The sequence below is a fragment of the Bacteroides sp. D1 genome (assembly GCF_000157095.2).
GTDB lineage: Bacteria > Bacteroidota > Bacteroidia > Bacteroidales > Bacteroidaceae > Bacteroides > Bacteroides xylanisolvens.
This window is the reverse complement of the sequence record NZ_JH114350.1, coordinates 912,990-960,144: the sequence shown is the minus strand read 5'-3', so window position 1 is coordinate 960,144 and position 47,155 is coordinate 912,990. Positions and strand designations below refer to the sequence as shown.

The following is a 47,155-nucleotide window of genomic DNA, read 5'->3' as shown; positions in this document are numbered from 1 at the left end:
GGGAACACTTATGATAAGGATATTAGAAAGTGGATTAGAAAAAGACGAAGGCAACACGGAATATGGCACTGACGAACTTTGCATATGGTATTGAAAAAAGACTGGGAGGCAGTACAGGCAGCTATTGATATCCCCTTTAATAACGGATTACTGGAGGGGACAGTGAATAAAATTAAAGCGGTAAAAAGGCAGATGTACAATAGGGCAGGAAGTAAACTACTGAGAGCCAAGATTCTTTATTCACAATAGAAGAAGTACCACCAAATTTGACGAAGAACCGTTTTTTCAACTTTATAGTATGAGGATTACACGTCAAAATTATGCCCACAACCGTAAGTCATAAACCAAATTCACCTCTGTGTCCTCCGTGTCCTCTGTGGTGAAAACATGAGTTAAATGCTCCTTCATTTTATTCCCCGCCTCACCCTATATCTCTTTTATATAGAAAAAGTGGGGATATCGTCTTTAATAACGTATCCCCACTCTAAACCTAGTTAATGTACTCTTTCTCATTTCTCAATTCTGTACCCCCATGAAAGCATTTCATTACGACCTACTTCACTAAGGATTTTTCTAACTAAAAAACTCATTTTCTTTGCCATAATCTTTAAAACTTTAAATTACTAATTCCTGAAAACTAAAAAATAAAACTTACTTGTTTGGTTTAGCATTAATTGTTGAATATCCCCAAACATGTACATCGGCTTCGCCGATCTTTCTAAACAATCTTTTTAAACTTTTCATTTTGTTATCCTCTTAATTACATGTTTTATAACACAAAAATACGGTCTTTGTTTATACATCGACCTAAAAAAGAGAGAAATTTATGTTTTATAGCATATTTCTTGATTTGCATCAATTAATTTATTTGTTATGAAATAAAATTGTAATATAGCCTGCAATTAATATGACAAAAAGGCACGGATGAAATCTCATCCGTGCCTTCGCTATAAATACCTATTATATAATAGGAGAATATTTACATAATAAAGAATACGCTTATTTCAGTGGAGTTTGTTCTAAAGTAGCCACCAGGAAGTCGTAGAACTTCCGTACAGTAGGAATCAATGCTCTTTCGTCCGGTGAGTGCGGTGAACGCAAAGTCGGGCCAAAAGAAATCATATCCAATCCCGGAATAATAGCACCGATAATACCACATTCCAAGCCTGCGTGGATTACTTTCACTGCAGGCTCTACACCGAACTGCTGCTTATAAGAGGCCTTCATCGCATGCAAAATCGGAGAATTAACATCAGGCTGCCAACCGGAATATCCACCAGTCATTTCCACCTTCATACCTGCCATAGAGAAACAAGACTCCAAGCTGGTAGTCAGATATTCCTTCATGCTATCACTCGAGCTGCGAGCCAGAATCTTAATGGCAGCTTTTCCTTCACCAATCGTAATAATAGCAAGATTGGAAGAAGTCTCTACCGTATCCGGAACAGTAGGAATCATACGGGTCACACCGTTCTGACAAGCAAAGATTGCATCAATCAGATTGTCCTGAATCTCTTCAGGCACTTGACCCGCAGGAAGTTCCACACGTTCAGCCGTAAAGCTAATCGGTGTTTCAATTGCCGAATATTCTTCATTGAACAGATCTTCGCAGTATTTCACCAAGCCCAATAGTTCTTCTTCATTTTCAGCCGGAATGGTAATAACCGCATGTGCTTCACGTGGGATAGCATTACGCATATTACCACCTTCCCAGCTAGCCAAACGGGCTTCATAGCTGGCAACCGCTTCACGAACGAAACGAACCAGCAACTTATTAGCATTGGCACGTCCTTCATTGATTTCCAATCCCGAATGTCCGCCGCGTAATCCTTTCAATGTAACTTTCACTGCGATATCTCCTGCTTCGGGAGCTACTTCCTTATATTCCAGGGTAGCAGTTACATCCATACCTCCGGCACAACCTATATACAACTCGCCTTCATCTTCCGAGTCCAGATTCAAAAGAATCTCTCCGTTCAGTGTACCCGGTTTCAAGCCGAACGCACCGTACATGCCGGTTTCTTCGTCTTTCGTGATAAGAGCTTCCAAAGGACCGTGTTTCAGGTCTTTTGCTTCCAACACAGCCATAATAGCAGCTACACCCAGTCCGTTGTCTGCACCCAAAGTAGTGCCTTTTGCTTTTACCCAGTCACCGTCTATATAAGTTTCAATCGGATCTTTTTCAAAATCGTGTACAGTATCGTTGTTCTTCTGCGGAACCATATCCATGTGCGCCTGAAGAATCACACCTTTCCGGTTTTCCATACCCGGAGTGGCGGGTTTACGGATAATCACATTACCTGCTTCGTCTACAAAAGACTCCAGCCCCAGCTCTTTTCCGAAACCTAAAAGAAATGCTGTAATCTTTTCCATGTGTCCTGACGGACGGGGAATCTGTGTCAACGAATAAAAATGCTTCCACACGTTCTGTGGAGCTAAAGAAAGAATGGTACTCATAATAAATATTTTAAAACTATTTTAAATCTGATAATTAAACAGTGCCAAGTTATGGAAAAGTTTTCAGATGACAAAGGAGGTTGGCAAAAACATGTAAGAATATACACTTTTAGCTAAAAATTTACGCCCGATGTCTATTGGTGAACGGCAGAGCAGCCAAGCCGTACACACCCAATAAAACAACCAAAAAGGTTTGAATACCGTGTACAATCAGGGCAAATATTCCGGCATCCGTCACGTTTACTCCATAAAGCATCATCATAGAAATGATGGCAAAATGCCAGGGTCCCGCTCCGTTAGGGGTAGGCACAATTACGGCAAACGTGCCGCCGACAAACATGACCAATGCCGCAAGGATACCCAAATGTGCCGTAAAGGCAAAGCAATAGAATGTAAAATAGAAATGGAGAAAGTAACAAGCCCAAATAGCCAGTGTATAAAAAATAAAGAGGGGAATGTTGCGCACGCCTTTTAAAGACATAATTCCTTCCCATATATTCAATACAAATCCTTTCACCCGTTCATAGAAGAACAACGTTTTTCTTAAATAATAAAGAAGTATCACCACACCAATAAAACAAAACAGAATGATATAAAACCACACTGAAGTCAACAGGTGGACTAATGAAGGGATTTTCGTTCCGGTCTGCTGAAGGAAAGTGACGAATATCGGTAATTGGAGCAATACAGTGATGCCTGTGATGAGGAGAATAGTCAACGTATCGACCAACCGCTCCGTAACGACTGTTCCCAACGACTTGGCAAACGAGACATTATCATATTTCGCCAACACTCCGCAACGGCTCACCTCCCCGATCCGGGGAACCACCAGACTGGCAGCGTATGAAATGAAGATAGCATTCACGCAATCGCTCTTTTTCGGGAAAGCGTCCAACGGTTCCAATGTCTGTCTCCACCGCCAACCACGAAAGACTTGTGCAAACACTCCGAACAATAACGAGAAGAGCATCCACCACCAATTTGTACCGTGTAACAACACATCGCCCGCTTTTGTAAAATCAAAGTCGCGATATACCCAGAATAAGATAAAGCCGCCTAAAACAACCGGTAATATCAGTTTCAGCGTCTTTTTTAATAGTTTCTTCATCCTTAATTCTTCATTAGCTTCGCTGACACATCATTTATTTTTTAATAAATAGTAGTACGTTCTTCATTTAAAAGAATTACCTTTGTCAGCTGCAAAAGTAATTATTTAGTTGGTAAATGAAATTAGTAAAGCCTAAAAAGTTTCTCGGACAACACTTTCTGAAAGATCTGAAAGTTGCGCAAGATATTGCCGATACAGTCGACACCTTCCCCGAACTGCCTATTTTAGAGGTGGGGCCGGGTATGGGAGTATTGACCCAGTTTCTAGTAAAGAAAGACCGATTGGTAAAGGTCGTAGAAGTTGACTATGAGTCGGTTGCTTATCTTCGCGAAGCCTATCCGTCACTGGAAGACCACATCATCGAGGATGACTTCTTGAAAATGAATCTTCACCGGTTGTTCGACGGGAAGCCTTTCGTACTGACTGGTAATTACCCGTATAATATTTCCAGCCAAATCTTTTTCAAGATGCTGGACAACAAAGATATCGTCCCCTGTTGCACGGGAATGATTCAAAAAGAGGTAGCCGAACGTATTGCAGCCGGACCGGGCAGCAAGACATACGGTATCCTTAGCGTATTGATACAGGCATGGTATAAAGTGGAATATTTGTTCACTGTCAGCGAACACGTGTTCAATCCGCCTCCCAAAGTGAAAAGTGCTGTTATCCGTATGACACGCAACGAGACTAAAGAGTTGGGATGCGACGAAAAACTGTTCAAGCAAGTAGTGAAAACGACCTTCAACCAGCGACGGAAAACATTGCGCAACTCCATCAAACCTATTTTAGGCAAAGATTGTCCACTCACGGAGGACATCTTATTTAATAAACGCCCGGAACAACTATCGGTAGCCGAATTTATCGATCTGACCAATAAAGTGGAAGAAGCACTAAAGACAGCCGGCAACGCCCAATAATTGGCGGGCAACAGTGAGCAGAGAACTGGATTTTGTAATTCGTAATTTGTAATTGACAACGATGAACGAGGAATACATTGACAACGTTAAACACCTTATTGAGCAAAAAGACGCCGACAAGGTAAAAGGTCTTCTCATCGACCTCCATCCGGCCGACATCGCCGAATTGTGCAATGACCTGAATGCGGAAGAGGCTAAGTTCGTCTATCGCCTGCTCGATAACGAAATTGCCGCCGACGTGCTTGTCGAAATGGACGAAGATGCTCGTAAAGAGCTGCTCGAAATGCTTCCTTCGGAGACAATCGCCAAACGCTTCGTTGACTACATGGACACGGATGATGCCGTAGACCTGATGCGTGAACTCGATGAAGACAAGCAGGAAGAGGTTCTTTCGCACATCGAGGACATCGAACAGGCAGGAGACATCGTCGACTTGTTGAAATACGACGAAAATACCGCCGGTGGTTTGATGGGTACGGAAATGGTACTTGTCAACGAAAACTGGAGTATGCCCGAATGTCTGAAAGAGATGCGGCAACAGGCGGAAGAACTGGACGAAATCTATTATGTATATGTCATTGACGATGACGAACGTCTGCGAGGTATCTTCCCGCTCAAAAAGATGATTACTTCCCCTTCTGTATCCAAAGTGAAACACGTGATGCAGAAAGATCCGATTTCGGTACACGTGGATACTCCCATTGACGAGGTAGTACAGGCGATTGAGAAGTATGACTTGGTGGCTATCCCCGTTGTCGACAGTATCGGTCGGCTTGTGGGACAAATCACCGTCGACGACGTCATGGATGAAGTCCGTGAGCAGTCGGAACGTGACTATCAGTTGGCATCCGGTCTTTCGCAGGACGTAGAAACAGACGATAATGTATTGAGACAGACCACCGCTCGCCTCCCCTGGCTATTAATCGGTATGATCGGCGGAATCGGCAACTCTATGATATTGGGTAATTTCGACTCCACCTTTGCTGCCCATCCCGAAATGGCACTGTACATCCCGCTAATCGGTGGTACAGGAGGAAATGTCGGAACACAATCTTCGGCAATCATCGTACAGGGTTTGGCAAACAGCTCGCTGGACGCTAAAAATACCTTCAAGCAGATAACCAAGGAATCGGTAGTAGCTTTAATTAATGCCACTATTATCTCCTTATTAGTATACACCTACAACTTTATCAGGTTCGGCGCAACGGCTACGGTCACCTATTCCGTATCCATCAGCCTGTTTGCCGTGGTAATGTTCGCTTCTATTTTCGGGACACTGGTACCGATGACGCTGGAGAAGTTCAAAATCGATCCAGCCATTGCAACAGGTCCGTTTATAGCCATTACAAATGACATCATCGGAATGATGTTGTACATGGGAATAACCGTTTTATTGTCATAAAAACACGATAAACAAAAAAAAATAAGCAAAATAGTATGAAGTAATCGTTTTATTTCATTAATTTGTGACCCAAAACTAATATACAATGATGGACGCTCATGACACTAATCAACCCTTGAACCAAGGGGAATTAGAAGAAGAAAAGAAAACAGTCGAGGTTTCTGAAGCTATTACAGAGACTCCGGCTGAAGATGTTACTGCCGAAGTTCAACCTGAAGCAGCTCCTAAACCTGCCACTAAGGAAGATGTACTAAACCAGCTAAAAGAGCTTGCGCAAGACGCTGAAAATGCGAACAAGCAGGAAATTGACAATCTGAAACAATCATTCTACAAGTTACATAATGCCGAGTTGGAAGCTGCTAAGGTACAGTTTACAGACAACGGTGGAAACATTGAAGATTTTGTTGCCGAAGAGGACCCGACGGAAGAAGAATTCAAACGTCTGATGGGGGTTATCAAGGAAAAACGCAGCAAACAGGTTGCCGAGCTGGAACGCCAAAAGGAAGAAAACCTGCAAGTGAAACTTTCCATTATTGAAGAACTGAAAGAATTGGTGGAATCCGGAGATGACGCCAACAAATCTTATACGGAGTTCAAGAAGCTGCAACAGCAATGGAATGACACAAAACTGGTGCCGCAAGGTAAAGTGAATGAACTTTGGAAAAACTATCAATTATATGTAGAGAAGTTCTACGATTTATTGAAACTGAACAATGAATTCCGCGAATATGACTTCAAAAAGAATCTAGAAATCAAAACGCATCTCTGCGAAGCTGCCGAAAAGTTGGCTGACGAGGAAGATGTTGTTTCCGCTTTCCACCAACTTCAGAAGTTGCATCAGGAGTTCCGCGATACAGGTCCGGTAGCCAAAGAACTGCGTGATGAAATCTGGAATCGGTTCAAAGCAGCTTCTACCGCTGTCAACCGCCGCCATCAGCAGCACTTCGAATCGTTGAAAGAAGCCGAACAGCATAATTTGGATCAAAAGACCGTCATCTGCGAAATCGTTGAAGCGATTGAGTATGATGAACTGAAAACATTCTCTGCCTGGGAAAACAAGACCCAGGAAGTGATTGCCTTGCAAAACAAATGGAAAACTATCGGTTTTGCGCCGCAAAAGATGAATGTGAAGATCTTCGAGCGTTTCCGCCATGCCTGCGATGATTTCTTCAAGAAGAAAGGAGAATTCTTCAAGAGCCTGAAAGAAGGAATGAACGAGAATCTGGAAAAGAAGAAAGCGCTCTGTGAAAAAGCGGAAGCCTTGAAAGATAGTACAGACTGGAAAGTAACTGCCGATGCACTGACCAAACTTCAAAAAGAATGGAAGACCATCGGACCGGTTGCCAAGAAACACTCGGATGCTATCTGGAAACGGTTTATCACAGCTTGCGACTACTTCTTCGAACAAAAGAACAAAGCTACTTCTTCACAACGCTCCGTAGAAACAGAGAATATGGAAAAGAAGAAAGCGTTGATCGAGAAGTTATCTGCTATTGATGAAAGCATGGATACCGAAGAAGCAAGTACCTTGGTTCGGGATTTAATGAAAGAGTGGAACTCTATCGGTCATGTGCCGTTCAAAGAAAAAGATAAGTTATACAAACAGTATCACGGAATCATCGATCAGCTATTCGACCGCTTTAACATCAATGCTTCCAACAAGAAGTTAAGTAACTTCCGTTCGAATATCAGCAATATCCAGGGAAGCGGTACTCAATCTCTGTACAGAGAACGTGAAAAGCTGGTACGTACTTATGAGAATATGAAGAATGAGCTTCAGACTTATGAGAACAATCTGGGCTTCCTGACTTCTACTTCTAAGAAAGGCAGCAGCCTGCTGACTGAATTGAACCGCAAGGTAGATAAGTTGAAAGCAGACTTGGAACTGGTATTACAAAAGATCAAAGTAATCGATGAATCAATAAAAGCAGAAGAATAAGAGTTCTGCCCGATTTAGAAAAATTAGAAACAGGTTTTATACTCACTTGAGCTATAAAACCTGTTTTTCTTTTCTACTAAACAAGACGACAGCCAGTTTAAGGATTTATTCTTTATCAATCAACTTCACGGCTTTTCATAAGATTAGTGTTTTTCGGACTATCAACGTGCATTCGTGTCACCGAATTTGCCACCGAGGAACTGTTTTTTTTTAAACTTCCAGTGACCTTTTATGTGACCTCTTGATGTTGAGAAGTTTAGAGACACATACTATTAAACATGCAAAAAAGCCGTTATTACTAGGTAATAACGGCTTTTAGCTTATTTTGTCTTATAATTTGTTGGGCTACCTGGATTCGAACCAGGAATGACAGGACCAGAATCTGTAGTGTTACCATTACACCATAGCCCAATGATTTTCGTTTGCGGGTGCAAAGATACAAATATTTTGGGAATTCAAAACAAATCCGATATTTTTTTTGCAAAAATGTCCAAATAAGCTTTCCAAACAAAAGTATCTCCACTAAAAAACACAAAAATTGAGGGATAACTTTCTTGTATCCAATAAATCAGCGTATATTTGTCAAAAATATCACGTTTATTATCAGAAACAAAGGGTCACCTTTTTTTGTTATAAACAAATAGAGAACATGAATTATTAATCCCAATTACAGGAATGAACGATACTAAAGTATTAATTGAAAAAATAAAAGAAGGAATTCAAGAGAAAAAAGGTAAAAAGATAGTTGTTGCCGATTTAACCAGCATAGAAGATACCATCTGTAAATATTTCGTTATCTGTCAGGGAAATTCTCCCAGTCAAGTGAGTGCAATAGTAGATTCAATCAAGGAATTTACACGCAAAGGTGCGGACAGCAAGCCTTATGCAATCGACGGACTCCGAAATGCAGAATGGGTAGCTATGGACTATGCCGATGTATTGGTACACGTTTTTTTGCCGGAGACAAGAGCTTTTTATAATCTTGAGCACCTCTGGGCAGATGCCAAACTTACTCAAATCCCCGATCTAGACTAATTAATGATTATGGACAATAATAATAGCAATAATAACAATAGCAATAAACCTAACAATAAGGTTAATATGCCCAAGTTCAACCTGAACTGGATGTATATGATTATTGCCCTTATGCTTCTCGGCCTCTGGTGGGGCAGTGATTCAAAAGGAGCAGGAAGCAAAGCTGTAACTTACAGCGAGTTTCAGGACTATGTAAAAAAGGGTTATGTCAGCAAAGTATTGGGTTATGAAGACAAATCAATCGAAGCTTTCCTCAAACCGACTGCCGTAGGGGCTGTTTTTGGAGCCGACTCTACCAAGGTGGGACGCAACCCTGTCATTACAAGTAGAACCCCGTCTACCGATAAACTGGAAGAGTTTTTGCAGGCAGAAAAGGAAGCCGGTCATTTTGACGGTTCATCCGACTATCCGCCCAAATCGGATATTTTCCCCGCAATTCTGATTCAGGTACTCCCGCTTGTCTTGCTGGTTGCGTTATGGATATTCTTCATGCGCCGTATGAGCGGAGGCGGTAGTGGTGGCCCCGGCGGCGTATTTAATGTAGGAAAATCCAAAGCCCAGCTTTTTGAAAAAGGCGGAGCCATCAAGATTACATTTAAAGATGTAGCGGGACTGGCCGAAGCGAAACAAGAAGTGGAGGAAATCGTAGAGTTCTTAAAGGAACCGCAGAAATATACGGATTTGGGAGGTAAGATACCCAAGGGAGCATTGCTGGTAGGCCCTCCGGGAACCGGTAAAACATTGCTTGCCAAAGCTGTGGCCGGCGAAGCGAATGTGCCTTTCTTCTCATTGGCAGGTTCCGACTTCGTGGAAATGTTTGTGGGTGTAGGTGCATCCCGTGTTCGCGACTTATTTAAACAGGCTAAAGAAAAAGCTCCCTGTATCGTCTTTATTGATGAGATTGATGCCGTAGGACGTGCCCGTGGCAAGAACCCTGCAATGGGAGGAAATGACGAACGCGAAAACACATTGAACCAGTTGCTGACAGAAATGGACGGTTTCGGTTCCAATAGCGGTGTGATTATCCTTGCTGCTACCAACCGTGTAGACGTACTCGACAAGGCACTGCTCCGTGCAGGACGTTTTGACCGTCAGATACACGTGGATCTGCCCGACTTGAACGAACGTAAAGAAGTATTTGGCGTGCATTTGCGCCCGATTAAAATAGACGATAGTGTAGATGTGGACTTGCTGGCACGTCAGACACCGGGATTCTCGGGTGCGGATATTGCCAATGTATGCAATGAGGCTGCACTGATCGCTGCCCGCCACGGAAAGAAATTCGTAAGCAAACAGGACTTCCTGGATGCGGTAGACCGCATCATCGGTGGTCTGGAAAAGAAAACCAAGATTACAACGGAAGCAGAAAGACGTTCCATCGCTTTGCATGAAGCAGGACACGCCTCTATCTCCTGGTTGTTGGAATATGCCAACCCATTGATTAAAGTTACAATCGTTCCTCGCGGACGTGCATTAGGAGCTGCCTGGTATCTGCCGGAAGAACGTCAGATCACTACCAAGGAGCAGATGCTGGACGAAATGTGTGCTACTTTGGGAGGACGCGCCGCTGAAGATTTATTCCTCGGCCGCATCTCAACTGGTGCCATGAACGACCTGGAAAGGGTGACTAAGCAGGCATACGGCATGATTGCCTATTTAGGTATGAGCGACAAGCTGCCGAACTTATGTTATTACAACAACGATGAATATTCTTTCAACCGTCCATACAGCGAAAAGACAGCCGAATTGATTGACGAAGAAGTCAAGAGAATGGTGAACGAGCAGTATGACCGTGCCAAGAGAATTCTGTCAGAGAATAAAGAAGGACACAACGAACTGACGCAATTACTGATTGACAAAGAAGTAATCTTCGCGGAAGACGTTGAACGCATCTTTGGTAAACGCCCCTGGGCTTCCCGATCAGAAGAAATCATGGCTGCTAAAGAAAGCCAGGATGCCGCAAGAGCTGAAAGAGAACTTGCCCAAAAGCTGAAAGAAGAAGAAAAGGAAATCAAAGAAGAGGAAGCTGAAAATACCGCAAAGGAAGAACAAGCACCCATAGACACCAAAGTTGCCGCAGAAGGTAAAAAGGTTACTGTGGAGGGCAAAGTTACCGTAGAGGGTAAATCCAATGGGGAAGAACAAGCTAACGGGTCCAACTAATTAAAACGAATAGATTTTGATTAACAATTTCATAAAACGAGCTATTACGGGTGTACTCTTCGTTGCCATCTTGGTAGGGTGCATCCTTTATGATGCATTCAGCTTTGGTATTCTGTTCACCGCTATCAGCGCACTGACCATTTATGAGTTCGGACAGCTGGTAAATATGCGCGCAGAAGGAGTGAAGATAAACAAGACCATTAATATGCTCGGCGGGGCTTACCTATTCCTTGCAATCATGGGATTCTGCATTGATGCGGCCGATTCGAAGATATTCATCCCGTATGTGCTTTTATTGCTTTACATGATGATTAGCGAGTTGTATCTGAAAAAGGAAAACCCGGTACTTAACTGGGCTTATTTTATGCTTAGCCAACTTTATATCGGACTGCCTTTTGCTTTGCTGAATGTATTAGCATTCCATAACGATCCGGGATCAGAATACAGTAGCGTAAGTTACAATCCTATTCTACCGCTATCCATCTTTATTTTCCTCTGGCTGAATGACACGGGAGCCTATTGCATCGGTTCATTGATCGGCAAACACCGATTGTTTGAACGTATCTCTCCCAAGAAATCATGGGAAGGTTCTATCGGCGGCGGAGTGGTAGCAATCGGAGTATCTTTTATACTCGCTCACTACTTCCCATTTATGTCAATGATTGAATGGGCAGGACTGGCCTTGGTGGTTGTTATATTCGGCACATGGGGCGACCTGACGGAGTCGTTATTGAAACGCCAGTTGCACGTTAAGGATTCGGGAACCATTCTTCCGGGACACGGTGGGATGCTCGACCGCTTTGACAGTTCCCTGATGGCTATACCGGCAGCAGTCGTTTATCTATATGCATTAACATGGTTCTAACGGGGGATTCTTTCTCAATCGATTAGAACTGAAACAAAATACAAAAGGTCGGGAACTTCTACGGAAGTATCCCGACCTTTTTCACACACAGTAAATCATAGTTAGGTTATCGGATCGAAGAAGTGGAATGAACATCCTTTGCTGCTTCCGGTACACCGACCGGATGATCCAGATCAAGAACAATCACTCTTCCTTCTCCATGTTCTCTTGAGTTTATTGTCACCTTAAACCCTTTGGGTGCTACCCAGGAATCTTTCGGCGTAGGGAAGAACTTTTCCAGATTATAAGAAACTCGTCCCCATCCCCAATAGTCAGTCACATCCTCATACGTATTATAACGCAGTTCCAAATGTATGTAACCATCTTCATCCACATTCAATGTTCCCGGTTCTGACGGTTCGCCCGGCTCTCCCGGTTCCATCTTATTTTGCACAAGACTGATACGATGTTTCTCCGAACGAGGCAACTCCTGGCGGAAAATTACGTTCAGGAACTTTCCTCCCAACCACATATCACCCTGATAAATCAGAATAGGATCATTTCCGAATTCTTCCGCTTCTTCCTCTGTCGACATATCTTCCACTTCTTTTGTCAACAGTTCCTGTATGCCTTCCATCTTCACCTGAACTCCTTTTCCTCCTTCCATGTCATACAAAGGATTGAAAAAAGCCACGACACGTTCACCGTCCACCGGTTTAAACCAAGGAATAGAAGTAGCAACCGGATCAATCACCCCCCAATTATCACCTTCCAAATAATAACCTCCTCCACCGGTTGCACGAACAGTCGCCCAGTCCCAGCTGAAATCTCCAATAGAATAACCATCATCATCACATGATTGCAACATTGGCACTAATGCCAATAATAAGATTCCTAAAAGCCACTTAATTTTTTTCATATCTTTTTCCTTTCTTTATTTTAGTCTTCTGCTTTATAAATAAAAAAGCCGTGCATTTACTGCATCGGCTTTACGTTTATTCAGAAAAAGAAAGTTATTTTTTCAACAAACGCAGCATTTCACGAGCTGCATGACGAGGAGCACCGGCAGGCCCTAACCGTTCGGCTACATATTCATACCCCGAAAGCATCTCATTTCTATACGCTTCATTTTCAATGATATTTCTCAATTCGTTCTGCATATTCTTCACGGTCATCGTATCCGCCACCAGTTCCTTTACCACTTCACGGTCAGCAATCAAATTAACCAACGAAATAAATCTCACAGTTAAGATATGACGCCGCAAAAAAGAAACCACTTTCCCGATCGGAGTGTAATAACAAACCACTTGAGGAACACGAAACAATGCCGTCTCAAGCGTAGCTGTACCCGAAGTAACTAAAGCTACATCTGCATGCTGCAACAGGCTATAAGTCTGATCGAAAATGATTTTCACTTTCGCCTCTCCTACATATTGTTTATAATACTCGGGAGCAATGGCAGGTGCACCGGCCAAGACAAGCTGATAATCAGGAAAAGCGGAAGCAGCCTTCAACATATCCGGCAGATTATCTTTGATTTCCTGTTTCCGGCTACCGGCAAGAAGAGCGATAATCGGCTTATCCTCCAATTGGTTCTCTGCAATAAAGTGCTCCTTATTTTTCGGATGAGCTGCCTGATAGGCTGCCACCTCATCCACCGTAGGGTTTCCTACATAGTGAATGGGGTATTGATGCTTTCCTTCGAAGAATTCCACTTCAAAAGGAAGAATGGAGAAAAGCTCATCTACATCTCGTTTTATATTCTTGATACGGTATTCTTTCCACGCCCATATCTTCGGAGAAATATAATAGTAAACCGGTATCTGTGTCTTTGCATGGACAAACTTGGCAATATCAAGATTGAATCCCGGATAATCTACCAGAATAACAACGTCCGGTTCCCAGGAAACAATGTCTTCTTTGCAACGCTTCATATTTGCAAAGATAGTGCGCAGATGGAGTAATACAGGAATAAATCCCATGTATGCCAACTCCTTATAGTGCTTTACCATTGTTCCTCCGACAGCCGCCATCAAGTCACCTCCGAAAAAACGGAAATCAGCCTGCGGGTCTTCTGCCTTTAAGGCAGCCATCAGATGAGAGGCGTGCAAGTCGCCGGAAGCTTCACCGACAATCAGATAATACTTCATTGAGTTGAGAGTTGAGAGTTGAGAGTTGAGAGTTGGTAGGGATAGATGACTAACAGGGCGTCATGCTTTCTTTTTCAACTTTCAAATTTCAACTAATTAAACCATTTATTAAGTTCGTCCATAAAGTGATAAGCCGTCACGTCAACCGTAGTCGGGGTGATAGCAACATAGCCATTTGCCAAAGCCCAATGATCGTTCTTCTCGTTTTCAGGTTCATGATCGGTAAATTCACCGGTCAGCCAGAAATAGTTAGGATCATTCAGACGAGGGCAGGCAGCCCATTCATTCGTCCAACGTCCTTTCGCCTGTTCACAGATTTTCACTCCTTTTATATCGGCTGTATCGGGGAAGTTTACATTCAGACAAGTTAAAGGAGGAAGTCCTTTTTCCAAGATCATGGCAGCGATACTGCGGATATAAGGTCCGGCAGCTTCAAAATCAGCATCGGGGGCATGATTGCACAAGGAGAAGCCAATAGAAGGAATTCCATTCAAACAGCCCTCAAACACCACTCCCATCGTACCGGAATAATGCACGTTAGTGGCAGAGTTATCTCCATGATTGATACCGCCGACTATCAAATCCGGAGTCCGGTCGAGCACTGTGTTTCTTGCCAATTTGATGCAATCGGTCGGTGTTCCCGAACATTTATAAACAGTCAAGCCCACTTCCTTCTTTACTAACTGGTAATGAACCGGCTGCGTCACCGTCAGCGCACACCCACTACCGGAACGCGGAGCATCAGGTGCCATCACTATAATCTCACCCAAAGGGCGAAGAAACTTCACCAGTTCATTAATACCTTTAGCCATCACGCCATCGTCATTCGAAACAAGTATCAACGGCTTCTCTTTTTCCATATATTCAATCCTTTCCTTTTTTATATTCGCACAAAAGTAACAAAAAGAAGCCGTACCACCAAACACCTCCCCGCATCAGATCGAAAAGTCTCTTTCACCCCCACTCCTACCCGTTTACAAATCTTAATCTTCTGCAAGCGAGCAAAAAAAGAAATAAATATCCAATATAAATATGTATATTTGCAAGCTCATAAAGAGAAAGGTAGATGATGAACCTGTCGAAGTTTGGTAACCGTTTCGTCCGACAGTTATTAACAAAACAGGCGACTTATCAACAGAAATTGCAAAGTTTCTCTTTTTTCGTAGGCGCTCTAAGGATTTATCACTTATTTCGCTGCCAATAAATTTAGAGAATATGGGAAAAATTATTGCTTTGGCCAATCAAAAAGGCGGTGTAGGAAAGACAACGACTACGATTAATCTCGCAGCTTCACTTGCTACACTGGAAAAAAAGGTACTCGTAGTAGATGCCGACCCGCAAGCTAATGCCTCTTCCGGTCTGGGAGTAGACATCAAGCAGTCGGAATGCACTATCTATGAATGTATTATTGACAGAGCCAACGTACAGGACGCTATCTTTGATACGGAGATTGATTCTTTGAAAGTAATCTCTTCGCACATCAATCTCGTAGGAGCAGAGATTGAAATGCTGAACCTCCCAAACCGAGAAAAGATACTAAAAGAAGTACTCACACCTTTGAAGAAAGAATATGACTATATCCTGATAGACTGTTCACCTTCATTAGGACTGATTACGATCAATGCCCTGACGGCAGCCGACTCCGTGATTATCCCCGTTCAAGCTGAATATTTTGCTCTTGAAGGTATCAGCAAATTGTTGAATACCATCAAAATCATCAAGTCGAAACTGAATCCGGCTTTAGAAATCGAAGGTTTCTTACTGACAATGTATGACTCTCGTCTGCGTCAGGCTAATCAGATTTACGACGAAGTGAAACGTCATTTCCAGGAACTGGTGTTCAACACCGTTATTCAACGAAATGTAAAATTGAGCGAGGCTCCCAGCTACGGTGTCCCGACCATCCTTTACGATGCGGAATCTACCGGCGCCAAAAACCACCTGGCTCTTGCTAAAGAGATTATCAACCGAAATAAATAAAAGAAAGAAGAAGATATGGCAACACAAAAAAGAAATGCATTAGGACGTGGTCTCGACGCCTTGCTCTCAATGGATGATGTGAAAACCGAAGGGTCTTCTTCCATTAATGAAATAGAGCTGGCAAAGATTACTGTCAATCCCAACCAGCCCCGCCGTGAGTTTGACGAAACAGCATTGCAGGAACTGGCTGATTCCATTGCGGAAATCGGTATCATCCAACCTATTACCTTACGCAAACTCTCGGACGATGAGTATCAGATCATCGCGGGAGAACGTCGTTATCGTGCGTCACAAAGAGCAGGACTGAAAACGATCCCTGCTTATATACGCACTGCCGACGACGAAAACATGATGGAAATGGCGCTGATTGAAAATATCCAGCGTGAAGACCTGAATGCCGTAGAAATCGCACTTGCCTACCAGCATCTGCTCGATCAATACGAACTGACACAGGAACGTCTTAGCGAACGCATCGGAAAGAAACGAACGACGATCGCCAACTACCTGCGCTTACTGAAATTGCCGGCTCCGATACAGATGGCCCTGCAAAACAAGCAGTTGGACATGGGACATGCCCGTGCACTGATTTCATTAGGCGACCCTAAACTACAAGTTAAAATATTCGAAGAAATACAAGAACACGGATATTCAGTCCGCAAAGTAGAAGAAATTGTTAAATCATTAAGCGAAGGAGAAGCTGTGAAAAGCGGCACACGGAAAATAACACCCAAACGTGGCAAACTTCCTGAAGAATTCAACTTATTGAAGCAACAACTCTCCGGCTTTTTCAACACCAAGGTACAACTCACCTGCTCTGAAAAGGGAAAAGGCAAGATCAGTATTCCTTTCGGGAACGAGGAGGAACTGGAACGTATCATGGAAATCTTCGATACGCTAAAGAAGTAAATGACAAGAAAAAGTAAGAAATATCAGTTACTAGTCAGCGCCCTGCTTCTCTGTTTTTTACAGGTGGCAGGGATTGATGTGTATGCACAATCCACTGTTACTCCGGCACGGAAAGATACAACAATCATACAGCGCGAAGCGCCGAAAGCCCGTGCACGAAGGCATCGTGATCCGATTATACAGGACTCGGTGAAGAAGGATTCTATCCAAATCATACCATCCAAAGAACTTCCGGCCATCGACAGTTTGTCAGCTGCTAAAATACAGATAGCGGACAGCTTGGATGCAGCCAACAAGAAAGAGCTGAAAAAGATAGAGCAACCTGCCTCCATTGTTGTAAAGACCGACACTGTGCCGCCACCTGCTCAAGATATTAACAAGAAAATATTTATCCCGAATCCGACCAAAGCAACGTGGTTGGCAGTCGTATTCCCCGGTGGAGGACAGATTTACAACCGTAAATACTGGAAATTGCCTATTATATATGGAGGATTTGCTGGTTGTGCTTACGCCTTAAGTTGGAACGGTAAGATGTACAAAGACTATTCGCAAGCCTATCTGGACATTATGGACAGCAATCCGAATACGAAAAGTTACGAAGATTTGTTGCCCCCGAACTCCACTTATAATGAGGAGCAGCTAAAAAACACACTAAAACGAAGAAAAGATATGTTCCGTCGTTATCGGGACCTTAGTATATTTGCTTTTATCGGAGTTTACCTGATCTCTATCATCGACGCTTATGTAGATGCAGAGTTGTCCAACTTCGATATAACCCCCGACTTGAGTATGAAAGTAGAACCGGCTGTAATCGACAATAACAATCAGTTCCGCTCCAGCAGTTTAAAAAGCAAGTCGGTTGGTCTGCAATGCGTATTACGATTTTAAAAACACAATTTAGATTGATCTTATTATTGAAGCATGAAGAAATTAGTTAACTATTGTTCGATTATTTTTCTTTTACTGGTGGCAACGTCGCAGGTAAAAGCGCAAAGTGTAGATGTAGTGATTCGTGAAAATGGAACTGAACGCAAAGAAAGCATCGACCTGCCTAAAAGTATGACATATCCACTTGACAGTCTGTTGAACGACTGGAAAGCCAAAAATTATATTGACTTAGGCAAAGATTGCAGTACAGCTGAAATCAACCCTTTATTCAGCGACTCTGTCTATATCGACCGCTTGTCACGCATTCCGGCTATCATGGAAATGCCTTATAATGATATTATCCGCAAATTCATCGATATGTATGCAGGACGCTTGCGTAATCAGGTTTCTTTCATGTTGAGTGCCTGCAACTTCTATATGCCGATTTTTGAAGAAGCATTGGATGCATACGGACTTCCACTGGAACTTAGATATCTCCCGATTATCGAATCTGCACTGAACCCCTCTGCCGTGTCGCGCGCAGGCGCTTCCGGTCTGTGGCAATTTATGATCGGTACAGGTAAGATCTATGGCTTGGAATCAAACAGCCTGGTAGATGAACGACGCGACCCGATTAAAGCAACTTGGGCTGCCGCACGTTATCTCAAAGAAATGTACGATATCTATGGAGACTGGAATCTTGTGATTGCTGCTTATAACTGTGGTCCCGGTACTATCAACAAGGCAATCCGCCGTGCCAATGGCGAAACGGATTACTGGAAAATTTATAATTACCTGCCTAAAGAGACACGTGGTTACGTACCTGCCTTTATCGCCGCTAATTATGTGATGACTTACTATTGTGACCATAATATTTGTCCGATGGAAACAAATATCCCGGCAAGTACCGACACAGTACAAGTGAACAAGAACCTGCACTTCGAACAGATTGCAGATCTTTGCAATGTACCTTTGGATCAAATCAAGAGCTTGAATCCGCAATATAAGAAGCAAATGATTCCGGGTGACAGCAAGCCTTATACTTTAAGACTTCCTATCGATGCTATCAGTACCTTTATAGATAAGCAAGACACAATCTATGCACATCGCGCCGACGAATTGTTCCGCAACCGGAAAACCGTTGCTGTTAAGGAGATCACCCCCTCAACCCGCAAAACGACAACAGCCGTTGCCGGTAAAGGCAAACTGACCTACTACACAATAAAAAGTGGAGACACTTTGTCAACCATCGCCGGTAAGTATGGCGTCACGATTAAGGATATACAAAGGTGGAATGGAATGTCCAACACCAAAATTGCAGCAGGAAAACGATTGAAAATATACAAATAAACAGCTTCCTGCTTGCATCGTTCGGAAATTTGCTTATTTTTGCAGAACTAAGCAAGTGAAAGGATAACAATTATGGATAATCTGCCCCCCAAAGAAATAAGTGATGAAGAGATGATCAATCAGGCGTTCCACGAACTACTGAATGATTATCTCAACACTAAACATCGCAAAAAGGTTGAAATCATTACGAAGGCTTTCAACTTCGCCAATCAGGCGCATAAAGGTATCAAACGTCGTTCGGGCGAACCTTATATTATGCACCCGATTGCCGTTGCAAGTATTGTATGTAATGAGATCGGCCTGGGTTCAACTTCTATATGTGCGGCCTTGTTGCATGATGTAGTAGAAGACACTGATTACACAGTAGAAGACATTGAAAATATCTTTGGCCCGAAGATTGCCCAAATTGTGGACGGACTGACCAAGATATCCGGCGGAATTTTCGGTGACCGTGCTTCAGCACAAGCAGAGAACTTCAAGAAGTTACTGCTCACTATGTCGAACGATATCCGGGTAATTCTTATCAAGATAGCCGACCGTTTGCACAACATGCGTACCCTCGGTTCCATGTTGCCCAACAAGCAATATAAGATTGCAGGCGAAACGCTTTACATCTATGCGCCACTCGCCAACCGCCTGGGTCTCTATAAAATAAAAACAGAGCTTGAGAATCTAAGCTTCAAATATGAACATCCCGAAGAATATGCGGAAATAGAAGAGAAGTTGAATGCCACAGCTGCCGAACGCGACAAAGTTTTCAACGACTTCACTGCTCCCATCCGTACACAACTGGATAAGATGGGATTGAAATACCGGATACTTGCCCGCGTAAAATCAATCTATTCCATCTGGAACAAGATGCAGACCAAGCATGTTCCTTTCGAAGAAATATTTGACTTGCTGGCTGTTCGAATCATCTTCGAACCACGCAATGAGGAAGAAGAACTCAACGACTGTTTCGACATTTACGTTTCCATCTCCAAGATATACAAGCCTCATCCGGACCGTCTGCGCGACTGGGTGAGCCATCCTAAAGCAAATGGTTATCAGGCATTGCATGTCACCCTGATGGGTAATAACGGACAATGGATTGAAGTCCAGATTCGTAGTGAACGAATGAATGACGTTGCCGAACAAGGTTTCGCCGCTCACTGGAAATACAAAGAAGGAGGAGGCAGCGAAGATGAAGGAGAGTTGGAAAAATGGTTGAAAACCATTAAGGAGATATTGGATGATCCGCAACCGGATGCCATTGATTTTCTGGATACCATCAAACTTAATTTATTTGCTTCTGAAATATTCGTATTCACCCCCAAAGGTGAGCTGAAGACTATGCCGCAGAATTCTACGGCTCTCGACTTCGCGTTTTCCCTGCATACGGATATTGGCAGCCATTGTATTGGTGCCAAAGTCAACCACAAATTAGTTCCGTTAAGCCATAAATTGCAAAGTGGTGACCAAGTTGAGATCCTGACTTCAAAATCGCAACGTGTGCAACCGCAATGGGAAGTTTTTGCAACCACTGCCCGTGCCCGTGCCAAGATAGCAGCCATCCTCCGCAAAGAGCGTAAAGCAAACCAGAAGATAGGTGAAGAAATCCTTAACGAGTTTTTGAAAAAAGAGGAAATCCGCCCTGAAGAAACCGTTATTGAGAAGCTGCGCAAACTGCATAATGCCAAGAATGAAGAAGAACTGCTGGCCGCCATTGGCAGCAAAGCAATCGTCTTGGGAGAAGCGGATAAGAATGAACTGAAAGAAAAGCAAACCAGTAACTGGAAGAAATATCTGACTTTCTCTTTCGGCAACAATAAAGAGAAGCAGGAAGAAAAAGAGCCGCAAGAAAAAGAAAAGATCAATCCGAAGCAAGTGCTCAAGCTGACAGAAGAAAGTTTGCAGAAGAAATATATCATGGCCGAATGTTGCCATCCTATTCCCGGTGATGACGTATTGGGATATGTGGATGAAAACGACCGGATCATTATCCACAAACGCCAATGTCCTGTTGCCGCCAAACTGAAGAGCAGTTATGGCAACCGTATATTAGCAACAGAATGGGATACACACAAAGAACTATCTTTCCTGGTATATATATATATAAAAGGTATAGACAGCATGGGACTTTTGAATGAAGTCACCCAGGTTATCTCCAGACAGCTCAATGTAAATATCCGTAAGCTGACCATCGAAACCGAAGATGGTATCTTTGAAGGAAAAATTCAGTTATGGGTACATGACGTGGATGATGTGAAAACCATCTGTAACAATCTGAAGAAAATACAGAATATCAAACAGGTGAGCCGCGTAGAAGAATAACATTGATCGACACATTCGTTATCGATCAACGTTATTCTACTCCCGTCCATCCAATTCGCGTTTAATAGCCAAAAGCTCTTCTTTTATCGCTTTCAGCTTATTTACAATCTCATAATTACGAACCGTAGCTTCTTTATTATCCTTCAAACGTTGCCGGGCACCGGGAAGTGTCATGCCTTTTTCTTTTACCAAATGATAGATAAGACCGATCGTTTCTACGTCTTCTTTGCGGTACTGACGTATTCCTCTTCCTGCTGTCTTAGGAGAGATTTGCGGAAATTCCTTTTCCCAAAAACGGAGCAATGACGGATTGACTCCGAACATATCGGCAACCTCTCCTATTGAATAATATAGCTTCAATTCTTTATCTGTATTAAGCATAACACTCCTGTTTTAAGATTTTAATCGAATACTTTACCATGATTGGCTGCCAACTGAATCATCTTTTCATAATCTTCGGCACTCAAATCCATGAAATAATAATTGACCGGATTTACTACCTGCCCTTTCACGTACACTTCATAATGCAAATGCGGGCCGGTACTTTTTCCTGTACTACCCACTTTTCCGATAATCTCACCACGTACCACTTTCTTTCCGACTTTCGTATTAAATCCCTGCAAGTGAGCATACCGAGTGAGATACCCGAAACCATGATCTATCTCAATGGTATTACCGTATCCGGTTTCCCATCCCACTTTCACCACTGTTCCGTTTCCGGTAGCATAAACATCCGTTCCCGGATGAGCAGAGAAGTCCATGCCTGCATGGAACTTTGTCGTACCATAAATAGGGTCAATACGTGTACCATAACCGGATGCTGTCTGACGAAGATCTTTATTCGAAATAGGCTGTATGGCCGGAATACATTTCAGCATCTCATCATGGTTCTTACACATATCAATCACATCATCGAAAGATTTCGACTGAATATAAAGCCTTTTGGAAAGCACGTCCAACTTTTGAGTCGTATTCACCACCAGCTTGGCATTCGCCAAATCCATCAGTTCTTCGTAACGGTTCGTCCCGCCATAACCTGCCTGACGAATAGCCGGAGAAACAGGATCTGCCTGTAAAATCACCCGATACAGATTATCGTCACGTTGCTGAATATCCTGAAGCACCCCCATAGCGTCGTCCAAACGCCGGGAAAGCACATTGTACTGCGCCAAAAGACGGCTGTTTTCAATTCTTAATTCCTTCTCTGACGGAGAACCAAAAATCAAAAGCAATACAATAAAGCAACCTGCTCCCAACCCCATTCCATAGAAAAGCCGACGCAGGATACTAAGCGCACGCTGCCGTACGGTAGGGTAAATTCGATCATAAGTCTGGGTCTGTGGATTATAGATGTAGTATACTTTGCGCATCTTTTTGGAAATATTTCGCTTGTTAATACGGCAAAAGTAATAAAAACAAGCTATCTTTGCACAGTTTTTACGAATTTATGAGTTGTGATTTATGATTTATTGGGGATTCCTCCCCTCTCTCATATCCCACAGCCCATAATTCATAATTCATAAATCATAATTCTTCATTATATGTTGACTGCAAAAGAGATCAGAGATTCATTCAAGAATTTCTTTGAGTCGAAAGGACACCACATCGTTCCCTCGGCTCCGATGGTGATTAAAGATGACCCTACCCTGATGTTTACGAACGCGGGTATGAACCAGTTTAAAGATATTATTTTGGGTAACCATCCGGCGAAATACCAAAGAGTCGCGGACTCGCAAAAATGTTTGCGTGTAAGCGGAAAGCATAATGACCTGGAAGAAGTAGGACACGATACGTACCACCACACCATGTTTGAAATGCTTGGTAACTGGTCGTTCGGCGATTACTTCAAGAAAGAAGCGATCAGCTGGGCATGGGAATATCTGGTAGAAGTCTTGAAACTGAATCCGGAACATCTCTATGCAACCGTATTTGAAGGAAGTCCTGAAGAAGGATTGAGCCGTGACGACGAAGCTGCTTCCTATTGGGAACAGTTCTTGCCGAAAGATCACATCATCAACGGTAACAAACACGACAACTTCTGGGAAATGGGTGATACAGGACCTTGCGGACCTTGTTCCGAAATCCATATCGACCTCCGTCCTGCTGAAGAACGTGCCAAGATCTCCGGTCGCGACCTCGTGAACCACGATCACCCGCAGGTAATTGAAATCTGGAACCTCGTGTTCATGCAATACAACCGCAAAGCAGACGGCAGTCTTGAGCCGCTTCCTGCCAAGGTTATTGATACCGGTATGGGATTCGAACGTCTTTGTATGGCTCTGCAAGGCAAAACATCCAACTACGACACAGACGTATTCCAGCCAATGTTGAAAGCTATTGCAGCAATGTCGGGTACAGAATATGGAAAAGACAAGCAGCAAGATATTGCAATGCGTGTAATTGCCGACCATATCCGTACCATTGCATTCTCAATCACAGATGGTCAGTTGCCGTCTAATGCAAAGGCAGGTTACGTGATCCGCCGTATCCTTCGCCGTGCCGTTCGTTACGGATATACTTTCCTCGGACAGAAACAGGCATTTATGTATAAGTTGCTTCCTGTATTGATTGATAACATGGGAGAGGCTTATCCTGAACTAGTTGCACAAAAGACACTGATTGAAAAAGTAATCAAGGAAGAAGAAGAATCATTCCTCCGCACCTTGGAAACTGGTATCCGTCTATTGGACAAGACAATGGAAGATACCAAAGCCAATGGAAAAACTGAAATCAGCGGTAAAGATGCTTTTACTTTATATGATACATTCGGTTTCCCGCTCGACTTGACAGAGCTGATTCTCCGTGAAAACGGAATGACTGTCAACATTGAAGAGTTCAATGAAGAAATGCAGCAACAGAAACAGCGTGCACGTAATGCCGCCGCCATCGAAACTGGTGACTGGATTGTACTGAAAGAAGGGACAACTGAATTCGTTGGTTACGATTACACTGAATACGAGGCTTCTATCCTTCGTTACCGTCAGATCAAACAAAAGAACCAGACATTGTATCAGATTGTACTCGACTATACTCCGTTCTATGCAGAAAGTGGTGGTCAGGTAGGTGATACAGGTGTATTGGTGAGCGAGTTCGAGACGATTGAAGTGGTCGATACAAAGAAAGAGAATAATCTTCCGATACATATTACCAAAAAGCTACCCGAACATCCGGAAGCTCCGATGATGGCTTGTGTAGATACCGACAAACGTGCAGCCTGCGCAGCTAATCACTCGGCGACCCACTTGCTGGATGCTGCTTTGCGTGAAGTGTTGGGTGAACATATCGAACAGAAAGGTTCATTGGTTACACCGGATTCATTGCGCTTCGACTTCTCTCACTTCCAGAAAGTGACCGATGAAGAAATCCGTAAAGTTGAACATATCGTCAATGCAAGAATCCGCGCTAATATCCCATTGAAAGAATATCGCAATATTCCTATCGAGGAAGCTAAGGAGTTGGGAGCTATCGCTCTCTTTGGTGAAAAGTATGGCGACAGAGTTCGTGTAATCCAGTTCGGTACTTCTATCGAGTTCTGCGGTGGTACACACGTAGCTGCAACCGGAAATATCGGTATGGTGAAAATCATCTCCGAAAGTTCTGTTGCTGCCGGCGTTCGCCGTATTGAAGCTTATACCGGAGCACGCGTGGAAGAAATGCTGGATACGATACAAGATACACTTAGTGACTTGAAGGCTCTCTTTAACAATGCTCCTGACTTGAGAATTGCAATCCGTAAATATCTGGATGAAAATGCAGGATTGAAAAAGCAGGTAGAAGACTTCATGAAAGAGAAAGAAGCAGCTTTGAAGGAAAGACTACTGAAAAATGTACAAGAGATCCACGGTATCAAAGTAATCAAGTTCTGTGCTCCGCTACCGGCAGAAGTAGTGAAGAATATCGCTTTCCAACTTCGGGGTGAAATCACAGAAAACTTGTTCTTCGTAGCCGGAAGTACAGACAATGGCAAACCGATGCTGACAGTAATGCTTAGCGATAATTTGGTTGCTGGTGGTCTGAAAGCTGGTAATCTGGTAAAAGAGGCTGCCAAACTGATTCAAGGTGGCGGCGGTGGCCAACCTCACTTCGCTACCGCAGGAGGTAAAAATGCTGATGGACTACCGGCAGCAGTTGAAAAAGTACTGGAGCTGGCAGGAATCTAAGAATAAATAAAAGAGGCTGTCTAACAAGCCACAAAAAGAAATCACCCCTATCAGAGTTTGTTCTGATAGGGGTGAAATCGTTAAAAAGAGACTTATAGACAACCTCTTTTACGTAAAGACTTAAAATTAGACGCGTCTGAATAAATACATAAGAAACTCCCTATTAATGTAGAAAAAAAACAGTGACGGTATATGCACAGGATAGTGACGGTATCGCTAGCATATAGCGTCACTATTTGCATCGGATAGCGTCACTATTTTACAGAAGTGAATTCACCAACAACAATTTCGGCTTGAATCCCCTTTTGAATCCCCTATAAAAGCATCGGGAAAGGATACTTCCGACCCTCCCCCAAAAACCAAACAAACCCGGTAAGAAATAGAAGTCTATTTGTCTCTTTCTAAAAATATTAGCTTATAATTTAGGCTTGTCACAGTTTTTTTCTACCTTTGTGACCAGATTAATTATTTTTCTTATTCTTCAAATAAATAAAATAAGTAATCACTAATACCTAAAGAATGATGAGAACACCTGCTTATCTATGCCTGCTGTTAACCTGCATGCTCATTTCTTGTACCCCTACGCAAGAAAAACACGAAATAGATTACACATCTTATGTAAATCCATTTATCGGAACAGACTTCACTGGAAACACTTATCCTGGTGCCCAAGCTCCTTTCGGCATGGTGCAACTTAGCCCGGACAACGGACTCCCCGGATGGGACCGTATCTCCGGTTATTTCTATCCGGACAGTACAATTGCCGGTTTCAGCCACACACATCTTTCCGGCACTGGAGCGGGAGATTTGTATGACATCTCTTTCATGCCTGTCACTCTTCCCTACAAAGAAGCGGAAGCACCGCTTGGCATCCACTCTAAATTCTCCCACAAGGATGAAAGTGCTCATGCCGGTTATTATCAAGTACGCCTGACTGATTATAACATCAACGTCGAACTGACTGCCACCGAGCGTTGTGGTATCCAACGTTATACGTTTCCGGAAGCCCAATCTGCTATCTTCTTAAATCTGAAGAAAGCCATGAACTGGGATTTTACCAACGATTCTCATATCGAAGTCGTAGACTCCGTCACCATTCAAGGTTACCGTTTCTCCGACGGCTGGGCACGCGATCAACACATCTATTTCCGCACCCGATTCTCCAAGCCTTTTGAGAAAATGGAACTGGACACAACTGCCATCATCAAAGACAATAAACGTATCGGCACAGCTGTTATCGCCCGCTTCGATTTCAACACCCAAAAGGATGAACAGATATTGGTAAACACTGCCATTTCCGGTGTCAGCATGGAAGGAGCAGCCAAAAACCTGCAAGCTGAAGTCCCCGAAAATGACTTCGACAAATACTTGGCGGAAACAAAAGCCAACTGGAACCGCCAGCTCGGAAAGATTGAAATAAAAGGTGATAATGAGAACGATAAAGTGAACTTCTACACCGCTCTCTATCACTCAATGATTGCCCCAACTATTTACAGTGATGTAGACGGAACTTACTACGGCCCCGATAAGAAAGTACACCAAGCCAACGGCTGGGTTAATTATAGCACTTTCTCCCTATGGGATACATACCGTGCCGCCCACCCGCTCTTTACTTATACCGAACCCGAGCGTGTAAACGACATGGTGAAATCCTTCATCGCCTTCTACGAACAGAATGGCCGTCTGCCAGTGTGGAACTTCTACGGAAGTGAAACAGACATGATGATCGGTTATCATGCTGTTCCTGTTATTGTAGACGCCTATCTGAAAGGAATCGGCGACTTCGACGCAAAGAAAGCCTTGGATGCTTGCATAGCAACGGCTAATCTGGATAATTACCGCGGCATCGGACTCTACAAAGAATTAGGATACATACCTTACAACGTAACAGACCACTACAACGCAGAAAACTGGTCGTTATCCAAAACACTGGAATACGCTTTCGATGACTATTGCATTGCCGAAATGGCGAAGAAGATGGGCAAACAAGACATTGCGGACGAATTTTATAAACGTTCTCAAAACTACAAGAATGTATATAACCCCGCTACTTCTTTCATGCAGCCACGTGACGACAAAGGCACCTTTATCAAGGACTTCAAAGCCGATGACTATACGCCACACATCTGCGAAAGCAACGGATGGCAATACTTTTGGTCTGTACAGCATGACATTAACGGACTGATCGACCTTGGAGGAGGTAAAAACCGATTTGCCGAAAAACTGGACAGTATGTTCACCTATCATCCGGCAGCAGATGACGAACTACCTATCTTCAGCACGGGCATGATAGGACAATATGCGCATGGCAATGAACCGAGCCATCACGTTATTTATCTGTTCAATGCTATAGGACACGAAAATCGCACACAAGAATATGTAGCCAAAGTGATGAACGAGCTCTACAAGAACGAACCTGCCGGTCTTTGTGGCAACGAAGATTGCGGACAGATGTCAGCATGGTATGTATTCAGTGCGATGGGATTCTACCCCGTCAATCCCGTCAGTGGAAAATACGAGATAGGTACTCCCCTATTCCCGGAAATGCAATTACATCTGGCGAATGGAAAAACTTTCACCGTACTGGCCCCCAAAGTGAACAAAGAAAATATCTATATCCAATCCATCAAAATAGATGGAAAAACGTATGACAAAACATATCTTACTCACGAGCAAATCATGAGTGGAGCGACTGTCGAATTCGAAATGAGTAACACCCCTAAAGCAATTGGAGTCATATTCGAAGAAAATAACCCATAAGCCAAACCTGAACAACCAATTGAGAGAATGAACGAAAACTTCGATATAACCTATAAAGCACTATTTCGCCGGTACTATCCCAGCCTGATTTTCTATGCTACCCGTCTGGTGGGAGAAGAAGAAGCAGAGGATGTAGTGCAGGACGTATTTGTAGAATTATGGAAGCGAAAAGACCACATAGAGATAGGCGACCAAATCCAGGCCTTTCTCTATCGTGCCGTTTACACCCGTGCCCTTAACGTCTTGAAACACCGCAGTGTGGAAGAAGGTTATTGTGTTGCCATGGAAGAAATCAACCAAAGACGCGCAGAATTCTATCAACCGGACAACAACGAAGTAATTCGGAGGATCGAAGATAAGGAACTCCGCAAAGAAATTCATGATGCAATTAATGAACTCCCTGACAAATGCAAAGAGGTTTTCAAACTTAGCTATCTACATGATATGAAAAACAAGGAAATAGCCGATATTCTCGGAGTTTCACTCCGCACGGTGGAAGCCCATATGTATAAGGCTTTAAAATACTTGCGTGGCCGACTTGATCCTCTTTGGACGATTCTTTTCTTATTTTTATGGCGATTATAATAAGTGTTTTTGCGTTTTGAATTGTATTACTAATATGAAGGAAAAGAAAATGAGTAATCTGAGTGAAGAAATAATAAACAGATATCTGACAGGACAGTGTTCTGAAGAAGAGCTTATCGAGGTCAATGCCTGGATGAAGGAATCGGAAGAAAATGCCCGCCAGCTCTTTCGTATGGAAGAAATTTATCATTTGGGTAAATTCGACCAGTACACTGATGAACAACGGATACTTCGTGCGGAAAAACAACTCTATAAAAAGCTGGACGAAGAGAAAGGTAAACAGAGCAAAATACTAAGCATGCATCGCTGGATGAAATATGCCGCAGTGATTGCTGTGATGTTGGTCATGGGTGGTGGAGTCGGATATTGGTTCTATCAAAACGGAAACAATCAACAAATGATGGTTGCAGTAGCCAGCGAAGGCATTGTTAAGGAGGTAGTCTTACCGGATGGTAGCAAGGTTTGGCTGAACAATGCAGCAACCTTGAAATATCCACGTGAGTTCTCCGAAAAGGAACGCAATGTCTACCTGGAAGGAGAAGCTTATTTTGAGGTCACCAAAAACCGCCATAAGCCATTCACCGTTCAAAGTGATGCAATACGCGTACGCGTATTGGGAACTACGTTCAATTTAAAATCCGATAAACGTTGCCGAATAGCAGAGGCGACACTTATTGAAGGTGAGATTGAAGTAAAAGGCAATAAGGAAGAGGGGCAGATTATCCTCACTCCGGGACAACGTGCGGAACTGAACAAAAATAATGGACGATTGACCGTGAAACAAGTGGATGCCAAGTTGGATGCTGTTTGGCACGATAATCTGATTCCATTCCAAAAAGCAGATATCTTCACCATCACCAAAGCGCTGGAGCGTTTCTATGATGTGAAAATCATTCTGTCTCCTGACATTCAGACGGGTAAAACTTACTCCGGTGTACTGAAAAGGAAATCGAATATCGAGTCAGTGTTGAAATCATTGCAAAACTCTATACCTATTGATTATAAAATTGTCGGAAACAATATCTTCATTTCTCCCAAATAAGAAGTAAAAGATGAACCGGCTAAAACTTAAAAGCTATTAATACCATGAAATTAAAAACATTCCTAATAGTAGGATGTTTAGGAGGTTTATTCACACTTAGCTCCTGTACAGCCCCCACTAATGTAAAAGACTATAGTGCTTACGTCAACCCTTTCATCGGTACCGGTGGACATGGTCATACCTTCCCCGGAGCGGTAGTTCCCCACGGGATGATTCAGCCCAGTCCGGACACCCGGATCGATGGTTGGGATGCTTGTTCCGGTTATTATTATGCCGACTCTACCATCAATGGCTTCTCACACACCCACGTCAGCGGTACAGGTTGTTGCGACTATGGAGATGTCTTGCTCATGCCAACTGTGGGTAAACAACAATATCGTACAACCGATCCCCAAAGCCAACGCCTAGCATACGCTTCCTCTTTCTCACATAAGAATGAAATCGCAGAACCAGGATATTATTCTGTCTTTCTTGATACTTACCAGGTGAAAGCTGAAATTTCATCCACCAAACGAGGAGCAATCCATCGCTATACTTTTCCCGAAAACGCCGAATCCGGATTTATCATCGACCTGGATTACAGCCTGCAACGACAGACTAACTCCGAGATGGAAATAGAAGTAATAAGCGATACGGAAATCTGTGGACACAAGAAAACAACTTATTGGGCTTTCGACCAATATATCAACTTCTACGCTAAATTTTCCAAGCCATTCTCTTATACGCTCGTTACGGATTCTATCACCATGGACAATGGCAAACGGCTTCCTGTCTGCAAAGCATTATTGCATTTCAACACCAGTAAAGACGAGCAGGTTCTTGTTAAAGTAGGTGTGTCCGCTGTCGATATTGCCGGTGCACGGAAGAACGTTGAATCAGAAATTCCCGGATGGGATTTCGAGAAAGTACGTAAAGACGCACGTACGGCATGGAATGAATATCTTTCCAAAATTGATATTACAACTTCCGATAAAGAAGATAAAGCCATCTTCTACACGGCCCTCTATCATACGGGAATCAGTCCAAATCTGTTCACTGATGCAGACGGACGTTATTTAGGAATGGATCTTGAAGTGCATCAAGGAGACACCCTTAATCCGATATACACTGTATTTTCTTTATGGGATACTTTCCGTGCGCTACATCCGCTAATGACTATCATTGATCCTGATCTGAATAATCACTTTATCAATTCGTTAATTAAGAAGCATCAGGAAGGTGGGATATACCCCATGTGGGACTTGGCTTCCAATTACACCGGCACTATGATTGGTTATCATGCTGTTCCGGTCATCGTGGATGCCTACATGAAAGGGTATCGCAATTTTGATGCCAAAGAGGCTTATAAAGCCTGCCTGCGTGCCGCCGAATATGACACTACCGGCATCAAATGTCCGGATTTGGTATTGCCTCATCTCATGCCTAAAGCAAAATATTATAAGAATGCCATCGGATATATCCCTTGTGACCGCGAAAACGAATCAGTGGCCAAAGCTCTGGAATATGCGTATGATGACTGGTGTATCTCTATCTTTGCAGAAGCAATGAGTGATTTTGAATCCAAAGCAAAGTATGAACGCTTTGCCAAGGCGTACGAATTTTATTTCGACAAATCAATCCGCTTCATGCGTGGACTGGACTCAAAAGGTGAATGGCGTACTCCATTCAATCCGCGTGCATCTACTCACCGCAGCGATGATTATTGTGAAGGAACAGCTTGGCAATGGACTTGGTTTGTGCCGCATGATGTAGAAGGATTAGTCAATCTGATGGGTGGAGAAGATGCTTTTGTCCAGAAACTCGATTCCTTATTCTCGGCCGATTCATCACTTGAAGGTGAGACAACCTCATCAGATATCAGCGGACTTATCGGGCAATATGCACATGGAAACGAACCAAGTCACCATGTGATCCATCTATATAACTACGTTAACCATCCTTGGAGAACTCAAGAGTTGGTGGATAGCGTTTACCGAAGTCAGTATACCAACAGTATAGACGGTCTTTCGGGTAATGAGGACTGCGGTCAGATGTCTGCCTGGTATATACTCAACTCTATGGGATTCTATCAGGTATGTCCCGGCAAGCCGGTATATTCCATCGGACGTCCTGCCTTCGACAAAGCAGTTATCAATCTGCCTGAAGGAAAGACTTTCAGTATTGTAGTAAAGAATAATGGGAAAAAGAATAAATACATTGAAAGTGTATTGCTGAACGGTAAAGCTCTAAACATTCCATTCTTTAACCATCAGGATATTGCGAATGGAGGAACGATGGAAATCAAGATGACCGATCATCCTACGAAATGGGGAGTCCTCTCTCCAGCTCTCTCCTCCAAAGAAGAGGAATGAGTTGGTACTAGCTGTTCAAATTGAATAAAAAAAACAAAACCTTGAAAAATAAATTGGCTCAATCGATTTCTGATTCGATTGAGCCATAAATAATAAATAAGACCATGAAAAAGTATCTCCTATTAGTATGCGCATTAAGTTGTATCGTCTTTGCAAAAGCCAAAGGCTGGACGCAGTATGTCAATCCGCTTATGGGTTCTCAATCTAGTTTCGAGTTATCAACAGGTAATACTTATCCGGCCATTGCCCGTCCGTGGGGGATGAATTTCTGGACTCCACAAACAGGAAAGATGGGAGACGGATGGCAATACACTTATACGGCTAATAAGATTCGTGGATTTAAACAAACACATCAACCCAGTCCGTGGATTAATGATTACGGACAATTCTCTATTATGCCTGTAGTAGGCAAACCGGAATTCAATGAAGAGAAGCGTGCCAGTTGGTTTGCCCACAAAGGAGAAACTGCCACTCCTTATTATTATAAAGTATATCTTGCAGAGCATGATGTAGTGACAGAAATGGCTCCAACCGAGCGTGCAGTTCTTTTCCGTTTCACTTTTCCGGAAAACGATCATTCGTATGTTGTAGTGGACGCCTTTGATAAGGGATCGTATATTAAGGTTATTCCGGAAGAAAACAAGATTATCGGTTACACGACTCGCAACAGCGGTGGAGTTCCCGAAAACTTTAAAAATTACTTTATTATTGAATTCGACAAGCCTTTCACATATAAAGCTACGGTAGTCAATGGCAATCTGCAGGAAAATGTTACCGAACAGACAACAGATCATGCCGAAGCCATTATTGGTTTCCAAACACATAAGGGCGAACAAGTACATGCAAGAATTGCTTCTTCTTTCATCAGTTTTGAACAGGCAGCTTTGAATATGAAAGAGTTGGGCAAAGATAATATCGAACAGCTAGCCCAAAAAGGAAAAGAAGCGTGGAACCAAGTATTAGGCAAAATAGAAGTAGAAGGAGGCAATCTCGACCAATATCGCACATTCTATTCTTGTTTATATCGTTCATTGCTCTTCCCACGCAAATTCTACGAACTGGATGCTGCCGGACAACCTGTTCATTACAGTCCTTATAATGGGCAAGTATTACCGGGGTATATGTATACCGACACAGGCTTTTGGGATACTTTCCGTTGCCTATTCCCGTTATTGAACCTAATGTACCCGTCAGTCAACAAGGAAATGCAGGAAGGTCTGATCAATACATATAAAGAGAGCGGTTTCTTCCCGGAATGGGCAAGTCCGGGGCACAGAGGCTGTATGGTTGGTAACAACTCTGCTTCTGTCTTAGTGGATGCTTACATGAAAGGAGTGAAAGTGGACGATATAAAAACATTGTATGAAGGGCTGATTCACGGAACGGAGAATGTACATCCACAAGTATCATCAACAGGACGTTTGGGATACGAATATTACAATAAACTGGGTTACGTACCATACGATGTAAAAATCAATGAGAACGCCGCACGCACGTTGGAATATGCATACAATGACTGGTGTATCTACCAACTGGCAAAAGAACTTAAACGTCCGAAAAAAGAGATTAATCTTTTCGCAAAACGTGCCATGAACTACAAGAATCTTTTCGATAAAGAATCTAAGTTAATGCGTGGACGCAACGAAGATGGTACATTCCAATCTCCTTTCTCTCCGCTGAAATGGGGAGACGCCTTTACGGAAGGAAATAGCTGGCACTATACTTGGTCTGTATTCCACGATCTTCAAGGATTGATTGACTTGATGGGCGGAAAAGAGATGTTTATCACCATGATGGATTCTGTTTTTGCCGTACCTCCTATTTTTGATGATAGCTACTACGGCCAAGTGATTCATGAAATCCGTGAAATGACTGTGATGAATATGGGTAACTATGCACATGGCAATCAACCGATTCAGCACATGATTTATTTATATGACTATGCAGGACAACCTTGGAAAGCCCAATACTGGCTGCGCCAGGTTATGGACAGAATGTACACTCCAGGCCCGGACGGTTATTGCGGCGATGAAGACAACGGGCAGACTTCCGCCTGGTATGTATTTTCGGCACTGGGATTCTACCCTGTTTGTCCGGGAACGGACGAGTATATCATAGGTGCCCCGTTATTCAAGAAAGCTACGCTCCACTTCGAGAATGGAAACAGTTTAGTGATTGATGCTCCGAACAACAGCAAAAAGAATTTCTATGTCAACTCGCTGAATGTTAATGGTACTGATTATACCAAGAATTATCTCCGTCACGAAGACTTATTCAAAGGTGGCACTATCAAAGTGGATATGGGTAACCAACCGAATAAGAACAGAGGAACGAAAGAAGAGGATATGCCTTATTCTTTCTCTAAAGAGCAATAATCCTTTCTCTATAAAATTGTCGCCATCCCGGTTTCAGCCTTCAGTTTCTTTCTGAAAGTAGCTAATTATCGGGATTCTGGCTGAAAGCGATAGCCTGAAAGCAAAGAAGTCTACTTTCAGGCTATTGTTTTTGATTACTTTTCACTACTTTTTGAGATAAAGTATCATAAATGCCACTATAAGACCATTACTATTCATCGATTTCACCTGATTCTCCAAATGCCGATGAATAAAGAGATAGCGGGTGAAAGCAAGTGGCAAATTCAGGTAAAACTGGACATTATCGGTTTCACCTTGTTTTTTTCAAAAATATCCCTTGAGCTAAAAACAATATCATTATAGCTAATCCGGATATGCTTATAGCTAATAAGAATATGCTTATAGCTAATAAGAATATGCTTATAGCAAATCTGTTGTCAGGTATTAATAGATAATCCATCAGGTATTAACAGCCTGAACACAAGGGATTAACACCTTAATTTTCAGCCACTAATGCTTGAGTTGGTGTATCTATATATTCAACACATTGTATCTATATACTTACCATATTGAATCTATATATTCAGTACGGTGGCTCTATATGCCCAGCAACCGGTATAAATAAATTTGAAAGGTGAAAGCAATAACGGGAGATTTCACCTTGATTTCTTCTACGCTTTCACCCGCTATCTCCTTATTCATCGATGTTTCAGATATAAGGTGAAACTGGTGGAATTTATGAGTTTAAAGTTCATGTTATACTTATGAGAATCAGTAATTGAAAACAAATTCTCATTCATTTCCGTGCAGAATGGAATGAAATCTTCATTTCCCATCACTCCACAGCAATAAAAGGCTCTTCACTCACCGAAGAAAAATGCCGCCTGTTGATTGTAGACGGTATCACCGCCAAGGGAAAACCGCTGTATGATCATAATATGGTAAAGGATCATTTCGAAGCTTTGCGTTTTATAGTGGAAGAGGCTAAAACGTGAAATTACTCCTGTTTTTATACAGGAAATTTCAGTTCACGTAATGCGTACTACGGGAGGTATAATCTATTCCAGTGCAGGAGATTATGATTCTTCCAAAGGAGATTGGCGCAAATCTTCCGTACATGTAGGTGATCGTTACTTCGTAAACCATCAAAAAGTAGAACGTGAAGTAACCCGTCTATGTAAAATACTAAATCAACGTATCAAACAAGTTCAAGCACCCGACGCTATCTATCAATTAGCTTTCGACGCCCATTTTTATTTAGTCAGCATCCATCCGTTTGCCGATGGAAACGGAAGAATTTCACGCTTATTGATGAATTATATTCTCTCTTATCATCAACTCCCTCTAGCCACTATATTCAAAGAGGATAAACTGGAATATTATCAGGCATTGGAAGCATCATGTCCTCAAGATGATGAAGCACCGGACTTATGCCCTATCCGTGATTTCATGTCTGCTCAACAAATGAAGTATCTTTCAATGGAGATTAAGAAATACAAACAGGCGGAGAAAAGGGGGGGATGAGGTTTGTTTTCTAAGTAGATATAATGAAGGTAGCAGTTGAATAAATTATACATTTAATCAACTATTGAAATATAGAAATCATCTCACTAAGAAATATTATAAATATATTGATATCCAAATAGAGCATAAAAAAGTCGGAATCTCTTTATCAAGACTCCGACTCAAATACAAACTTTAACCTATGTTCTTATAGACTCAGACATTACTTAAAGACATAAACTTCATATAGTTCACATCCCCAAGAAGCCAAAAGTTCACATTTCACATATCTTGCAGTTATAGGTTCAATGAATTTATAATAATCCGCATCCTCATCAGCACTGGCTACCTTGCCCAAATAATTCCATGTATTACCATCTGAAGATACTGACAATTGTATATTTTGAGGAGCAGAATAATATATGTAATCAAAGCCTACTCCATTAATCGTTCTCTCTTCTCCCATGTCAAGCGTAAACGAAATGTTTCCATCGGATGCTATTCCTTCATAGTTGTTTGTAGTTCCGTCAATAAGCGCACTACCACCATCATTTTGCCAGATATCTCCGTTGTCTTCTACTTCTACAGACCAACCTTGTTTAGACCACTCTACCCAACCGGAAGGACGTTTGTAAGAAACAAATTCAAATCCTTTTATATATTTATTTATATTCAAAGTGAAAGAACTTCTCTTCTCGTCCTGCACAAAGACCGGGTCTTCACACTCGAAAGTAGCCATTATATTTAATGTGTTTGACGAATCATCCGATGTACGAAGCAAAAAGTCATTAGTAATTTCCCAAGTAATATCCCCAGTCGTTTTCTCCCCTGCCGGTATTACGATTTCAGAAGGAGTGATAGTTATGTCTTTCAGATATTCATCATCCAATCCTTCCGTTGTAAGTTTTACCTTTACATCTTTCCGAGCAGGGCGATCCAACTGTACACTAAATGTATATAGATTCCGCTCCGTTTTCTTAAATTCTCCGTTAAAATAAATATGCTCAAACGTAGTTTTACTATCGGCTTTTCCTTCCAGGAAACCTGTGGCTACATAAGCCGCTTTTTTTATCAGGGCTTTTGCTTCTAAAGTGGTAGACGGCATCTTATATCCTTGTACGGTAGCTTTTACTCCTAAATTACAGGTGGCCTCATCATAATTGGATTGAAAAGCTTCCATATCTTTTACATTCAAAGTAACGTTGGCATCTGTATAGCCTGCCGGAATTATCAATTTAGTATCGCTTAACTCCACATTCTCTCCCATCGGTTCAAAGGTGACTATTGTTTCCTCGGGAGATGCATTAAAACGAAAAGTGAATGTTACAGGCTTATCAAACTCTAATATGCCATCATTATTATAGGTAGCATTCACCGTTATTTCCGAACCGTCCTCATCATCCGCCGCAAGCGTAAAATTGTTATCGGGATAAGTAAGCAAATTCAAATCTTCATCTTCCCGGCATCCGGAAAGAACTGTCAGCGAACTAATCGCCAACAAAAAGAAAAATCTATAAAGTATTCTCATTTCTACAATTATTTTTAATTTTATTGTAAATCATCGGGATATTGGTAAGGTGTGGCGTCATTGTCCTTATAAAATACAGTAGGTGCCATTAATGGAGAACCATACAGAGTTTTTACATCAGACAGACGGCGGAACACATTGCTGTAATTCTCCGGTTTCGGCGAGAATCCCACAAACCAACCGGAACCTTGGTTTATCAGTCTTTGCCCTTGCAAATCACCGCCAGTACCTCTGACGAACTCCATGGATTGACCGGAGCATTCTTTAGATGTCAAGTCTCCGTAAGGATTGGACGAAGGATCTCTACCATAGTCACCAATAACAATATCTATCCAATTTTTCATAGTTACTCCATCAACAACAGTCACCTTCGAACTATACATTCTTCGTAATGCATATACCGCTACGATTTTGTCAGGCATTGCTTGTTTAGTCTCGTAACATAAACGTGCGGCAGCCTCTTCAGTAGGCTTTGTCAGTGCCGGATTATTCGGGTCATAAGCACCTTCATACTCATCGTCAAAACACACTCCGTCCAAATTATATGCTTTGCAATACTGAGCCAATTCTCGTGCAAAGTCCTTGGCACCTTGTTCGGATAATTGCGCTACCCCTGTGATATCCCCGTTGCTAAGCACTCCCAATACTATTTTAGCACCGCGCTTACGGAGCGGTTGTAAAAACACCTCATTATTATCCAACAAGTATTGTATATAGCTATTGCATTTCAAATAAGGACGTTGAGCCTGTGCATCCCAGTTTATATTAGCGGCAAATGAAGACACAACATCCCATAACAGTTTTCCGTTCTCCAATTGAAAAGACAAGGCATTCAGTGGATTTGTACCATCAAAGAAAACAAATGATTTTACCACATCTTCCCCTTTATAGGTATCTCCCAACTTTCTCATATCTTTTATCAAATAGATACAATGACCGGCTTTCTCATCCTTTATGGTAATGTCACTGCTTGTGTGGGTAAGAACTATAGGCAAAGCATATGTTTTATCTTCTTTTAAGGTGCCATCCGCCTGAATGGTGATATCAGTCCGGGCAGATTTTGTTTGAACATCTACCGTAAGCATCCCGTCATTCTTGAAAGACACGAGGTGCTCAGGATATAATTCAAAATCAGTTTCATGCTCTTTATTATAAGTATCCAAATAATTGGCATCAATGATCACTTGAGCGGAAGTAGTACTACCCGGTGCTTTACTAAGCCCCATCTTTACAGAAGTAGTATAAGTATCCTTGTACAGTTCTATTACGCTAGAAGCCAAATTTGACTTTCCGTCACGTAGATATCCGTTGTTCTCATAAATACCGGTATATGCTGATTCATCAACCGTTGTATCTATTACAAGATCATCAGCACAAGAGGTTAGATAAGTTAAGCAGCTTGTAAATGTAGCAACCACCAAACCTGTTATCAGATATTTTTGTTTCATAATAATATTCTTTTTAATAAAAAGGATTAATACATTTGAGGAAGTTCTACAGGAATCCATACCGGTTCTTTATTCCCGGTAATATCATTTCCATTCCCAGTACGGTCTATGACAACTTTTCCGGAACCCTCATTAAATTTCCAATAAGCTACGAGCCCTTCACTTGCAGGATCTACCTTGTAAGGATTATCTGCAATCTGCTCTGCAGTTCTCTCTACGTTCCAGATACGAACTTCCGAAATCTCGCCCGGAAGCCAACGGGTACCATCGAAAGAACGACCTATATAACAATTCCTAGTTAAATTTACTGTACTATTTGCCGACTGGTCTTTATAAACTTCCACACCATTCTTATAATAAATCCGGTTTTTATTGACAGTATTATACACAACAGCTATGTGTACCCATTCATTTACCGGAAGTCCAATACCCGGTGCGTGATTTGCCGGTGGAAAACTTCCGCCTGGCACAAATGCCTGAAGTTGATCACGCGGACGGTCACCATCACCGATACGTATCAGGAAATTACCTTCAATTCCAAAAACAGAACTTAATGCATTGTCGCGCTTGGCTACCCAGTCATCACTTCGTACCAATGCTTCCACTGTAATAGTAGTCATCTTGCTTACATCACTATTCCATTTTATCGGAAAATAGTTTTCTTTAATATTAGCTACAACATTAATAAGAGCAGCGCCTTTGATGATAAAATAAGTAGTACGGGCACTCTCAAGAACTCCGATACCGGATACATCTGTTATTGTGACAGGCAGCACGTAGCGACGTGAGTCGTCCAATTGATTCAAATTGACGAAATTCACGATGATGTCATCCCCGGAAATTTCTCCGGTTTTAATCGTAGCGTCTTTCACAGGGATATCATAATATGCCTCGGGAAGTGCTGTAGCATTATCTGCAAAACTCAGATTGTAAGCAGCTGTCAAAGCCGGTTTCGCATCAAAGCTGATTTGGACTTCATCATCAGCGGGAGCTGCAAGCCGATAAGTGATTTTTCGACTATCAGACAATATGTCTTCTTTAATTAGTAAATCGTCTGTTACAGGTACCGAGCTTATATAAAGCTTATTGTCATAATGATGTTCATCATTAATATCCGTATCCTTACAGCTGCTCATCGTAAATACGGTAAGTGCCATAATAGCCAATTGATAAATATGTAATTTCATATTGTATTTCTATTTATTAGGATTCATTATATGAATAGTTTCACGTACTGCCGCGTAGGTATTGTTGTAATAATCCTTTTGGATATTGGTTATAAAAATACCAGCACGGGTATAAGTTGAAGATGATTGTACAATCCATTGAGCAGTACCTTGTGCAGCCAATGTCTTGTTTCCATTTGCATCCTGTGTATTCCAATAACCGATTATCATATCCTTATCTTCTTGTTGAGGAAGCTGCGCACAAGCTACAAAACGATCTTTGGGAACAGGGTTCGCATCCATTCCTGCTGCATCTATCCCTGCTTGAATAGCCATGAGAACATTCAATGTCAAATCATCTATATTTTTGGAAGAAGCGGTTTTCAATATCAAATGATTATATTCATCCAGCATATCCATGTTTTCGGGAGTCAGATATTGCACATAACTGTATAATACCAATGTTTTGTTGGCATGTTTATTTCGCCAATCTAATACTCTACTGAAAAAGTTTTGTTGGCGCGTCTTGTATTGTTGCAATACAGCTTCTTGCATGCCTACCATTGAAAGTCCTGTATAATCGATAAGGATGCCGTCATATCCATAGCTGTCACACAGAGCCAACATAGCGTCCGTACGTTCGTTCAGATACTTTTGCGCATCTTCTTCCGTCAATTCTGAATTTTCTTTCGCCTTCTTATTCCATTCTTGTTCCAGACTCTCATAATTGATAATGGAAAGCGTACGAATACTTTTCTCGCGTATTTTCACCATTTCGACTTGTGTTTCATTCGAAAGGTTTTCTGAGTTGTTCAAACAGACGAAATCGACACTATCCGGTATAGCGATGAGACGTTCGACCTGGTTACTTGGATTACCTACCGGATTGTCAAAAGAAACAAAGACTAACTTATGTTCTCCAGCTTTGTAGTTCTTCAAATCTCTGATATAATCAGCATATAATTGCGGATTCTGCTCTTCAAACGTAGGATAATGGATATCAATACTCTCCGGGTCTGTCCAGTCCTCACATGAAAAACATATCATCCCCCATGTCAGCAATATTACTGCAAACCAACTATTTTTTACTATTCTTCTCATATTTGTTATCGCTTAAAGATTTTAATCACATTATTTTGCATAAGTTCCCTAAGAACTTGGTAAAATGTAATCAATCCTATTCTTCAAGTAACAAGGAGGGACTATATAAAAGACACAGAAGCTACCGTTTGATTCAATGCATTTCACTACCAAGAACTAAAGATTTTTGAGCTTTTCCGAAAAAAATTATAAATTCAGCTAAGTGTTTATTAATTTAGCGTTGTTTTATTAGCAAAGGGAAGGAAAGTCGACACCTTCCTTTGGAGTTCAATAAAATGTATAACCATTAAATAAAATGTATGGAAAGCAAACATTCGCTTCAAAAGTCGAAGCTATTTCGAGCTTTACTGATTCTCTTGTTGATAGCAGTTCCTGTACAATGGGCTGCGGCACAGTTGACCTTATCGACTCCCCGTACAACTTTGGGTAGTGTTATTAAACAAATTCAATCACAATCAAAGTATCAGTTTTTTTACAATGACAAGCTGTCAACAATTACCGTTGAACCGTTAAAAGTAAAAGATGTCTCTTTGGAGGAAGTTTTAAACACACTTCTGAAAAATAAAGATATCTCTTATAAAATAGAAGAGAATATTATTTATTTATCAGAAAAAGGAGTTCCTGCTCCAACCCAACAACCAACTGGAAAAGAACGTACTATAACAGGCCGAGTTTTGGATGCTAAAGGAGAGCCTCTGATTGGTGTCAGCATCCTGATAAAGGGTACAACTGATGGGGCTATAACTGACTTGGATGGTAACTATAAAGTGGTTACTAAGAACGCTAACCCTATTCTTGTATATTCTTATATAGGCTATAAAACACAAGAAATTCCATTAAAAGGTCAAACGGCTATAAATATTACAATGTTGGATGACACACAAGTAATAGATGAAGTTGTTGTCACTGCATTAGGTATCAAACGTTCGGAAAAGGCATTAAGTTATAATGTACAACAAGTGAACACCAATGAGATTACATCAAACAAAGATGCGAACTTTGTCAATTCTTTAAGTGGAAAAGTAGCAGGTGTCAATATCAATGCTTCTTCCTCAGGGGTTGGTGGTGTATCAAAAGTAGTGATGCGTGGTACAAAATCAATTATGCAATCTTCCAATGCACTATACGTAATCGATGGTGTACCCATTTTTTCCGGACGTTCAACGAAGAGTGGAGGTACGGAATTTGACTCACGAGGTTCCAGTGAGCCGATTGCCGATATCAATCCTGAAGATATTGAATCAATGTCTGTATTGACGGGTGCTGCCGCAGCAGCTTTGTACGGTTCGGAAGCTGCTAATGGCGCAATTGTAATCACGACTAAAAAAGGAAAAGAAGGAAGGGTTAGTATTACAGTCAATTCAAACACTGAATTTACATCTCCTTTTATTATGCCACGTTTTCAGACCCGTTATGGAACAGGTATGGAAGGTGTTCAGAATGTTTCCGGAGCACGTAGCTGGGGCCGTAAACTAACAGAAACCAACTATTTTGGCTATAGTCCTCAAGATGACTATTTCCAAACAGGCGTTATTGCTACAGAAAGCGTCTCATTTTCTACCGGAACAGAGAAAAATCAGACATATGCTTCAGCAGCAGCCGTAAATTCAAAAGGTATTGTTCCTAATAACAAGTACAATCGTTATAACTTTACAGTCCGAAATACAACATCTTTTTTGGATGATAAAATGACATTGGATTTCGGAGCAAGTTATATTCTACAAAATGATAGAAATATGACGAACCAAGGTACGTATAATAACCCGTTAGTAGGAGCTTATTTATTTCCGCGTGGCAATGACTGGGAAGATATTAGTATGTACGAACGTTACGACCCTGCTCGCAAGATTTATACTCAATATTGGCCCGTTGGTGATGAGGCCATGACTATGCAGAATCCATATTGGGTGAATTATCGCAATCTGCGTGAGAACAAAAAAGACCGTTATATGCTGAATGCTAATTTAAGTTATCAGATATTAGATTGGTTGAGCGTTTCCGGTCGCGTTCGTTTGGATAATTCTAATAATGATTATACAGAGAAGTTCTATGCTTCCACCAATACTCAATTGACGGAAAAGTCGTCTCGCGGCTTATACGGAATTACCCGAACAAATGATAAGCAGTTGTATGCAGACTTCCTTGTGAATGTTAATAAAATGTTTGGTGAAACCATTTCATTGCAGGCAAACGTTGGTGGTTCTTTCTCCGATATACGTTCTGATGCAATGAAAGTACGTGGTCCGATTGCTGATGGTACCGATTCATTTAAAGGTGAAACTGTAGGCTTAACCAACTTCTTTGCTATACAAAATTTAAGTCCTAGCAAAACAGAACGTATGCAAGAGGGATGGAGAGAGCAGACTCAATCTATATTTGCTTCTGCCGAATTAGGATATAAAAGTACCTACTATATAACTTTAACAGGACGTAATGACTGGCCCTCACAGTTAGCTGGACCAAATTCGAAAAGCAAATCTTTTTTCTACCCGTCAGTCGGTGCTTCTGTGGTTCTTTCTGAACTGATGCCAAAGTTGAATAAAGATTATCTGTCTTATATGAAACTACGTGGTTCCTGGGCATCTGTAGGTAGTGCTTTCGGAAGATATTTGGCCAATCCTCGTTATGAATGGACTGCTAACTCAGCTCAATGGAGTATCATGACCCAATATCCCTTATATAATTTGAAACCAGAACGAACTCAATCATTTGAGGTCGGATTAACCATGCGCTTCTTGAAGAATTTTGATTTAGACATTACATATTATAATGCTAAAACAATGAATCAGACATTTAATCCGCAGTTGCCAGTCAGTGGATGGTCAGCTATGTATATTCAAACAGGAGCGGTACGTAATCAAGGTATCGAGCTTTCATTAGGATATAAAAATACATGGAATAAATTCAGTTGGGATACCGGCTTCACATTTTCTATGAATAGAAATAAAATCTTAACTTTGGCCAGCGACGCTATTAATCCTATCACAGGAGAAAACTTCTCTATTGGCACACTCAACATGGGAGGTTTAGGTGAAGCTCGTTTCTTATTAAAGGAAGGTGGCAGTATGGGCGACTTGTATTCTTTTATTGATTTAAAACGGGATACTAATAATAAAATATACATTGATCAAGCTGGTAAAATGACAACCGAGACAATCAAGGCCCCTAAAAAGTATATAAAACTAGGAAGTGTATTACCCAAAGGTAATTTAGCCTGGCGTAATAATTTTAGCTGGAATAATTTTAATGCTGGTTTCCTTGTTTCTGCACGTTTGGGAGGAGTTGTATTTTCACGAACACAAGCCATGCTTGATTATTACGGTGTTTCTGAGGCAACTGCTGAAGCTAGAGATCATGGATATGTGCTCGTCAACGGCAATGATTGCGTTAATCCAGAAACATGGTATGGAATTATCGGTGGCGGAACTTCAGTTCCACAATATTACACCTATTCTGCAACTAATGTCCGTTTGCAAGAAGTATCATTAGGATATACTTTCCCTCGGAAGATGTTACATAATATTTGCGACATTAAAATATCTATGATTGGGCGTAATCTTTGGATGATTTACAATAAAGCGCCGTTCGATCCGGAAAGTATTGCTTCTACAGATAACTTCTATCAAGGAATAGACTACTTTATGATGCCGTCTTTACGTAATATAGGATTTAGTCTAAGTTTCAAATTCTAAACAATGCATTAATATGAGAAATAATATAATAAATAAACTGTTTTTGGGGGCATTGACCATATCTTTCATATCTTGCACTAGTCAATATATGGATATAAACTCCAATCCATATCAACCGGGAAGTTTAGCAGCTGATGATTACTCTTTGGGCTCTGCAATGAGCAATTTGGCTGGTTGTGTTGTATCTAGTGATGTTAATACAGCACAGTTTACAGATTGTTTGCTGGGAGGACCATGTGGAGGGTATTTTGCCGATTCCAAGAGTGCATGGGCATTTACAATTTCCAATTTCAATCCGACAGATGACTGGACAAGGGTGTTCTTGAAAAGTGATAAAGTTATCCCGGTTCTATATAGTAACTTGTCAACAGTAAAAAGTGTATCTGAATCTACTAACAATCCGGTTCCTTATGCCATTGCTGAAATTATAAAAGTAGCGGCAATGAGTCGTGTGACCGATACTTATGGTCCTATACCTTATTCTAAAATTGGAGCAGACGGAAAAATAACCATTCCTTACGATTCTCAAGAGGAAGTTTATAATAAGTTCTTTGAGGAGTTGAATCATGCAATAGAAATCCTGACAGAAAATAGCGGTTCGGCTCTTGTGGCTACTGCAGACTACGTATATGGCGGAAATGTACCAAAATGGATTAAGTTTGCCAATTCACTAAAACTACGTTTAGCTATCCGGATTTCCTATGCTAATAAAAAATTAGCTCAAGAGATGGCCGAAAGTGCAGTGAAACATGAATTTGGTGTAATAGAATCCAATGAGGATAATGCTAAATGGAATTATTTCGGTACAATACCTAATCCACTGTATACGGCAGTTCGATATAACGAAGAAACAAGTGGTGGTGACAGCCATGTAGCAGCAGATATTGTCTGCTATATGAATGGTTATGCAGATGCACGTCGTGCTGCTTATTTTGAGAAATCCGGTTGGGAAGACCAAGAATATGTCGGATTGCGTCGAGGCATTAACCTTGAAAAAGCGAAAGATTATTTTATAAACTATTCCAAGATAAAAATCTCAGCTTCCGATCCCATCCTTTGGATGAATGCAGCAGAAGTTGCTTTTCTAAGAGCTGAAGGAAAAGCTATATTCAAGTTTGATATGGGAGGAGAAGCACGTGATTTCTATAATCAAGGAATACGTCTTTCATTTGAACAATGGAGCGCTGGTAGCCCTGAAGAATATTTGAATGATGAAAGCAAGATACCAACCACCTATACAGATCCTTCCGGACTCAACCCATACAATTCTCAGCTTTCAACAATAACGATAAAATGGGATGAGTCTTCTACTGATGAGGTGAAACAGGAACGGATCATTACTCAAAAATGGATAGCCAATTGGATGTTAGGAAATGAAGCATGGGCGGATTATCGCCGTACAGGTTATCCTAAATTGATTCCGACTACTGACGAAGGCAACATGAGTGGTGGAACTGTGGATAATAAAAAAGGAGCACGTCGTATGCCTTATCCGTCTGCAGAATATATAGACAATACAGTCAATGTACAATATGCTGTTAACAATTATCTGAAGAGAGCAGATAATATGGCTACTGATTTATGGTGGGCATGTAAACCTTAGTGACTGACCTTTAATCATTCAATATTGTATGAATAATATATTTATCAATGTAATATCAGAGATGCAAAATCCTGAATTATACACCAAGTCCTTAGGGAACTTAGTGAAGCAAATCCTATAAATAAAAAATATTTTATACCGTAGTTCACTAGTGTCCCGTTAAAATCGGGACGAGTTATTAATTAATCAAATAATCCCGGAATAAGGGGATTAAATTGTTCTTTGACATCATTGAAATTAGTCTTATTAAACAGCTCTTGTAAAGGCGTTTTATCTGTTAATGAGATGCTAAGAATCTGCAAGACCTCATAAGTTGAACGATTCAGTTGCATATCATATTGTACAATAGCTACTAAACAATAGGTGATGATAGCAACACTAATCTGTATTCGAACCGCATTCTCGGTAGTACCCCAGAACCTTTTTATCTT

Annotated in this window: 31 protein-coding genes, 1 tRNA gene and 1 pseudogene; 20 read left to right on the top strand and 13 right to left on the bottom strand. The window is 41.7% G+C overall.

Features of this window, described 5'->3' with window-relative positions; genetic code table 11:
• Positions 1–999: 999 nt before the first annotated feature.
• Together BSAG_RS01230 and BSAG_RS01235 are read right to left on the bottom strand one after the other, a co-directional pair.
• Positions 1,000–2,457 (bottom strand): aminoacyl-histidine dipeptidase, encoded by a 1,458-nt coding sequence (locus BSAG_RS01230; RefSeq protein ID WP_004315815.1) that lies wholly within the window; start codon positions 2,455–2,457, stop codon positions 1,000–1,002.
• 121 nt (positions 2,458–2,578) lie between these two features.
• Complete coding sequence (locus BSAG_RS01235; protein ID WP_004315816.1) at positions 2,579–3,565, bottom strand: lysylphosphatidylglycerol synthase transmembrane domain-containing protein; 987 nt, start codon at positions 3,563–3,565, stop codon at positions 2,579–2,581.
• Between the two features lie 116 nt (positions 3,566–3,681).
• Between BSAG_RS01235 and rsmA the strand changes: the two genes are divergently transcribed.
• From rsmA to BSAG_RS01250, 3 genes are all read left to right on the top strand, one after another.
• Positions 3,682–4,482, top strand: coding sequence for a 16S rRNA (adenine(1518)-N(6)/adenine(1519)-N(6))-dimethyltransferase RsmA (gene rsmA, locus BSAG_RS01240; RefSeq protein ID WP_004312093.1), 801 nt, complete (start codon positions 3,682–3,684; stop codon positions 4,480–4,482).
• A gap of 61 nt (positions 4,483–4,543) precedes the next feature.
• Entirely contained in the window at positions 4,544–5,884 is a 1,341-nt protein-coding gene (mgtE, locus tag BSAG_RS01245; protein WP_004312092.1) for a magnesium transporter, read from the top strand.
• 85 nt (positions 5,885–5,969) lie between these two features.
• Positions 5,970–7,823 carry a DUF349 domain-containing protein gene (locus tag BSAG_RS01250; RefSeq protein ID WP_004315148.1) on the top strand — a complete coding sequence of 618 codons (1,854 nt, stop codon included), beginning with the start codon at positions 5,970–5,972 and terminating at the stop codon, positions 7,821–7,823.
• 340 nt (positions 7,824–8,163) lie between these two features.
• On the opposite strand, the gene BSAG_RS01255 is transcribed toward BSAG_RS01250, so the two are convergent.
• Positions 8,164–8,234: transfer RNA gene (locus BSAG_RS01255), tRNA-Gln, on the bottom strand.
• Positions 8,235–8,498: 264 nt separating this feature from the next.
• On the opposite strand from BSAG_RS01255, the gene rsfS reads away from it, so the two are divergent.
• Genes rsfS through BSAG_RS01270 form a run of 3 tightly spaced genes read left to right on the top strand, consistent with a single transcriptional unit; the run spans position 8,499 to position 11,886 of the window.
• Entirely contained in the window at positions 8,499–8,858 is a 360-nt protein-coding gene (gene rsfS, locus BSAG_RS01260; protein ID WP_004310984.1) for a ribosome silencing factor, read from the top strand.
• A gap of 9 nt (positions 8,859–8,867) precedes the next feature.
• Complete coding sequence (gene ftsH, locus BSAG_RS01265; protein ID WP_008642079.1) at positions 8,868–11,021, top strand: ATP-dependent zinc metalloprotease FtsH; 2,154 nt, start codon at positions 8,868–8,870, stop codon at positions 11,019–11,021.
• Between the two features lie 16 nt (positions 11,022–11,037).
• On the top strand, positions 11,038–11,886 hold the full coding sequence (locus BSAG_RS01270) for a phosphatidate cytidylyltransferase (protein ID WP_004315146.1): 849 nt from the start codon (positions 11,038–11,040) through the stop codon (positions 11,884–11,886).
• A gap of 106 nt (positions 11,887–11,992) precedes the next feature.
• Here the strand turns inward: BSAG_RS01270 and BSAG_RS01275 are convergent, their stop codons facing one another.
• The 3 genes from BSAG_RS01275 to surE all read right to left on the bottom strand — a co-directional run bounded on the left by BSAG_RS01275 (position 11,993) and on the right by surE (position 14,875).
• Positions 11,993–12,784: a NigD-like protein gene (locus tag BSAG_RS01275; protein WP_004315145.1), complete on the bottom strand. Its 792-nt coding sequence runs from the start codon at positions 12,782–12,784 to the stop codon at positions 11,993–11,995.
• A 94-nt stretch (positions 12,785–12,878) separates the two neighbouring features.
• Positions 12,879–14,015 carry a lipid-A-disaccharide synthase gene (gene lpxB / locus BSAG_RS01280; protein WP_004315144.1) on the bottom strand — a complete coding sequence of 379 codons (1,137 nt, stop codon included), beginning with the start codon at positions 14,013–14,015 and terminating at the stop codon, positions 12,879–12,881.
• 92 nt (positions 14,016–14,107) lie between these two features.
• Positions 14,108–14,875 (bottom strand): 5'/3'-nucleotidase SurE, encoded by a 768-nt coding sequence (gene surE, locus BSAG_RS01285; protein WP_008020629.1) that lies wholly within the window; start codon positions 14,873–14,875, stop codon positions 14,108–14,110.
• A gap of 355 nt (positions 14,876–15,230) precedes the next feature.
• On the opposite strand from surE, the gene BSAG_RS0223570 reads away from it, so the two are divergent.
• From BSAG_RS0223570 to BSAG_RS01305, 5 genes are all read left to right on the top strand, one after another.
• The gene (locus tag BSAG_RS0223570; RefSeq protein WP_004315142.1) at positions 15,231–15,995 is read left to right on the top strand and encodes a ParA family protein; all 765 of its coding nucleotides are present in this window, start codon (positions 15,231–15,233) and stop codon (positions 15,993–15,995) included.
• Between the two features lie 15 nt (positions 15,996–16,010).
• Positions 16,011–16,901, top strand: coding sequence for a ParB/RepB/Spo0J family partition protein (locus BSAG_RS01290; protein WP_004301392.1), 891 nt, complete (start codon positions 16,011–16,013; stop codon positions 16,899–16,901).
• Positions 16,902–17,789: a DUF5683 domain-containing protein gene (locus BSAG_RS01295; protein ID WP_004315141.1), complete on the top strand. Its 888-nt coding sequence runs from the start codon at positions 16,902–16,904 to the stop codon at positions 17,787–17,789.
• Between the two features lie 33 nt (positions 17,790–17,822).
• Complete coding sequence (locus BSAG_RS01300; protein ID WP_004315140.1) at positions 17,823–19,118, top strand: lytic transglycosylase domain-containing protein; 1,296 nt, start codon at positions 17,823–17,825, stop codon at positions 19,116–19,118.
• A 72-nt stretch (positions 19,119–19,190) separates the two neighbouring features.
• Positions 19,191–21,431, top strand: a complete 2,241-nt coding sequence (locus BSAG_RS01305; RefSeq protein WP_008015714.1) for a RelA/SpoT family protein — start codon at positions 19,191–19,193, stop codon at positions 21,429–21,431.
• A gap of 36 nt (positions 21,432–21,467) precedes the next feature.
• Here BSAG_RS01305 and BSAG_RS01310 read toward each other — a convergent pair whose 3' ends face one another.
• Both BSAG_RS01310 and BSAG_RS01315 read right to left on the bottom strand, forming a co-directional pair.
• Positions 21,468–21,812 carry a MerR family transcriptional regulator gene (locus tag BSAG_RS01310; protein ID WP_004301384.1) on the bottom strand — a complete coding sequence of 115 codons (345 nt, stop codon included), beginning with the start codon at positions 21,810–21,812 and terminating at the stop codon, positions 21,468–21,470.
• Positions 21,813–21,832: 20 nt separating this feature from the next.
• Complete coding sequence (locus BSAG_RS01315; protein ID WP_004315137.1) at positions 21,833–22,801, bottom strand: M23 family metallopeptidase; 969 nt, start codon at positions 22,799–22,801, stop codon at positions 21,833–21,835.
• A gap of 171 nt (positions 22,802–22,972) precedes the next feature.
• Here BSAG_RS01315 and alaS point away from each other — a divergent pair, with 171 nt between their 5' ends.
• The 7 genes from alaS to BSAG_RS0223565 all read left to right on the top strand — a co-directional run bounded on the left by alaS (position 22,973) and on the right by BSAG_RS0223565 (position 36,207).
• Positions 22,973–25,591: an alanine--tRNA ligase gene (gene alaS, locus BSAG_RS01320; protein WP_004315136.1), complete on the top strand. Its 2,619-nt coding sequence runs from the start codon at positions 22,973–22,975 to the stop codon at positions 25,589–25,591.
• Positions 25,592–26,113: 522 nt separating this feature from the next.
• On the top strand, positions 26,114–28,351 hold the full coding sequence (locus tag BSAG_RS01325; RefSeq protein ID WP_008015710.1) for a GH92 family glycosyl hydrolase: 2,238 nt from the start codon (positions 26,114–26,116) through the stop codon (positions 28,349–28,351).
• Positions 28,352–28,378: 27 nt separating this feature from the next.
• On the top strand, positions 28,379–28,936 hold the full coding sequence (locus BSAG_RS01330) for an RNA polymerase sigma-70 factor (protein WP_004310994.1): 558 nt from the start codon (positions 28,379–28,381) through the stop codon (positions 28,934–28,936).
• Positions 28,937–28,970: 34 nt separating this feature from the next.
• Positions 28,971–29,978 (top strand): FecR family protein, encoded by a 1,008-nt coding sequence (locus tag BSAG_RS01335; protein ID WP_004301377.1) that lies wholly within the window; start codon positions 28,971–28,973, stop codon positions 29,976–29,978.
• A gap of 44 nt (positions 29,979–30,022) precedes the next feature.
• A complete protein-coding gene (locus tag BSAG_RS01340) occupies positions 30,023–32,329 on the top strand; it encodes a GH92 family glycosyl hydrolase (RefSeq protein WP_004315134.1) in 2,307 nt (768 codons plus the stop codon).
• A gap of 104 nt (positions 32,330–32,433) precedes the next feature.
• Complete coding sequence (locus BSAG_RS01345) at positions 32,434–34,704, top strand: GH92 family glycosyl hydrolase (protein WP_004315133.1); 2,271 nt, start codon at positions 32,434–32,436, stop codon at positions 34,702–34,704.
• A gap of 975 nt (positions 34,705–35,679) precedes the next feature.
• Entirely contained in the window at positions 35,680–36,207 is a 528-nt protein-coding gene (locus tag BSAG_RS0223565) for a Fic family protein (RefSeq protein WP_410491977.1), read from the top strand.
• Positions 36,208–36,409: 202 nt separating this feature from the next.
• On the opposite strand, the gene BSAG_RS01350 is transcribed toward BSAG_RS0223565, so the two are convergent.
• The 4 genes from BSAG_RS01350 to BSAG_RS01365 are packed head-to-tail and all read right to left on the bottom strand — an operon-like array spanning position 36,410 to position 41,429.
• A complete protein-coding gene (locus BSAG_RS01350) occupies positions 36,410–37,714 on the bottom strand; it encodes a DUF4989 domain-containing protein (protein WP_004315131.1) in 1,305 nt (434 codons plus the stop codon).
• 20 nt (positions 37,715–37,734) lie between these two features.
• A complete protein-coding gene (locus tag BSAG_RS01355) occupies positions 37,735–39,162 on the bottom strand; it encodes a BT_3987 domain-containing protein (RefSeq protein ID WP_004315130.1) in 1,428 nt (475 codons plus the stop codon).
• Positions 39,163–39,188: 26 nt separating this feature from the next.
• Positions 39,189–40,349 (bottom strand): DUF1735 and LamG domain-containing protein, encoded by a 1,161-nt coding sequence (locus BSAG_RS01360; protein ID WP_004315129.1) that lies wholly within the window; start codon positions 40,347–40,349, stop codon positions 39,189–39,191.
• Between the two features lie 9 nt (positions 40,350–40,358).
• On the bottom strand, positions 40,359–41,429 hold the full coding sequence (locus BSAG_RS01365; RefSeq protein WP_004315128.1) for a glycoside hydrolase family 18: 1,071 nt from the start codon (positions 41,427–41,429) through the stop codon (positions 40,359–40,361).
• 299 nt (positions 41,430–41,728) lie between these two features.
• On the opposite strand from BSAG_RS01365, the gene BSAG_RS01370 reads away from it, so the two are divergent.
• Both BSAG_RS01370 and BSAG_RS01375 read left to right on the top strand, forming a co-directional pair.
• The gene (locus tag BSAG_RS01370) at positions 41,729–45,121 is read left to right on the top strand and encodes a TonB-dependent receptor (RefSeq protein ID WP_004312951.1); all 3,393 of its coding nucleotides are present in this window, start codon (positions 41,729–41,731) and stop codon (positions 45,119–45,121) included.
• Positions 45,122–45,134: 13 nt separating this feature from the next.
• On the top strand, positions 45,135–46,724 hold the full coding sequence (locus tag BSAG_RS01375) for a RagB/SusD family nutrient uptake outer membrane protein (protein WP_008771072.1): 1,590 nt from the start codon (positions 45,135–45,137) through the stop codon (positions 46,722–46,724).
• 182 nt (positions 46,725–46,906) lie between these two features.
• Here the strand turns inward: BSAG_RS01375 and BSAG_RS01380 are convergent.
• Positions 46,907–47,155 (bottom strand): annotated as a pseudogene (locus BSAG_RS01380) (IS4 family transposase); the annotation flags it as partial.

Coding starts and splice junctions, on each gene's coding strand:
- BSAG_RS01230 (WP_004315815.1), bottom strand. CDS start 2,457: ATGAGTACCATTCTTTCTTTAGCTCCACAGAACGTGTGGAAGCATTTT.
- BSAG_RS01235 (WP_004315816.1), bottom strand. CDS start 3,565: ATGAAGAAACTATTAAAAAAGACGCTGAAACTGATATTACCGGTTGTT.
- rsmA (WP_004312093.1), top strand. CDS start 3,682: ATGAAATTAGTAAAGCCTAAAAAGTTTCTCGGACAACACTTTCTGAAA.
- mgtE (WP_004312092.1), top strand. CDS start 4,544: ATGAACGAGGAATACATTGACAACGTTAAACACCTTATTGAGCAAAAA.
- BSAG_RS01250 (WP_004315148.1), top strand. CDS start 5,970: ATGATGGACGCTCATGACACTAATCAACCCTTGAACCAAGGGGAATTA.
- rsfS (WP_004310984.1), top strand. CDS start 8,499: ATGAACGATACTAAAGTATTAATTGAAAAAATAAAAGAAGGAATTCAA.
- ftsH (WP_008642079.1), top strand. CDS start 8,868: ATGGACAATAATAATAGCAATAATAACAATAGCAATAAACCTAACAAT.
- BSAG_RS01275 (WP_004315145.1), bottom strand. CDS start 12,784: ATGAAAAAAATTAAGTGGCTTTTAGGAATCTTATTATTGGCATTAGTG.
- lpxB (WP_004315144.1), bottom strand. CDS start 14,015: ATGAAGTATTATCTGATTGTCGGTGAAGCTTCCGGCGACTTGCACGCC.
- surE (WP_008020629.1), bottom strand. CDS start 14,875: ATGGAAAAAGAGAAGCCGTTGATACTTGTTTCGAATGACGATGGCGTG.
- BSAG_RS0223570 (WP_004315142.1), top strand. CDS start 15,231: ATGGGAAAAATTATTGCTTTGGCCAATCAAAAAGGCGGTGTAGGAAAG.
- BSAG_RS01290 (WP_004301392.1), top strand. CDS start 16,011: ATGGCAACACAAAAAAGAAATGCATTAGGACGTGGTCTCGACGCCTTG.
- BSAG_RS01295 (WP_004315141.1), top strand. CDS start 16,902: ATGACAAGAAAAAGTAAGAAATATCAGTTACTAGTCAGCGCCCTGCTT.
- BSAG_RS01300 (WP_004315140.1), top strand. CDS start 17,823: ATGAAGAAATTAGTTAACTATTGTTCGATTATTTTTCTTTTACTGGTG.
- BSAG_RS01305 (WP_008015714.1), top strand. CDS start 19,191: ATGGATAATCTGCCCCCCAAAGAAATAAGTGATGAAGAGATGATCAAT.
- BSAG_RS01310 (WP_004301384.1), bottom strand. CDS start 21,812: ATGCTTAATACAGATAAAGAATTGAAGCTATATTATTCAATAGGAGAG.
- BSAG_RS01315 (WP_004315137.1), bottom strand. CDS start 22,801: ATGCGCAAAGTATACTACATCTATAATCCACAGACCCAGACTTATGAT.
- alaS (WP_004315136.1), top strand. CDS start 22,973: ATGTTGACTGCAAAAGAGATCAGAGATTCATTCAAGAATTTCTTTGAG.
- BSAG_RS01325 (WP_008015710.1), top strand. CDS start 26,114: ATGAGAACACCTGCTTATCTATGCCTGCTGTTAACCTGCATGCTCATT.
- BSAG_RS01330 (WP_004310994.1), top strand. CDS start 28,379: ATGAACGAAAACTTCGATATAACCTATAAAGCACTATTTCGCCGGTAC.
- BSAG_RS01335 (WP_004301377.1), top strand. CDS start 28,971: ATGAAGGAAAAGAAAATGAGTAATCTGAGTGAAGAAATAATAAACAGA.
- BSAG_RS01340 (WP_004315134.1), top strand. CDS start 30,023: ATGAAATTAAAAACATTCCTAATAGTAGGATGTTTAGGAGGTTTATTC.
- BSAG_RS01345 (WP_004315133.1), top strand. CDS start 32,434: ATGAAAAAGTATCTCCTATTAGTATGCGCATTAAGTTGTATCGTCTTT.
- BSAG_RS01350 (WP_004315131.1), bottom strand. CDS start 37,714: ATGAGAATACTTTATAGATTTTTCTTTTTGTTGGCGATTAGTTCGCTG.
- BSAG_RS01355 (WP_004315130.1), bottom strand. CDS start 39,162: ATGAAACAAAAATATCTGATAACAGGTTTGGTGGTTGCTACATTTACA.
- BSAG_RS01360 (WP_004315129.1), bottom strand. CDS start 40,349: ATGAAATTACATATTTATCAATTGGCTATTATGGCACTTACCGTATTT.
- BSAG_RS01365 (WP_004315128.1), bottom strand. CDS start 41,429: ATGAGAAGAATAGTAAAAAATAGTTGGTTTGCAGTAATATTGCTGACA.
- BSAG_RS01370 (WP_004312951.1), top strand. CDS start 41,729: ATGGAAAGCAAACATTCGCTTCAAAAGTCGAAGCTATTTCGAGCTTTA.
- BSAG_RS01375 (WP_008771072.1), top strand. CDS start 45,135: ATGAGAAATAATATAATAAATAAACTGTTTTTGGGGGCATTGACCATA.